General features: G+C 69.1%; 52 protein-coding genes and 1 tRNA gene (1 of these 53 running past the window's edge). 19 read left to right on the top strand and 34 right to left on the bottom strand.

Going from position 1 to position 56,049, the window contains the following annotated elements; all coding sequences use genetic code 11:
* Positions 1 to 15: 15 nt before the first annotated feature.
* From ABIC47_RS10205 to ABIC47_RS10190, 4 genes are all read left to right on the top strand, one after another.
* A complete protein-coding gene (locus tag ABIC47_RS10205; RefSeq protein ID WP_018190246.1) occupies positions 16 to 681 on the top strand; it encodes a TetR/AcrR family transcriptional regulator in 666 nt (221 codons plus the stop codon).
* Positions 682 to 701: 20 nt separating this feature from the next.
* Positions 702 to 2,180 (top strand): MFS transporter, encoded by a 1,479-nt coding sequence (locus ABIC47_RS10200; protein WP_354480013.1) that lies wholly within the window; start codon positions 702 to 704, stop codon positions 2,178 to 2,180.
* Positions 2,181 to 2,285: 105 nt separating this feature from the next.
* A complete protein-coding gene (locus ABIC47_RS10195; RefSeq protein WP_354480010.1) occupies positions 2,286 to 2,804 on the top strand; it encodes a hypothetical protein in 519 nt (172 codons plus the stop codon).
* Between the two features lies 1 nt (position 2,805).
* Positions 2,806 to 3,522, top strand: coding sequence for a hypothetical protein (locus ABIC47_RS10190; RefSeq protein WP_018190243.1), 717 nt, complete (start codon positions 2,806 to 2,808; stop codon positions 3,520 to 3,522).
* 10 nt (positions 3,523 to 3,532) lie between these two features.
* Here the strand turns inward: ABIC47_RS10190 and ABIC47_RS10185 are convergent, their stop codons facing one another.
* The 5 genes from ABIC47_RS10185 to ABIC47_RS10165 form a co-directional block, all read right to left on the bottom strand.
* Positions 3,533 to 4,573 (bottom strand): cupin domain-containing protein, encoded by a 1,041-nt coding sequence (locus ABIC47_RS10185; RefSeq protein WP_020075303.1) that lies wholly within the window; start codon positions 4,571 to 4,573, stop codon positions 3,533 to 3,535.
* Between the two features lie 82 nt (positions 4,574 to 4,655).
* Positions 4,656 to 5,252: a YdeI/OmpD-associated family protein gene (locus ABIC47_RS10180; protein WP_020075304.1), complete on the bottom strand. Its 597-nt coding sequence runs from the start codon at positions 5,250 to 5,252 to the stop codon at positions 4,656 to 4,658.
* 91 nt (positions 5,253 to 5,343) lie between these two features.
* Positions 5,344 to 7,236, bottom strand: a complete 1,893-nt coding sequence (nhaA, locus tag ABIC47_RS10175; protein ID WP_020075305.1) for a Na+/H+ antiporter NhaA — start codon at positions 7,234 to 7,236, stop codon at positions 5,344 to 5,346.
* A 31-nt stretch (positions 7,237 to 7,267) separates the two neighbouring features.
* Positions 7,268 to 8,182 (bottom strand): SRPBCC family protein, encoded by a 915-nt coding sequence (locus ABIC47_RS10170; RefSeq protein WP_354480005.1) that lies wholly within the window; start codon positions 8,180 to 8,182, stop codon positions 7,268 to 7,270.
* Positions 8,179 to 8,532 (bottom strand): ArsR/SmtB family transcription factor, encoded by a 354-nt coding sequence (locus ABIC47_RS10165; protein WP_354480002.1) that lies wholly within the window; start codon positions 8,530 to 8,532, stop codon positions 8,179 to 8,181. The genes ABIC47_RS10170 and ABIC47_RS10165 overlap by 4 nt, the downstream gene beginning before the upstream one ends.
* Before the next feature lie 102 nt (positions 8,533 to 8,634).
* Here ABIC47_RS10165 and ABIC47_RS10160 point away from each other — a divergent pair, with 102 nt between their 5' ends.
* Entirely contained in the window at positions 8,635 to 9,048 is a 414-nt protein-coding gene (locus ABIC47_RS10160; protein ID WP_354479999.1) for a Rho termination factor N-terminal domain-containing protein, read from the top strand.
* A gap of 78 nt (positions 9,049 to 9,126) precedes the next feature.
* Entirely contained in the window at positions 9,127 to 11,409 is a 2,283-nt protein-coding gene (gene treS / locus ABIC47_RS10155; protein WP_502910232.1) for a maltose alpha-D-glucosyltransferase, read from the top strand.
* A 118-nt stretch (positions 11,410 to 11,527) separates the two neighbouring features.
* Here treS and ABIC47_RS10150 read toward each other — a convergent pair whose 3' ends face one another.
* The 4 genes from ABIC47_RS10150 to ABIC47_RS10135 all read right to left on the bottom strand — a co-directional run bounded on the left by ABIC47_RS10150 (position 11,528) and on the right by ABIC47_RS10135 (position 14,621).
* The gene (locus ABIC47_RS10150; protein ID WP_354479996.1) at positions 11,528 to 12,187 is read right to left on the bottom strand and encodes a hypothetical protein; all 660 of its coding nucleotides are present in this window, start codon (positions 12,185 to 12,187) and stop codon (positions 11,528 to 11,530) included.
* A 134-nt stretch (positions 12,188 to 12,321) separates the two neighbouring features.
* Positions 12,322 to 13,368: an LLM class flavin-dependent oxidoreductase gene (locus ABIC47_RS10145; RefSeq protein WP_354479993.1), complete on the bottom strand. Its 1,047-nt coding sequence runs from the start codon at positions 13,366 to 13,368 to the stop codon at positions 12,322 to 12,324.
* A 51-nt stretch (positions 13,369 to 13,419) separates the two neighbouring features.
* Entirely contained in the window at positions 13,420 to 14,106 is a 687-nt protein-coding gene (locus ABIC47_RS10140; protein WP_354479990.1) for an NADPH-dependent F420 reductase, read from the bottom strand.
* A complete protein-coding gene (locus ABIC47_RS10135) occupies positions 14,103 to 14,621 on the bottom strand; it encodes a MarR family winged helix-turn-helix transcriptional regulator (RefSeq protein ID WP_354479987.1) in 519 nt (172 codons plus the stop codon). Before ABIC47_RS10135 ends, ABIC47_RS10140 begins: the two co-directional genes overlap by 4 nt.
* A 105-nt stretch (positions 14,622 to 14,726) precedes the next feature.
* On the opposite strand from ABIC47_RS10135, the gene ABIC47_RS10130 reads away from it, so the two are divergent.
* Positions 14,727 to 15,020, top strand: coding sequence for a hypothetical protein (locus tag ABIC47_RS10130; protein WP_354479984.1), 294 nt, complete (start codon positions 14,727 to 14,729; stop codon positions 15,018 to 15,020).
* Positions 15,021 to 15,565: 545 nt separating this feature from the next.
* On the opposite strand, the gene ABIC47_RS10125 is transcribed toward ABIC47_RS10130, so the two are convergent.
* From ABIC47_RS10125 to ABIC47_RS10090, 8 genes are all read right to left on the bottom strand, one after another.
* Entirely contained in the window at positions 15,566 to 16,834 is a 1,269-nt protein-coding gene (locus ABIC47_RS10125; RefSeq protein WP_354479981.1) for an alpha-hydroxy acid oxidase, read from the bottom strand.
* A complete protein-coding gene (locus ABIC47_RS10120; protein ID WP_354479979.1) occupies positions 16,827 to 18,281 on the bottom strand; it encodes a rhamnulokinase in 1,455 nt (484 codons plus the stop codon). Before ABIC47_RS10120 ends, ABIC47_RS10125 begins: the two co-directional genes overlap by 8 nt.
* On the bottom strand, positions 18,278 to 20,314 hold the full coding sequence (locus ABIC47_RS10115) for a bifunctional aldolase/short-chain dehydrogenase (protein ID WP_354479976.1): 2,037 nt from the start codon (positions 20,312 to 20,314) through the stop codon (positions 18,278 to 18,280). The genes ABIC47_RS10120 and ABIC47_RS10115 overlap by 4 nt, the downstream gene beginning before the upstream one ends.
* Positions 20,315 to 20,316: 2 nt before the next feature.
* Complete coding sequence (gene rhaI / locus ABIC47_RS10110) at positions 20,317 to 21,480, bottom strand: L-rhamnose isomerase (RefSeq protein ID WP_354479973.1); 1,164 nt, start codon at positions 21,478 to 21,480, stop codon at positions 20,317 to 20,319.
* 67 nt (positions 21,481 to 21,547) lie between these two features.
* Positions 21,548 to 23,818: an alpha-L-rhamnosidase gene (locus ABIC47_RS10105; RefSeq protein ID WP_354479970.1), complete on the bottom strand. Its 2,271-nt coding sequence runs from the start codon at positions 23,816 to 23,818 to the stop codon at positions 21,548 to 21,550.
* A 74-nt stretch (positions 23,819 to 23,892) separates the two neighbouring features.
* A complete protein-coding gene (locus ABIC47_RS10100; protein ID WP_018190224.1) occupies positions 23,893 to 24,726 on the bottom strand; it encodes a carbohydrate ABC transporter permease in 834 nt (277 codons plus the stop codon).
* Positions 24,723 to 25,685: a carbohydrate ABC transporter permease gene (locus ABIC47_RS10095; RefSeq protein ID WP_354479968.1), complete on the bottom strand. Its 963-nt coding sequence runs from the start codon at positions 25,683 to 25,685 to the stop codon at positions 24,723 to 24,725. The genes ABIC47_RS10100 and ABIC47_RS10095 overlap by 4 nt, the downstream gene beginning before the upstream one ends.
* 85 nt (positions 25,686 to 25,770) lie before the next feature.
* The gene (locus tag ABIC47_RS10090) at positions 25,771 to 27,084 is read right to left on the bottom strand and encodes an ABC transporter substrate-binding protein (RefSeq protein WP_354479966.1); all 1,314 of its coding nucleotides are present in this window, start codon (positions 27,082 to 27,084) and stop codon (positions 25,771 to 25,773) included.
* 201 nt (positions 27,085 to 27,285) lie between these two features.
* On the opposite strand from ABIC47_RS10090, the gene ABIC47_RS10085 reads away from it, so the two are divergent.
* The 4 genes from ABIC47_RS10085 to ABIC47_RS10070 all read left to right on the top strand — a co-directional run bounded on the left by ABIC47_RS10085 (position 27,286) and on the right by ABIC47_RS10070 (position 29,830).
* A complete protein-coding gene (locus ABIC47_RS10085; protein WP_026307099.1) occupies positions 27,286 to 28,305 on the top strand; it encodes a LacI family DNA-binding transcriptional regulator in 1,020 nt (339 codons plus the stop codon).
* Between the two features lie 82 nt (positions 28,306 to 28,387).
* On the top strand, positions 28,388 to 28,696 hold the full coding sequence (locus ABIC47_RS10080; protein ID WP_354479963.1) for a hypothetical protein: 309 nt from the start codon (positions 28,388 to 28,390) through the stop codon (positions 28,694 to 28,696).
* A 1-nt stretch (position 28,697) separates the two neighbouring features.
* The gene (locus tag ABIC47_RS10075; RefSeq protein ID WP_018190219.1) at positions 28,698 to 28,853 is read left to right on the top strand and encodes a hypothetical protein; all 156 of its coding nucleotides are present in this window, start codon (positions 28,698 to 28,700) and stop codon (positions 28,851 to 28,853) included.
* Complete coding sequence (locus ABIC47_RS10070; protein WP_354479960.1) at positions 28,850 to 29,830, top strand: hypothetical protein; 981 nt, start codon at positions 28,850 to 28,852, stop codon at positions 29,828 to 29,830. The genes ABIC47_RS10075 and ABIC47_RS10070 overlap by 4 nt, the downstream gene beginning before the upstream one ends.
* Before the next feature lie 382 nt (positions 29,831 to 30,212).
* On the opposite strand, the gene trxA is transcribed toward ABIC47_RS10070, so the two are convergent.
* From trxA to ABIC47_RS10050, 4 genes are all read right to left on the bottom strand, one after another.
* Positions 30,213 to 30,587 (bottom strand): thioredoxin, encoded by a 375-nt coding sequence (gene trxA / locus ABIC47_RS10065; RefSeq protein ID WP_018190217.1) that lies wholly within the window; start codon positions 30,585 to 30,587, stop codon positions 30,213 to 30,215.
* Between the two features lie 38 nt (positions 30,588 to 30,625).
* Positions 30,626 to 32,344 carry an ABC1 kinase family protein gene (locus ABIC47_RS10060; RefSeq protein WP_354479957.1) on the bottom strand — a complete coding sequence of 573 codons (1,719 nt, stop codon included), beginning with the start codon at positions 32,342 to 32,344 and terminating at the stop codon, positions 30,626 to 30,628.
* 5 nt (positions 32,345 to 32,349) lie between these two features.
* Positions 32,350 to 32,907, bottom strand: coding sequence for a PadR family transcriptional regulator (locus ABIC47_RS10055; RefSeq protein ID WP_354479954.1), 558 nt, complete (start codon positions 32,905 to 32,907; stop codon positions 32,350 to 32,352).
* A gap of 109 nt (positions 32,908 to 33,016) precedes the next feature.
* The gene (locus ABIC47_RS10050; protein WP_354479951.1) at positions 33,017 to 33,466 is read right to left on the bottom strand and encodes a GNAT family N-acetyltransferase; all 450 of its coding nucleotides are present in this window, start codon (positions 33,464 to 33,466) and stop codon (positions 33,017 to 33,019) included.
* Between the two features lie 101 nt (positions 33,467 to 33,567).
* Between ABIC47_RS10050 and ABIC47_RS10045 the strand changes: the two genes are divergently transcribed.
* Complete coding sequence (locus ABIC47_RS10045; RefSeq protein WP_018190213.1) at positions 33,568 to 33,786, top strand: hypothetical protein; 219 nt, start codon at positions 33,568 to 33,570, stop codon at positions 33,784 to 33,786.
* Between the two features lie 16 nt (positions 33,787 to 33,802).
* Here ABIC47_RS10045 and ABIC47_RS10040 read toward each other — a convergent pair whose 3' ends face one another.
* Positions 33,803 to 34,381, bottom strand: coding sequence for an RNA 2'-phosphotransferase (locus ABIC47_RS10040; protein WP_354479948.1), 579 nt, complete (start codon positions 34,379 to 34,381; stop codon positions 33,803 to 33,805).
* Between the two features lie 221 nt (positions 34,382 to 34,602).
* Here ABIC47_RS10040 and ABIC47_RS10035 point away from each other — a divergent pair, with 221 nt between their 5' ends.
* The 3 genes from ABIC47_RS10035 to ABIC47_RS10025 all read left to right on the top strand — a co-directional run bounded on the left by ABIC47_RS10035 (position 34,603) and on the right by ABIC47_RS10025 (position 37,822).
* Positions 34,603 to 34,884: a DUF4242 domain-containing protein gene (locus ABIC47_RS10035; RefSeq protein WP_354479945.1), complete on the top strand. Its 282-nt coding sequence runs from the start codon at positions 34,603 to 34,605 to the stop codon at positions 34,882 to 34,884.
* Positions 34,881 to 35,123: a hypothetical protein gene (locus ABIC47_RS10030; protein ID WP_354479943.1), complete on the top strand. Its 243-nt coding sequence runs from the start codon at positions 34,881 to 34,883 to the stop codon at positions 35,121 to 35,123. The genes ABIC47_RS10035 and ABIC47_RS10030 overlap by 4 nt, the downstream gene beginning before the upstream one ends.
* A 95-nt stretch (positions 35,124 to 35,218) precedes the next feature.
* Positions 35,219 to 37,822: a LuxR C-terminal-related transcriptional regulator gene (locus ABIC47_RS10025; protein WP_354479940.1), complete on the top strand. Its 2,604-nt coding sequence runs from the start codon at positions 35,219 to 35,221 to the stop codon at positions 37,820 to 37,822.
* A gap of 169 nt (positions 37,823 to 37,991) precedes the next feature.
* On the opposite strand, the gene ABIC47_RS10020 is transcribed toward ABIC47_RS10025, so the two are convergent.
* The 5 genes from ABIC47_RS10020 to ABIC47_RS10000 all read right to left on the bottom strand — a co-directional run bounded on the left by ABIC47_RS10020 (position 37,992) and on the right by ABIC47_RS10000 (position 43,745).
* Positions 37,992 to 39,038, bottom strand: coding sequence for a LacI family DNA-binding transcriptional regulator (locus tag ABIC47_RS10020; RefSeq protein WP_354479937.1), 1,047 nt, complete (start codon positions 39,036 to 39,038; stop codon positions 37,992 to 37,994).
* A gap of 37 nt (positions 39,039 to 39,075) precedes the next feature.
* Positions 39,076 to 39,981: a carbohydrate ABC transporter permease gene (locus ABIC47_RS10015; RefSeq protein ID WP_354479934.1), complete on the bottom strand. Its 906-nt coding sequence runs from the start codon at positions 39,979 to 39,981 to the stop codon at positions 39,076 to 39,078.
* Positions 39,978 to 40,859 (bottom strand): carbohydrate ABC transporter permease, encoded by an 882-nt coding sequence (locus tag ABIC47_RS10010; RefSeq protein ID WP_354479932.1) that lies wholly within the window; start codon positions 40,857 to 40,859, stop codon positions 39,978 to 39,980. Before ABIC47_RS10010 ends, ABIC47_RS10015 begins: the two co-directional genes overlap by 4 nt.
* A gap of 62 nt (positions 40,860 to 40,921) precedes the next feature.
* Positions 40,922 to 42,256, bottom strand: coding sequence for an ABC transporter substrate-binding protein (locus ABIC47_RS10005; RefSeq protein ID WP_354479929.1), 1,335 nt, complete (start codon positions 42,254 to 42,256; stop codon positions 40,922 to 40,924).
* Positions 42,257 to 42,299: 43 nt separating this feature from the next.
* On the bottom strand, positions 42,300 to 43,745 hold the full coding sequence (locus ABIC47_RS10000) for a family 43 glycosylhydrolase (RefSeq protein ID WP_354479926.1): 1,446 nt from the start codon (positions 43,743 to 43,745) through the stop codon (positions 42,300 to 42,302).
* A gap of 125 nt (positions 43,746 to 43,870) precedes the next feature.
* Between ABIC47_RS10000 and ABIC47_RS09995 the strand changes: the two genes are divergently transcribed.
* Positions 43,871 to 44,824 (top strand): glycoside hydrolase family protein, encoded by a 954-nt coding sequence (locus ABIC47_RS09995; RefSeq protein ID WP_354479923.1) that lies wholly within the window; start codon positions 43,871 to 43,873, stop codon positions 44,822 to 44,824.
* Here the strand turns inward: ABIC47_RS09995 and ABIC47_RS09990 are convergent.
* Genes ABIC47_RS09990 through ABIC47_RS09980 form a run of 3 tightly spaced genes read right to left on the bottom strand, consistent with a single transcriptional unit; the run spans position 44,821 to position 47,623 of the window.
* A complete protein-coding gene (locus tag ABIC47_RS09990; protein WP_354479919.1) occupies positions 44,821 to 46,017 on the bottom strand; it encodes a low temperature requirement protein A in 1,197 nt (398 codons plus the stop codon). The genes ABIC47_RS09995 and ABIC47_RS09990 overlap by 4 nt on opposite strands.
* A complete protein-coding gene (locus tag ABIC47_RS09985) occupies positions 46,014 to 46,847 on the bottom strand; it encodes an SDR family NAD(P)-dependent oxidoreductase (RefSeq protein ID WP_354479916.1) in 834 nt (277 codons plus the stop codon). The genes ABIC47_RS09990 and ABIC47_RS09985 overlap by 4 nt, the downstream gene beginning before the upstream one ends.
* Positions 46,844 to 47,623 (bottom strand): SDR family NAD(P)-dependent oxidoreductase, encoded by a 780-nt coding sequence (locus ABIC47_RS09980; RefSeq protein WP_354479914.1) that lies wholly within the window; start codon positions 47,621 to 47,623, stop codon positions 46,844 to 46,846. Before ABIC47_RS09980 ends, ABIC47_RS09985 begins: the two co-directional genes overlap by 4 nt.
* Positions 47,624 to 47,745: 122 nt before the next feature.
* Between ABIC47_RS09980 and ABIC47_RS09975 the strand changes: the two genes are divergently transcribed.
* Positions 47,746 to 48,642: an AraC family transcriptional regulator gene (locus tag ABIC47_RS09975; protein ID WP_354479911.1), complete on the top strand. Its 897-nt coding sequence runs from the start codon at positions 47,746 to 47,748 to the stop codon at positions 48,640 to 48,642.
* A gap of 160 nt (positions 48,643 to 48,802) precedes the next feature.
* A complete protein-coding gene (locus ABIC47_RS09970) occupies positions 48,803 to 49,069 on the top strand; it encodes a hypothetical protein (RefSeq protein WP_354479908.1) in 267 nt (88 codons plus the stop codon).
* 224 nt (positions 49,070 to 49,293) lie between these two features.
* Here ABIC47_RS09970 and ABIC47_RS09965 read toward each other — a convergent pair.
* The 4 genes from ABIC47_RS09965 to ABIC47_RS09950 all read right to left on the bottom strand — a co-directional run bounded on the left by ABIC47_RS09965 (position 49,294) and on the right by ABIC47_RS09950 (position 53,883).
* A tRNA-Pro gene (locus ABIC47_RS09965) sits at positions 49,294 to 49,367 on the bottom strand.
* Between the two features lie 106 nt (positions 49,368 to 49,473).
* A complete protein-coding gene (locus tag ABIC47_RS09960; RefSeq protein ID WP_354479905.1) occupies positions 49,474 to 49,596 on the bottom strand; it encodes a hypothetical protein in 123 nt (40 codons plus the stop codon).
* A 235-nt stretch (positions 49,597 to 49,831) separates the two neighbouring features.
* Positions 49,832 to 51,442, bottom strand: a complete 1,611-nt coding sequence (locus ABIC47_RS09955) for a chitinase (protein ID WP_354479902.1) — start codon at positions 51,440 to 51,442, stop codon at positions 49,832 to 49,834.
* Complete coding sequence (locus tag ABIC47_RS09950) at positions 51,442 to 53,883, bottom strand: glycosyltransferase family 2 protein (RefSeq protein ID WP_354479899.1); 2,442 nt, start codon at positions 53,881 to 53,883, stop codon at positions 51,442 to 51,444. The genes ABIC47_RS09955 and ABIC47_RS09950 overlap by 1 nt, the downstream gene beginning before the upstream one ends.
* 252 nt (positions 53,884 to 54,135) lie before the next feature.
* Here ABIC47_RS09950 and ABIC47_RS09945 point away from each other — a divergent pair, with 252 nt between their 5' ends.
* Positions 54,136 to 56,049 carry the 5' portion of a hypothetical protein gene (locus ABIC47_RS09945; protein WP_354479896.1) on the top strand. 12 nt of this gene lie beyond the right edge of the window, so only the first 1,914 of its 1,926 coding nucleotides appear in the window; the start codon lies at positions 54,136 to 54,138; its stop codon lies off the right edge, out of view.

The raw sequence follows: 56,049 nt of genomic DNA, 5'->3' as shown, positions 1-56,049 counted from the left end.
CGCTAAACTGGCGGCATGACCCAGCAGGAGACGCGAGAGAGCGGGCAGCGACGAGCCCGATCCCCCGAGGCGAAAGCCGCCCGCGAGCAGGCGATCCTCGACGCCGCCCGCGCCCTCGGCCGCGATCGTGGCATCCGCACGGTCACCCTGACCGACATCGCCGACGCGGTCGGGATGCACAAGTCGGCCATGCTGCGGTACTTCGAGACCCGGGAGGAGATCTTCCTCCGGCTCACCGCCGAGGCGTGGCGGGAGTGGACGCCCGTGCTGTGCGAGCGGGTCCGTCGCGCCTCCACCGCCGACGGCGTCGCCGCCGCCTTCGCCTCCACCCTCGCCGCGCGCGGAGCGTTCTGCGACCTGCTCGCGCAGGCGCCCCTGAACCTCGAGCGCAACGTCTCCGTCGAGGCCGTGCGCAGCTACAAGCTCACGAGCGGTGAGAGCCTCGCGGCGATCAGCGACGCGGTCCGGGATGCGCTCCCGGCCCTCTCGGACACCGCCGCACGCGATCTGGTCGCCGCCGCCACCTCCCTCGCCGGCACCTTCTGGCAGATCTCCACCCCGCCGCCGGAGATCGCCGAGCTCTACCGGACCGACCCGCGGCTCGGGCACGCGCTGATCGACCTGGAGCCGCGGCTCCGCCGCATCCTCCGCGCGTACCTGACCGGAGCGCTCGCCGACTGAGCGGGGCGTACGGTGTCGGCGTGACCGACGTTTCACAGGGCCCCTCCGGAGAGGACACCGCTCAGGGAACCCGTGCGGCGCGCGGTCCGGCCTTCGCGGTCTGCATCGCCGTGGGCGCACTGACCATCCTCGATCTCTCCGGCGTGAACGTCGCGCTGCCGTCCATCCAGCGCTCCCTGCACGCCGACTCGACGCAGCTGCAGCTGATCGTCGCGGGCTACGCGCTCGCCTTCGGCCTCACGCTCGTGCCCTCCGGACGCCTCGGTGACACGCGGTCCCGCCGGGCGATGTTCGTCATCGGCCTGGTCGGCTTCAGCCTCGCGAGCGCCCTCTGCGCGCTCGCCCCGAACATCCTCTGGCTGACCATCGCGCGCTTCGTGCAGGGGGCCGCGGCCGGCGTCCAGATGCCGCAGGTGCTCGGGATGATCCAGCAGCTCTACCGCGGCCCGGAGCGCGGGCGCGCGTTCGGTGTCTTCGGTGCGATGGTCGGCATCGCCACGGCGATCGGCCCGAGCCTCGCCGGCTCCCTGATCGCGCTCGGCGGCGCGGAGGAGGGCTGGCGGCTGCTCTTCTGGTTCAACGTGCCGTGCGGAGCGGTCGCGCTCTTCTTCGCTCTGCGGTTCCTGCCGCGCAGACAGGAGAGGCCCGCGGGAGGGACGCAGCTGGATCCGGTCGGGCTGATCCTGCTGGCCGGGGCCATCCTCGGCCTGATGCTGCCCTTCCTGCTCACCACGGGCTCCCCCACCGACGACCCGCTCCGCTGGCTGTGGCTGATCGCGTTCGTGGCCTTCGGGTCGGCATTCCTCCTCTGGGAGCGCCGCTATGCGAAGCGCGGGCTCTCGCCGATCGTCCACCTCGACCTGTTCCGGCTGGCGTCGTACCGCAACGGCATCCTCATCGCCGCGGTGTATTTCGCCGGTCTCCCGGCGAGCTTCCTCGTCACCACTCTGTTCCTCCAGGAGGGGCTGCACGCTCAGCCGCTTGCCGCGGGTCTCGTCAGCGTCCCCTTCGCCCTCGGCGCGGCGGTATGGGCGTTCATCGGGGGCCGTCTCGTCCAGCGCTTCGGACGCGCCCTCGTCGTCGTGGGGCTCGTCATCGTGATCGTGGGCATCGGCGCGCTGCTCGCCTCAGCGACCCTGGCACCGCCGGCCGCGGCGGAATGGCTGATGGCCGCATCCACTCTGGTCGGCGGCATCGGCGGCGGGTTCGTCATCTCCCCCAACCAGACGCTGACGCTCTCGGAGGTGCCGCCGGAGGAGGGCAGCGCGGCCGGGTCGATCGCGCAGCTGGGCCAGCGGGTCGGAACGGCCGTCGGCGTCGCACTGGTCACGGCGGTGTTCTTCGCGACCGTCCCGGGCGGCGGCAACCATCCGATCGATCAGTACCACCAGGCGGTCCGGGACGGCTACCTCGTCACCCTCGCGCTGCTCGCGGTCGCCCTCGTCGTCGGGTTGGTCGACCTCCGTGCCCGCAAGAAGGCAGGGAAGACCGGCGTCTGACCCGGCAGCCGTTCCCCGCAGAGCGCGCGTCACTCCGCCGATCGGCGCGACCGACGCCGTAGCCTATGCAAGTATTTACGCCCGTTCGGGGATGGGGTGGTTCCGATGGTCTCGCAGCTCGGGCGCGTGCGCGCGCTCACCGTGGCGGCGGCCGTGCTCGCGCTGGCGCTGGCCGGTTGCGCGCCGAAGTCCGGCGCCGACGCCGGGACCCAGACGCCGTTCCCGACGCCGACGCTCACCGCCAGCCCGACGCCGACGCCGACGGCCCCCGCGACGCAGACTCCCGCGCCGACGACCGGCCCGGATGCCACAGACGCGCCGGACGCGCCCGAACCGACCGGGGCGCCCGTCGACACCGCCGGGGCGAAGGCGCTGGCCGTGCAGGCGTGCCAGCAGGTCGCCGACGGCTTCGCCGCGACACGGGTCGCCGCCGCGACGCCCCTCGCCGCCGCTGCCGCCGAGAAGGACGGCGTCTGGAAGCCGCTGGCCGCGAATCTCGCCTTCATCAATGCCAACCCCATCAATCCGGAGACCGGCGCGGGCCCGCAGAAGACGGTGGACGACTCCTCCGCCGTCGCACGCGACTGCTTCACGCTCGCCGGCGTCACCGTGAGTCAGGACTGACATGCGCCGCCTCCGCCGAACGTCCCTCCGCGTCGCCTTCGCGCTGATCGCGGTGCTCGTGGTCGCCGGGTTCTCCGCCGCAGCGCCCGCGCCCTCCGCCCGAGCCGCACTGGCGCAGCCGGCGGAGAGCACCTGTGTCGAGACGTGCGTCGATGTGCCCGCGACGGCGCAGGCCGCCGCACAGAAGCTGCTCGAGGACTACAACCAGGGCACGCTCATCATCGAATGGGCCGAGCGCGCCATCATCCCGAACGAGTTGCAGCCGATCGCCAACGGCACCATCGGGCAGACGCCGCAGTGCAACATCGACAAGCGGACGCTGCAGACGCTGGTGATCATCATCCGCAACTACGGCTCGGTGCAGGTGAGCGACCTCAACCGGCACTGCGCCAACGACGGCGTCGCCACCTGCGCGAGCAACCCGACCTCCCGCCACTGCACGCCGCCGGGCGCCCCCAACGCGATGGACCTCACCTACATCGGCTCCGCCAGGACGCGCGGCAACGACGGGCCGACGAACATCCTGCTCCCGTTCCTCGACTCCTTCCTGCCGGCCGGATCGCGCGCCGGGCAGGCCTCGGGGGCCGACGGCTGCGGGGCGTATTGGATGCCGCCGCTGCGCAACATCTCGCGCTTCGCCGACTACTGCACGCACATCCACATCGACTTCGGATCGTCGACCGGTGAGCTCCGCGGCCTGACCCGCTCGGGCGGCTGACCGGCTGCCCCTACTTCACCGGGTCGACGGGGTTGGTGCGCCCGACGATCAGCGGATCGACCGGCGTGAACGGGAACTGCGGGAGCTGCGCCTCCGGCACCCCGAACGCCGACGACAGCACCTCCCGCGAGAACGCTGATGCGGTGGCGCGGTATCCGATGTCACCGGGCGTCGGCTGGTCGAAGAAGATCAGGAAGTGGATGCCCTCGTCGCCCAACGCCTCGATGTGGTGCGGGTAGGCGCGCGGGATGAAGTAGGCGTTCCCGGGCTCCAGCTCGTATGTGTCGAGCGAGCCGTCCGGGTCGAGCACCGTCATCCGCGCGTGCCCGCTCTGCACGTACCCGAGCTCGGCTGTGACGGGATGCCAGTGCGGCTCGCGCATCCCCGTGTTCGCGATCTCGAGCGAGTACATCGATAGGTCGTCGAGCGCCGCCCAGAACTGCTTGCGCGCGAGCCGCGCGCTGCCGTACGCGTACGAGAGCGGCGGATTCTGCCCCGCGGCATCGAACAGGTGGGCGTTCGGCAGGCCGGCGGTGTCCGGAATGCGGGCCGGGCCCTCCCGACGCACGATCTGCTGCGCGTCGTGCCGGTCGAAGGCGGCGAACGCCGACGACGGGAGATCGTAGGTGTTGCCGAGCACCGCATCCGTCATCGCATTGAAGCTGTTCTGCAGCGAGAAGTGCGCCGGACGCGAGGTGCGGAGGGAGGCGATGATCTCCGCGGTCTCCTCCCCCACGTTCTCGATGTGGTAGATCGCGCCGGACGCGACGTGGTACATCTGCCCCGCCGTCACGACGAATGACGCGAACTCGTCCGCGTTCGCCAGCATCGACACCAGCACCGTCCCGCGCACCACGTAGGCGATCTGGTTCGCGTTCACGTTCCACTGCGGCTCGCGGACCCCGCCCGGTTCGAGGACGATGCGCTTGAGCGACATGCGCTTCAGGATCGGGAAGTCGTCGGCGGTGAGCTGCGAGATGCTGCCGAAGTCGTTCTCATACGTGTCGGTGGCATCGGTGAGCGAAGCGACGTGCGGCGAAGTCGTGGGCATGCGGGTCTCCCTGTCGATGGTGTTGTGTCACCGTCACGCTAGGGGCGACCGGGCCGTCAGGACAACGCTTGTGTTGACAGGCCTACTGCGGGTAAGGCGTCTCGCCGCGCTCGAGCATCCCGATCAGCTTCGCCAGTCGGTTGCCGCGGGTGGTCGCGTTCGGTGCGGTGGTCACCCGCCAGAGCACGGCGTAGCGGTTCTGGGCGTTGAGCCGCTCGAACGTGGCCGTTGCCGCCGGTGAGGCCTCGAGCGCGGCCACCAGATCCTCGTGCATCTCGATCCGCCCGGCGCCCGCGTACGCGCGTTCCCAGCGACCGTCCGCCTTGGCCCGATCGATCTCCGCCTGCCCGGCCGGCCGCATCCGCCCCTCGGCGATCAGCGTCTCGACGATGCCGATGTTGCGCTCCGACCACAGCGAGGTCTTGCGCCGCGGGGTGTACCGCTGCACGAAGGTCGTGTCGTCGCGGGACCGGCGCTGCCCGTCGATCCAGCCGCTGCAGAGTGCCTCGATCAGGGCCTCCTGATAGCCGAGGGATGTCGGGTCGGTGACACCCTTCTTGGCGAGAACCAGCCACACACCGTCGGAGCTCTGCTCGTTCTCGTCGAGCCAGGCGCGCCACGCCGCCTGGTCGGCGACCACCAGGGGTTCGGGAGCTGTTCGCTGCGGGTCGTCGGCCATGCCCCGATCGTAGGGGCGACCGCCGACGCCGGGCGGCGGCGTGGCCGCTATGCCGGCCCGGGCAAGCGCGATCAGGGACGGGCAGGCGCGCTCAGGGCTGCGCGGTGGCCGCCGTGTCGGTGTCCTCGGTCGCCTGCAGCGCGCGGATCAGCGACTGGGCGTCGTACGGACCGACGTGACGGCGGCCGTTGATGAAGAACGTCGGGACGGCCGTGATGTCCATCGCCTCCGCATCCAGCATGTCGTCGCGGACGCGCGCGGCCACCTCGGGCGAGCTCAGGTCGGCCTCGAAGCGATCGAGGTCGAGGTCGAGCTCCTGGGCACGACGCAGGATGTCGGACGGCAGCTGGTGCTCCTGATCGGCGAAGAGGGCACGCTCGAACTCGAAGAACTTGCCCTGCCGCGACGCCGCCTCCGACGCCTCCGCCGCGGCGAGCGCGTTGGGGTGGTACCGCGTCAGCGGCGCGTGCCGCCACACGTACCGCAACCGGTCGCCGAGCTCCCGCTGCACCTCGAACACCGAACCCGTCGCTTTCAGGCAGAAGCCGCACTGGAAGTCGCCGTACTCGACGATCTCGTACGGCGCGTCCAGCGCACCGAAGATGTGGTCGCGTGCCGGGTCCACCGGGCGCACCAGGGTCAGGCCCGCCTCCTCCTTCGGCCGGCGCGCGTCGGAGATCCGGAAGACGATGGTCGCGACGACGAACGCCACGATCGTCGCCGCGAGCACGCCGACGCGGGCGGCGTTCTGCGCCGCCTCATCCGGGACGCCCAGATCGACGATGAACAGCGAGATCGTGAAGCCGATGCCGCACAGCGCCGCTCCGCCGGCCAGGCGGTCGAGGGTGAGGCCCGGCCCGAAGTCGCCGATCTTGAGCAGGCGCAGCACCGCGGCCGAGCCGAACACGCCGACGAACTTGCCGACGACGAGGCCCGCGAGCACACCCCAGGCGATCGGCGAGACGAGCGCACCGGCGAGGATGTCGCCGTCCAGCCGCACGCCGGCATTGGCGAGGGCGAACAGCGGCAGCACGACATACGCAACGTACGGACCCCACGCCGACTGCAGCCGCTCGTTGATGGAGATGGACTCGCGCAGGCTGTTCGCCGCCGCCCGCGCGTACTCCGTGTTCGGTGACTGCCTGAAGGTGCGGGCGAGATCGAGGGCGTGCTCCACATCCCGCCGGTTGGGCCGGTAGACGGGCACGAGCAGGGCGATCGCGACACCGGCCAGCGTCGGGTGCACGCCCGAGGCGAGGAACGCGAGCCAGACGATGATGGCGAGGGTCGCGTAGACCGGGCCGCGGCCGCCGCGCAGGTAGCGGGTGAAGTAGACGCCGACCAGGCCGACCGCGGCGATGATCAACGGATACGGGTTGAAGTTCTCCGTGTACACGAGCGCGATGATGCTCAAAGCGCCGATGTCATCCACCACGGCGAGCGCCAGGAGGAACACCCGGAGACGGCCCGATGCGCGCGGGCCGATGAGGGCCAGGGCACCGACCAGGAACGCGGTGTCGGTGGAGATGACGACTCCCCACGCGTGCTCCATGCCCGTCCCGAGGGTGAACAGCACGAAGATGACCGCGGGGACGGCGAGCCCGAAGACGGCGGCGACCACTGGCACGACGGCGCGCGCCCAGCTGGTCAGCTCCCCGATCGCGAACTCGCGCCTCACCTCCAGGCCGACGGTGAAGAAGAAGATCGCCATCAGGGCGTCGTTGACGAGCGCGTGGAGGGTGAAGTCGAGCTGCAGGTCGCCGACCCCGACGATCAGGTGCGTGTCCCAGAACTGCTCGTACCCCGTGAACGAGATGTTCGCCCACACGATCGCGATGAGCGTCGCCGCGACGAGCAGCAGCGCGCCGATCCGGCTCCGGCCCATCGAGCGGAAGCGCTCGGCGATGCTCGGCCGGCGGTCGCGCGACTGCCCGACCGACTCCGGGTCGGGAGAACGCTGGATGAGCGTGAGCGGGGTGGTCACGGAAAAACTCTAGCGACTCCCGCGCCCGCGGTCACTCGGCGGCGAGGACGGCCGCGAGCTCGCCGAGGGTGAAGCTCCAGCCCTGCCGGTACGACTCGGCGGGCGACGCATCCGTCCAGGGCCCGGTGTGGCGAACGACGAGCCGTGTGCCGGAGCCGTCGTCGGTCAGCCGCAACTCCACTGCTTCGTCGGCCGTGGGCCCGTCGTCGTCGCTCCACCTCCATTCGAACGCGAGGCGCTCCAACGGCTCGACCGCGAGATAGTGCCCCTCCACGACGATGCTCGCGCCTGGTGCGACGATCCGGTAGGCGCCTCCGACCCGCACGTCCGCGACGATCGACACGTCGTGCCAGTGCCGCCACCACCACGTGCGCAGTCCATCGGCCGAGGCGATGGCGCTCCAGACCCGGGACCGGTCCGCATCGATCGTGCGCGTCAGTTCGAGGGGATGCGAGGCGAGCGTCCGCCAGACATCTCGCCCGGCCGCGCGTCCGGCAGAACCGCTTGCGTCATCCTCTCGACCCGAAAGCACCCCGTCGAGTACGGAGAGCGTGTCATCCCATCCGCCGCCCGCCGTCACGATCTCGTCTCGCCCTGCGAGCCGATGGTGCAGGGTCAGTTCGGCGCGTCCGTCGGCGGTGTCCCTCCACTCGGCGGTCACGATGCTCGGCGGCTCCCCGTCGACGGTCCAGGACATCCGCAGGGCGTCCGTGCCGCACTGCAGCACCCGGCCTTGCGCTCGGGTGTCTTCATCGAGCTGCACGGTGAACTCCGACCCGACACCCGACGGTTCGCCCGCGACGACGCCGAACCAGCGGGACAGTCGTTCCGGCGACGTGCATGCGTCCCTCAGCTCCGCGGCGGTCGAGCGGTACTCGTGGCGGAGGATCAGCTCGGGATGGTCGTCGGTGCCGACGAGAGCGCGGATCGTGCGCGCATCCATCATCGTCCCCCGTCGGGCCGTGCGCTCCCGCGACCGCCGCTGCTCCCGCGGGCGAGCTCGGTCTCCAGGGCGTCGAGCCGTTGGGACCACAGCCGCCCGTACCGGTCCACCCAGGCCGCGAAGTCGTCCAGCGCGCCGGGGACGATGCGATAGATGCGCTGCGATCCCTGGCGCTCGGCCGAGACGATCTCCGCCTCCCGGAGCACGCGCAGCTGGTTCGAGACGGCCGGCTGGCCGATCCCGAACTCCGCCATGACGACGGCGCCGATCCGACCGGCGGGCGCTTCCTCTTCGGAGAGGAGTTCCACCATCCGGCGACGGACCGGGTCCGCCAGCACCGCAAATGAGTTCATGGATGCATGATATCACCCACTGCTGATACGGGAAGGGCATGCCTTGCCCCTTCGGCGGACACGTGGCAGCGTGCACGGTGAATGGGACGGAACGGAGCGCGCATGGCGAAGCAGAAGAAGCTCGAGAAGGCAGCGAAAAAGGCGTTCGAGCGGGCGGAGGCGGCCGTCGCCGACGCCAGGAGAGCGGCCGAGAAGCTCGACGAGAAGAAGGCGAAGAAGCGCGCTCGCGCCCTGGAGCAGGAGCTGGCGACGCTCGCCGGCGGCAGCAAGGCCGACCACACCGACAGCGCTGCGGACACGGCCGACCTCGACCTCACCCCGCCGCTCCCCTCCGTCCGCGACGAGACCGTGGAGGCGACGGTCGAGTTCGCCGGATCGGTCACCACATCCGTCACGCACGACCCGGAACTCGACCAGCTGACCGTGCAGGCCCTGCGCGATGCGGCACGCGCCCGCGGCCTCCTGAACGTCTCCCGGCTGACCAAAGGGCAGCTGATCGAGCGCCTCAGCGAATGACCTGGTGAATCCCACCGCGCCGTTCGGCAGACGCGGACCGGTTCGGGGGTTACGTTTGCAGTCACGGAAGGAGACCAGGTGGACGACGAGGCACTCGAGGTGACGGAGCAGGACGCGGTGACGGCACCCGACGAGGCAGCTGCGGAGGAGCAGGCGGCGCCGGAGGAGATCACGTACGACGAACAGCTCTACCCCGCCCGGCCCCGCCGACTGCGCCCGCGCGCCAACCTGCGCGGCGGCAGCATCCGCCGTACGTTCTCCGACCCCCGCGCGGCCAACGGCCAGAACCCGGCCTACGTCGAGTGGCTGGTGCGCCAATCCATGCTGAAGGATGCGGACGTGCTCAGCCGGCAGCTGTCCGGCTCGCCCAGCATGTGGCGCAACCCCTACGCCCGGCCGGACGCCCGCCGCGCCGTCTCCACCTCGGACGTCTGGTTCACCGCGTACCCGATCTCGCTGATCACGCGACCGGGCGAGTCGTTCCTCACGGCGCTCGCCGACCCGGAGCTGTGGCGGGCGTTCCAGCGGATCGGGATCAACGGCATCCACACCGGTCCGGTCAAGCGGGCCGGCGGCATTCGCGGCTGGCAGGAGACCCCGAGCGTCGACGGCCACTTCGACCGCATCGGCACCCAGATCGACCCCGCGTTCGGCGACGAGGAGACGTTCCGGCGGCTGACCGACGTCGCCGAGGAGCACGGCGGCAGCGTCATCGACGACATCGTGCCGGGCCACACCGGCAAGGGCGCCGACTTCCGCCTCGCCGAGATGGCATACAAGGACTACCCCGGGATCTACCACATGGTCGAGATCCCTCCGGACGAGTGGCACCTGCTGCCGGAGGTGCCCGAGGGCCGCGACTCCGTCAACCTCGACGAGTCCACGGAGGCGGCGCTCGCCGAGCGCGGCTACATCATCGGCGAGCTGCAACGCGTCATCTTCTACGCCCCCGGGGTGAAGGAGACGAACTGGAGCGCCACCGCGCCCGTCATCGGCGTCGACGGCATCACCCGACGCTGGGTGTACCTCCACTACTTCAAGGAGGGCCAGCCGTCGGTGAACTGGCTCGACCCGACGTTCTCGGGCATGCGCCTGGTCATCGGCGACGCCCTGCACTCGCTCGGCGACCTGGGTACGAGCGCCCTGCGACTGGATGCGAACGGCTTCCTCGGGGTCGAGAAGAGCGCGGAGGGGATGCCGGCCTGGTCGGAGGGGCACCCGCTGTCGCACGCCGCGAACCACATCATCGCCGGGATGGTGCGCAAGGTCGGCGGCTTCACCTTCCAGGAGCTCAACCTCACCGTGGAGGACATCCGCGACACCGGCGCTGTCGGCGCGGACCTCTCCTACGACTTCATCAACCGCCCGGCGTACCACCACGCCCTCGCGACCGGCGACACCGAGTTCCTGCGCCTCACGCTGCGCACCTCACTGGAGTTGGGCGTCGAGCCGGTGAGCCTGGTGCACGGGATGCAGAACCACGACGAGCTGACCTACGAGCTCGTCCATTGGGCGACGCTGCACCAGAACGACCTCTACACGTTCCGCGGCGAGGAGATCAGCGGCGGCGAGCTGGCCCAGCGCATCCGTGCCGACCTGGTCGAGGCGATCACGGAGCCGACGGCCGACTACAACCTCGTGTTCACGACCAACGGGATCGCCTGCACGTCCGCCTCCCTCATCGCCGCCACCCAGGGGCACGCGACCCTGGACTCGATCACCGAGGACGACATCCCGGCGATCCGAGACGCGCACCTGCTGCTCGCCGCGTTCAACGCGTGGCAGCCGGGCGTCTTCGCGCTGTCGGGATGGGACCTGCTGGGCGCACTGACCGTGCCCCGCGGCGAGGTGGCCGACCTGATCGCGGAGGGCGACACCCGCTGGGTCGAGCGGGGAGCGCACGACCTGCTGGGGTCCGCCCCCCACGCCGAGCGATCCGCGTACGGGATGCCGCGGGCACGCTCGCTGTACGGGCCGCTCCCCCAGCAGCTGCGCAACCGCGACTCGTTCGCGAACCGGCTTCGGGAGCTGCTGCGCATCCGCGACCGCTGGGGCATCGCGAGCGCGCGCCAGGTCGACGTTCCGGATGTCGCGCACCCGGGCATGCTCGTCATGGTGCACGAACTCGAGACGCTCGACGAGCAGGAGCTGCCCATCGTTCAGCTGACCGTGCTGAACATGACCGACTCAGCGGTCGACGGCACCGTCCGCTCGGAGTCACTGCCGCATCGGGCGACGGTGACGGATGCCGCCGACGGCAGCGAGGTCGGCACGGTGGATGACCTGGCCAGTTTCCCGGTGAGCGTCCCCGCCTACGGCGCGCGCTTCCTCATCCTGAGCCGCACCCCCCTCGACCAGTAGCGCCCATCCCCTCGCTCCATCCCCCACCGTCGAGTCCGCAAACTTTGCACGCTCTGACGGCGCGTCTCGTGCAAAGTTTGCGGACTCGACGGTGGGAGGGGGCGGGATGCGCGGGCGGCTAGAGGCGGACGGCCGCTTGGGCGGCGGCCTCGATGTCGGCGTCGCTCGCCGCACTGAGGTCGAGTTCGGTGAGCGCGGTCACGCGAGCCGCGACATCCGCGTGGGCCGCCCGCAGCCGCTCCACGAACTCGGCCGCGACATCCGCCTTGCCCGACCCGTGCCCGATCACGACGAACGAACGCTCCGGGGCGGTCGACCGGAGCGCCTCGGCGACGGCGTCGAAGAAGTGCTTGAGGTCGCGCTCGTCGTCGTGACCGGTGTGCCGCTCCACCGTGCGCAGGTGGTGGGCGCGACGGTCCTCGTCGGCGACCGTGTGCTCCGTGTCGCTGACGGTGCGCGCATCCAGGTCGAAGTCGAAGATGCGGGCGTGCTCGGCGTCGATCGCGACCGCGAGCAGGTCGCCGTGGCCCTTCGGCTCCGGGGTCGCCGCCAGCAGGTGACGTGCGCGCTCGATGTCCTCGATGGAGACGCGGCCGTCGTGCTGACGCCGGAAGACCTCGCGGTGCCCGTTGAGCTTCACGGCCAGACGATCGCCGGTCTCCTGCTCCACCTGGTCGGCGCGGTCCTGCCAGAAGCTGATGAACTCGGTCCACTCCAGGTCGCGCGGCGCCGGGGAGCCGGTGATGCGGGCGTAGGTCTTGTCGGCGTGCGTCGTCATGCGTCCTCCTGAGCTCGGTGTGTCGGTTGGGTGCAGGCTAGCAGCCGTCGAGTCCGCGAACTTTGCACGCGACGCGCCGTCGGAGTGTGCAAAATGTGCGGACTCGACGGTGGGCGGATCCGCGAGGGAGGCGGTCAGGCGAGGAGGGCGCGGACGCGCGGGACGACCTCGGTGCCGTAGAGGCGGATCGCCGCGAGGAGCGACTCGTTCGTCATCCCGGGGATGCCGTACTTGAGGTCGAAACGGTTGGCGCCGACCACGCGCATGTTGGCGGCGATCTTCGCGGCGACTGTCTCCGGCGAGCCTACGTAGAGGCTGCCGTCGGGGCCCAGCTCGCGCCGGAACGACGCCTCGGTCGGGATCGCGAAGCCACGCGTCGCGCTGACCTTCGTGATCATGTCGCGGTAGTGCGGCCAGAACTCCTCGCGCGCCTGCTCGTCGGTGGCCGCCACGTGGCCGGGCGAGTGCAGGCCGATCTGCTGCGGCTCGCGGCCGAACTGCTCCAGCGCCTTGTGGAAGAGCTCGCTGTACGGCGCGAACCGGGAGGCCGGTCCGCCGATCACGGCCAGCATGAGCGAGAAGCCGTAGTGGGCGGTGCGGATGACGGACTCCGGGCTGCCGCCGACGCCGATCCACGTCGGCAGCGGTGTCTCGAGGTGCGGCACCACATCCTGCTCGCGAAGTCCGCTGCGTGTGCTCCCCTCCCAGGTGACCGGTCCGCCCTCACGCAGGTGCGCGAACAGGTTCGTCTTCTCCTCGAACAGCTGCTCGTAGTCGGACAGATCGAAGCCGAACAGCGGGAACGAGTCGATGCTCGAACCGCGGCCGAGGATGATCTCGGCGCGGCCGTCCGACACCGCGTTGAGGGTGGAGTAGCGCTGGAACACCCGGACGGGGTCGTCCGAGCTCAGCACGGTGACGGCCGACCCGACGTGGATGCGCTCGGTGCGTGCGGCGATCGCGCTCAGCACGATGTCGGCCGCCGAGAGGGGCATGTCGTCGACGTGGTGCTCGCCGATGCCGAAGAAGTCGATCCCCGCCTGCTCGGCGGCGACGCCGTGGCCGACGAGGTCGCGGATGGTCCGGGCGTGCGAGATGGGCCGGCCGTCGGCGTCGCTCGTGACGTCACCGAAGGTGTTCAGGCCGAAGGTGAGCGGGAAGCTCTGGGGTGCGGTGTCCATTTGTGTGCTTTCGGGTGTGGATGCGAGGGAAAAGATGCGGTCGCCGCCGGGTCAGGCGGCGGCCCCGGCGGAGGCGAGCTCCGGCGCGTTCTCGCCCGCGACGGCGGCCCGGAAGCCGCCCGCGTCGAGGCGCGCGCCGAAGACCGGGCCGCCCGGCTCGAACGCGACTCCGTCGCGAAGACTCTCGACGAGCACGGTGTCGTAGCCGACGTCCTGGATGAGGGAGGCGACGAGTCCCGCGGCCTCCGGGTCGTCCGAGGCCACGCCGAGAGCGCGGCGGTCCGGGTCTCCGGCGAGGCGGCGGTCCTCCTCCATCTCGTGGTAGCCGATGTGGTTGAACGTCTTCACGACGGTGGAGTTCGGGAGCTCTCGCTGGACGATCTCGCTGCTGGTGAGGGACGCGTCCTCGAACAGCGGCTGTACGCCGTCGGTCGGTGCCCAGTAGTTCATGGAGTCGATGACCAGCTTGCCGTCGAGCATCCCGCGGTCGAGTCCGGCGAACCGGTGCAGCGGGATGGCGAGGATCACGACATCCGCCGCGGACACGGCCTCCGCGGCCCACGCCGGACGGGCGCCCGGCATGACGACCGAGGCGATGAGCTGGATGCGCTGCGGGTCGCCCGAGGCCGCCACCTCCACCTCGTAGCCGGCGTCGAGCAGTATGCGCGCGAGCGCCGAGCCGACATGTCCGACGCCGAGGATCGCGACGCGGGGTCGCACGGAAGCGGTGGTGGTCATCGGCGGTGTCCTTCTGTCGTGTCGGTGTCGGTGTTGGTGTCAGGGTCGGCCGCGGCGCGGTCGAGGTGGTTCTGGATGCTCTCGAGCGCGCCCGCGAGGGCGTCGAGCTGGTCGGGGCGGAGCGCGTCGGCGAAGAGCCGCTTCACGGCCCGCAGATGAGGCCCGGACGCGCGCCGGATGGCCTCATAGCCGTCCTCGGTGAGGACGACGAGCGCCCCGCGGTTGTCGCCGGGACACTCGGTACGGCGGATGAGGCCGCGCTTCTCCATGCGCCCCAGGTGGTGCGACACCCGGCTGCGCTCCCAGTCGATCGCGTCGGCCAGCTCGGACGACCGCAGCGTGCGGTCGGCCGCCTCCGTGAGCGCGAGCAGCACCGCGTAGTCGCCGGTCGAGAGCTCCACGCGCTGCAGCTCGGACGACAACAGCCGACGCAGCTCGCCGGTCGTGTCGAGCAGCGAGCGCCACACGGCGAGTTCACGGTCGGTGAGTCGCTCAGTGGCTGCGGTGGGGGTCATGCGGTCCTCGTTCTCGATCACGCCAGCCGGATAGCTGACGTGTCAATCAACCGCTGGCCGAGTGGATTTGTTCCCGCCATCGCGCGCGCCTTGTAGCGTTGCATCATGAGCGATCTGCCCGACGCCCTCCCCGCCGATTACGACCCCGCCCACGTCTTCCGCGTGGTCGCGATGCCGGTCTCCCAGGGCTGGGGTGTGTGGCTGCGCGCGGCGGACGACAGCATCATCCACAGCTTCGGCCTCGGCTTCCCGCCCGGCACCCCGTTCCAGCCGGACGTGCTCGATGTGCTCGGTCCGCTGCTCAACGTGAAGTATCGGCTGGCGTTCCACGGCCCCGAGTCGTGGGACGAGCTCGGCGACCACTGGTCCGCCGTCGTCTACGAGTACACCCCGCGCTGACGCTCCCCGAGATTCGTGCCGAATGTGCGGAATGCGGCGGGCAAAGCGCACATTCGGCACGAATGTGGGCGCCCTTACGGCGTTCGTCCCGACTCCGCGGCGTGAGATTTGCGCCAAATCGCGGTCCTGCGCGTCACGTCACCGTGAAGATTTGCGCCAAATCGTGGTTATGGGCGCCGCATTCCCGCGATTTGGCGCAAATCCTTGGGGCTGATCCGTCGTCTCCGAGTGCGCACCTCTCGCTGATTTCCGTGAGATTCGTGCCGAATGTGCTGAATGCGGCGCGCAAAGCGCACATTCGGCACGAATGTGCGCGCCCTTACGGCGTTCGTCCCGACTCCGCGGCGCGAGATTTGCGCCCAATCGCGATCCTGCGCGTCACGTCACCGTGAAGATTTGCGCCAAATCGCGGTTTTGGGCGCCGCATTCCCGCGATTTGGCACAAATTCTCACCCACGGGCGGGGCGGCGATGGCGCGATTTGGCGCAAATCTCGAGTGGAGGTGGCGTGCGTTGCCTCGATTTGGCGCAAGTCTCGCGAGGGGATCAGGTGTCGGCGTCCTCGCGCGCGGGGACGGGGGCGTTGCGGAGGGGCTGCAGGCGGGTGAGTTGGGTGACGTGGTGGGGGCCGAGCTCGGCGAGCGAGGTGACTTGGAGGAGTTTCATGGTGCGGATGAGTTGGTCGGTGAGGATCTGGATGGTGCGGTCGACACCCTCCCGGCCGCCGGCCATGAGCCCGTAGAGGTAGGCGCGTCCGATGAGGGTGAACTTGGCGCCGAGGGCGTAGGCGGCGATGATGTCGGCGCCGTTCATGATGCCGGTGTCGATCGCCACCTCCGTGTGCTGCCCCACCTCCCGGGCGACCGTGGGTAGCAGGTGGAAGGGGATGGGCGCGCGGTCGAGTTGGCGTCCGCCGTGATTGGAGAGCACGATCCCATCCACCCCATGGTCGACCAGGGTGCGCGCATCCTCCAGGGTCTGCACGCCTTTGATCACGAGTTTCCCGGGCCACATGTCCCGGATGATCTTCAGGTCGTCGTAGTTGATCGACGGGTCCATCGCCGCATTCAACAGATCCCCGACGGTCCCGCCGGTGGAGGACAGCGAGGCGAACTCCAGTTTCGGGGTGGTGAGGAAGTCGTACCACCACCACGGCCTAGGGATCGCGTTCAGAATCGTCCCCACCGTCAGCTGCGGCGGAATCGAGAACCCGTTGCGTTTATCCCGCAACCGCGCCCCGGCGATCGGTGTGTCGACGGTGAAGAACAGGGTGTCGAACCCGGCCGCGGCCGCCCGCTCCACCAGCCCGTAACTGATCTCGCGTTGCCGCATCACATACAACTGGAACCAATTCCGGCCGTGCGGATTCGCCGCCTTCACATTCTCAATCGACGTCGTCCCCAGCGTGGACAGGGTGAACGGGATCCCCGCCGCCCCCGCAGCACCGGCCCCGGCGGTCTCGCCCTCGGTCTGCATCAACCGGGTGAACCCGGTCGGGGCGATCCCGAACGGCAACGCCGACGGCCCACCCCAAATCTGGCACGACGGATCCACGCTCGACACATCCCGCAGGATCGACGGGTGGAACTCCACATCCTGAAACGCCTGACGAGCACGCGCCAGCGACAGTTCGCCCTCCGCCGCACCCTCCGTGTAGTCGAACGCCGCCTTCGGCGTCCGCCGACGCGCGATCCGCGCCAGATCCTCGATCGTCAACGCCGACTCCAGCCGCCGTTTCTTCAGATTCAGCTCCGGCCGCTTGAACTGCATCAACTCCAGCAACTCAGCCGGACGAGGCACCTGACGATCAACCATGGGCAAGGATCCTAACGGGGTCATAGCGTGTGATCTGAGCGGTGCGGGAGACCAGGGCGCGGAGCGACTCCAGGTCGCCGCTGACGAACCCGGCGGCACGCGCCTGCACGAGCACATTGCCGATGGCCGTCGCCTCGACAGGTCCCGCGAGCACCGGCAGCCCACTGCGGTCGGCGGTCGCCTGGCACAGCAGCGCATTGCGAGCTCCCCCGCCCACCAAATGCACCACCTCCACCGCGACGCCCGTCAGCGCGGCCGCGCGGTGCACCGCGTCGGCGAACGCCGCAGCGAGGCTCTCGACGATCACACGCACCATCCCGGCGGGCGACGCCGGTGCGGTCGACCCGTGCTCGGCGAACCACTCGGCGATGCGCGACGGAAGGTCGCCCGGCGCCATGAAGCGCGGGTCGTCGGGGTCGAAGAGGTGCGACGGCCGGGGCAGCTCGGCCGCCTCGGCGAGCAGCGACTCCAGGGTCACCCGCAGCCCGCGGCGCTGCCACTCGCGCACGGACTCGCTCAGCAGCCAGAGGCCCATGACGTTGTGGAGGTAGCGGATGCGCCCATCCACGCCGCCCTCGTTGGTGAAGTTCGCGGCCCGGCCCTCCTCCGACACGACGCGCTGAGGAAGCTCTACACCGACCAGTCCCCAGGTTCCGCAGGAGATGTACGCGGCGCGGGATGCGTCCATCGGCACGGCCACGACCGCCGACGCGGTGTCGTGCGAGCCGACCGCCGTGACGACCGGGCCCTCGCCGTCGAACGGCAGATCGCCGCGCAGGGACGGCAGGAGGCGCCCGACCGGCGTCCCCGCATCCACGAGCGGCGGGAACACGGACCGCGGAAGCCCGAGCCGCGCGATGAGGGCGTCGTTCCACGCGCCGTCGGCGGTGAGCAGCCCGGTGGTGGAGGCGTTGGTCCGCTCGGCCTGCGCGACCCCGGTCAGCCAGAAGGTGAGGAGGTCGGGGACGAGCAGGAAGCGGTCCGCGCGCTCCAGGGAGCCGCTCGCGGCATCCACCGCCAGCTGGTAGAGGGAGTTGAACGGCAGGAACTGGAGTCCGCCCTCGCGGTACAGCTCCCCCGGCTCGACGGCGGCATGCACCGTCGAGACCCCGGCCGCCGTGCGCTCGTCACGGTAGTGGTACGGCTCGCCCAGCAGCCGCCCGTCGCGCAGCAGGCCGTAGTCGACCGCCCACGCATCCACCCCGATGCTCGCGAGCGCGGGGTCGGACCGCGCGACCGAGGCGAGCCCGTCGAGCACGTTCGCGTACAGCCCGGTGAGGTCCCAGTGCAGTGCAGCGCGATCCCCCTCCCACACCCGCACGGGCGTGTTCGGGAACCGGGCGGCCTCGGTCAGCTCCAGCGTGTTCGCGCCGACGCGGGCGTGCATGACGCGTCCGCTGGTGGCGCCGAGGTCGACGGCGGCAACGGTTCCGGGCGCGGCGTTCATCGGAGGAAGGCGGCTGCGACTCCCGCATCCACCGGGATGTGCAGGCCGGTCGTGTGGTCGAGGTCGCTGGTGCAGAGCACGAACACGGCGTTGGCCACGTGCTCGGGCAGCACCTCGCGCTTGAGCAGGGTGCGCTGCGCGTAGTACTGGCCGAGCTCCTCTTCCGGCACCCCGTAGACCGCGGCGCGCTTTGCGCCCCAGCCGCCGGCGAAGATGCCGGAGCCGCGGACGACCCCGTCGGGGTTGATGCCGTTGACGCGGATGCCGTGCTCGCCGAGTTCTGCGGCGAGCAGCCGCACCTGGTGCGCCTGGTCGGCCTTCGTCGCCGAGTAGGCGATGTTGTTCGGTCCGGCGAAGATGGAGTTCTTGGAGGAGATGTAGACGATGTCCCCTCCGAGCTTCTGGTCGATCAGCACCCGGGCAGCGGCCCGCGAGACCAGGAACGACCCCTTCGCCATCACGTTGTGCTGCAGGTCCCAGTCGGCGTTCGTGGTCTCCAGAAGCGGCTTCGAGATCGACAGGCCGGCGTTGTTGACCACCAGGTCCAGCCCGCCGAACTCGAGCAGCGCCTCCCGGATGGACGCGTCGACCGCCTTCTCGTCGGTCACGTCCGCGGCCACGCCGATCGCGACATCCGCGGTCCCGATCTCGGCCGCGGCGGCCTGCGCCTTGACCAGGTCGAGGTCCGCGATGACCACGCACGCGCCCTCGGCGGCGAGCCGGGTCGCGATGGCCTTCCCGATCCCGGACGCGGCGCCGGTGACCAAGGCGATGCGCCCGGCGAGCGGCTTCGGCTTCGGCATCCGCTGCAGCTTGGCCTCCTCCAACGCCCAGTACTCGATGCGGAACTTCTCCGCCTCATCGATCGGCGCATACGACGACACGGCCTCCGCCCCGCGCATCACGTTGATCGCGTTGACGTAGAACTCGCCCGCCACCCGGGCGGTCTGCTTGTCCTTGCCGTAGGAGAACATCCCCACACCGGGGATCAGGACGATCGCCGGGTCGACCCCGCGGATCGCGGGCGAATCCGCGGTCGCGTGCCGGTCGTAGTAGGCCTGGTAGTCGGCCCGGTACTGCTCGTGCAGAACCTCCAGCCGCGCCACCGACTCCTCAATGGATGCGTCCGCCGGCAGGTCGAGCACCAGCGGCTTCACCTTCGTGCGCAAGAAATGATCCGGGCACGAGGTGCCGAGCGCGGCCAACCGCGGGTGCTCCGCCGCCGCCAGGAACTCCAGCACCACATCCGAATCGGTGAAGTGCCCCACCTGCACCCGGTCGGTGGAGGCGATCGAGCGCAGGTGCGGAGCCAAAGCCGCCGCCTTCGCCCGCCGCTCGCCCTCCGGCAACGGCTCGTAGCCCGGCAACCCCGGCCCGAACGGCTCGGAACGGCCGTGCTCGGCGATGTAGTCCGCAGCGGTCTGGATGATCCACAGCGAGTTCGCCTCCGCCTCCTCCGACGTGTCGCCCCACGCCGTGATGCCATGCCCGCCCAGAATGGTGCCGATCGCCTCCGGGTTCGCCGCCTTGATCGCCGCGATGTCGAGCCCGAGCTGGAAGCCGGGGCGCCGCCACGGCACCCACACCACCCGGCCGCCGAAGACCTTCCCGGTCAGCTCCTCCCCGTCCGCCGCCGTCGCGATCGCAATACCCGCATCCGGATGCAGGTGATCCACGTGGGCAGCATCCACCAGCCCATGCATCGCCGTGTCGATCGACGGCGCCGCACCACCCTTGCCGTGCAGCGTGTAGTCGAACGCGGCGACCATCTCGTCCTCACGCTCCACACCCGGGTAGACATTCTGCAGCGCCCGCAGACGATCCAGGCGCAGCACAGCGAGGCCGGTCTCGGTCAGCGTGCCCAGGTCACCGCCCGAGCCCTTCACCCACAACAACTCGACCGGCTCCCCCGTCACCGGGTCGATCTCGGTCCCCTTCGCGGACGTGTTCCCACCCGCGTAGTTCGTGTTCGCCGGGTCCGACCCGAGACGGTTCGAACGGGCCAGCAGGGATGCGACAGCGTCGTTCGTCATGCTCAGGCCCCCCATCCGGCCTGGGTGCCGCCGACGCGGTCAGACTCGATCTTCTCCTGATACCCGGAGGCCTTGTACGCGGCCATCGGATCGGCCGGCAGCCCGCGCGACTCCCGCCATGCAGCCAGATCGGCGCGCACGTCGGTGTTGAACGCATCCATGAACACCGTGTTCGCGGCCAGCACGTCGTTCGCCGCCTGCGCGGCGGCCAGAGCTTCGGTGTCCACCAGCAGCGCCTTCGCGGTGGCCTCCTGCACGTTCAGCACCGACCGGATCTGGCCCGGGATCTTCGCCTCCAGGTTGTGGCACTGGTCGAGCATGAACGCGACCTCCGGGTTCGCGTACCCGCCGCCCTGGATCACCTCGAAGATGATCCGGAACAGCTGGAACGGGTCCGCCGCGCCCACGATCAGGTCGTCATCGGCATAGAACCGGCTGTTGAAGTCGAACGAGCCCAGCTTCCCAAGCCGCAGCAGCTGCATCACGATGAACTCGATGTTCGTCCCGGGTGCGTGGTGCCCGGTGTCCAAACACACCACCGCGCGCTCGCCCAGCGCCTGCGTCTGAACGAAGCTGGTCCCCCAGTCGGGAACATCCGTGTGATAGAACGCCGGCTCGAAGAACTTGTACTCCAGAACCAGGCGCTGACCCTCGCCGATCCGCTCGTAGATCTTCTGCAGACTGTCCGCCAGGCGGTCCTGCCGGGCGCGCATCGAATCCTGACCCGGATAGTTCGTGCCGTCCGCCAGCCAGATCTTCAGATCCCGCGACCCCGTCTCGTTCATCACGTCGATGCACTCGAAATGGTGATCGATTGCCTTCTGCCTGATCCGGTCATCCGCGTGGGTGACCGAACCGAACTTGAAATCGTCGTCCTGGAACGTGTTCGAATTCACCGTCCCCAACTCGACCCCGTTGTCCTCCGCGTGCTTACGCAGATCGGCGTACGAATCGACCCGGTCCCACGGGATGTGCAGCGCGACCGTCGGCGCAAGCCCGGTGTGCTTGTGCACCTGCGCGGCGTCCGAGATCTTCTCGAACGGGTCGCGGGCGGTGCCCGGCGTCCCGAACACGCGGAACCGCGTGCCTGAGTTGCCGAACGCCCAACTCGGCAGCTCGATCGCCTGCAACGCCAGCTGGTCCCGGATCTCGACGGGGAGGGTCATGGGAGTTTCGCTTTCTCTCTGCCGCTGCGGGATGCGCGGCCGCGGTTGTGGTCGGAGCGGTCGCCGGTCAGCGGGCCACGTCGGCGACGGCCGGGAGGGCGGTCGTCGCGGTCGTGCGCCCGGCGCCGATGGTCTGGTCGTCGCGTCCGGGGAGCCGGAGCACACCCTCCACGCCGTCCGGGAGCTCGGCCTCGACGGTGAGGTCGTCGCCGTCGAGCGACCACCGCACGCTGACCGTGCCGCGCGGGGTGGTCAGTGAGGTCTCGGCCTCGGTCAGACCGCCGCCGGGCTGCGGTGCGACGAGTACGCGGGAGTAGCCGGGCTCCAGCGCCGACAGGCCGCCGACGACGCGGTGCATCCAGTCGGCGACAGCGCCGAGGGCGTAGTGGTTGAAGCTCGTCATCTCGCCCGGGTTGATCGTGCCGTCGGGCAGCATCGAGTCCCAGCGCTCCCAGACCGTCGTCGCACCCATCGTCACCGGGTACAGCCACGACGGGCACTCGCGCTCGAGCAGGAGTCGGTAGGCGTCATCCAGGTGCCCGGTCTGCGTGAGGGCGTCGGTGATGAACGGCGTGCCCGCGAATCCGGTCGAGATGCGGTAACCGGCCTCGGCGACCAGCTCGGAGAGCCGGGTGCCGGCGAACTCCTCGTCGGCGACGCTGAGCAGCCCGAAGACGATGGCGAGGGCGTACACGGTCGTGCAGTCGCTCTTCACGACGCCGTCGCGCACGTACTCGGCGTTGAACGCCTGACGCAGGCGCGCGGCCAGGGCCTCGAATTCCGCCTGCTCCTCGGTGCGGCCGAGGAGTTTCGCGGTCTCGGCGACGATCGTCGCCGAGCGGTAGGCGCAGGCCGTCGCGACGACGCCCGTGTCGGCCTTCGCCTTCGCCGGGTCCTCCGGCGGAGCGTCCGGGTCGAGCCAGTCGCCGAACTGGAAGCTGGTGTCCCAGACCCCTGCGGGCGAGAGCAGCGACTCCACCCGACGGACGTGGGCGGCCATCGAGCCGAACTGCCGCCGCAGGACCGCGTCGTCGCCGTACGCCTGGTACAGCGTCCACGGCACCCAGACCGCTGCGTCGCTCCAGATCGCCGTCGAGTCGACCGGTCCGAAGTCCGTCGGCTGGTCGATCATCTTCAGGATGTCGGGGATGACGAAGCCGACGATCCCGTCGTGGTGCTGCTGCTCCAGGTCGAGGTCGACCAGCCAGTCCGAGAGGAAGCCGTCGACGTCGTAGAGGAACGCCGCCGTCGGCGCGAACGCGGCGATGTCGCCCGTCCAGCCGAGACGCTCGTCGCGCTGCGGGCAGTCGGTGGGCACGTCGACGAAGTTGCCGCGCATCCCCCACACCACGTTCTCGTGGAACTGGTTGAGCAGCGGGTCGGAGGTGCGGAACTCGCCGATCCGCGTCAGCTCGGAGCCGATCGCGATCGCCGTCAGGTCCTCCGCCTTCAGCTCGCCCGGCCATCCCTCGATCTCGGCGTAGCGGAAGCCGTGGAAGGTGAACGTCGGCTCGAACTCGTCGACCCCGCCGCTCAGGATGTAGCGGTCGGTGGCTTTCGCACTGCGCAGTGGACGGGTGCCCAGCTCGCCGTGCTCCAGCACCTCGGCGTGCCGGACGACGATCTCCGTTCCGGCCTCGCCCTGCACCCGCAGCTTGATCCAGCCGACCAGGTTCTGACCGAAGTCGACCAGGGTCTTGCCCGACGGGGAGGTCGTGATCTCCTGCACGGGCAGCGCCGCCCAGCGGGTCACCCGCGGGCCGATGTACGGCGTCAGGGACGCCGTGTCGAACTCGAGCTCGCGCACGCCGGTCCATCCGTCGCCCGAGAAGCCTGGGCGTTTCCACGTGTCGTCGCGCAGGCGGGCGTCGATCGTCTCGCCGTCGTACAGGTCGTTGGCGAGCACGGCGCTCGGGCCGGAGGTCCACTCCTGGTCGGTCACGACGAGCTGCGTCGTGCCGTCGGCGAACTCGACCTCCAGCTGGGCGAACGCACCGAGGCTGTCGCCGTAGTACGAGCCGCCGCCGGCCCAGCCGAGGCGGCCGCCGAACCATCCCTTGCCGAGGGCGAGCCCGAGCACCGACGTGTCCTCGAGCAGCTCGGTCACGTCGTAGTCCGCGTACCGGAGGCGCCACTCGTAGGCGCTCCAGCCGGGGGTGAGGAGGTCTCCGGACACTGGACGGCCGTTGATCCAGGCCTCGACGATGCCGTGCGCGGTGAGGTGCAGCGTCGCACGCGTCACCGCCCCGTGTCCCGTCTCGAGCGCGAACTCGCGTCGGAGCAGCGGTGCTCCGTCGAAGGTCTCTCCAGCGGCGATCATGCGGGCGTGCCAGTTCATTGCGTTGTCTCTCCGGTTCTGTGTCGTGTCGTTCGCGGTGTCGGTGCTCATGGCGGCGTCGGCGGGCATGGCGGTCAGCCCTTGACCGCGCCGCTCGTCATGCCGGCGATGATCTGCCGGTTGAAGAAGATGTAGGCGACGAGGGGCGGGATGGTGATGAGAAGGAAGTCCATGAAGAGCAGGTTGTAGAAGCTCAGGTTCTGCCCCGCGAAGCTGTACAGCGTCGTCTGGACCGTCGCGTTGTCGGCGCCGGGGAGGAAGTACAGCGGGTTCTGGAAGTCGTTGAAGACGAACACCGACTGCACGACGATGACCGTCACGATCACCGGCCGGAGCAGCGGGAGGATGACCTGGAAGAACATCCGCACCCGTCCGGCACCGTCGAGCACTGCGGCCTCGTCGACCTCGCGGGGGACGGTCCCGAAGAACGCGCGGAACATCAGGATCGAGAACGACAGCCCGAAGGTGGTCTCGATGAGGATCATGCCCGGCATCGTCTTGAACAGCCCGAGCCCCTGCAGCACCCAGATCGTGGGCACGACCGCCGGCGGCACGATCAAGCCGGCGAGGACGAAGAAGTTGACGACCGGGCCCCACTTGCTGCGCTTGCGGGCGAGCACGTACCCGGCCATCGCCGCGATGATCACCATCAGCGTGACCGAGAAGACGGTCAGGACGGCCGAGTTGAAGAACGCGCGCCAGATCAGGCCGTCGCCGCTCTCCAGCACCGCGACGAGGTTCGGGAAGAAGCTCCACTCCTTCGGCCAGGTGAAGGCGAGGCTGGATGCGTCGTCCGGCGTCTTCGCCGCCTGCAGGAGCACGAAGGCGAGCGGGACCAGGAAGACGATGACGGAGACCGCGATCGCGATGATCCCGATCGTCCAGGAACGGATGCGCTGCCGCTTCACAGCTCCACCTGCTTTCTGTTCAGGAAGTACGACAGCGGCACCATGATGATCGTCACGACCAGGAACAGCACGACGTTGCCGGCGGTCGAGAGGCCGTAGAACCCCGCCTGGTACTGCTTGTAGATCACCGACGCGAGCACGTCGCTGGTGAAGCCCGGACCGCCGCCGGTGGTCGCCCAGATGATGTCGAACGAGCGCAGCCCGCCGATGAGCGAGAGGATGATGACCGTCGCTGTCGCACCGCGACTGAGCGGGATGGTGATATCCCGCAGGATCCGCCAGCCGCTGGCCCCGTCCATGCTCGCCGCCTCGAAGTACTCGCCGGGGATGGCGACGATGCCGGCCATGAAGATGAGCGTCGCGATGCCGACGCCCTTCCAGATGTCGACGCCGGCGATCGTGTAGAGCGCCAGGTTCGGGTCGGTGAACCAGCCGGGCTGCGGGAGCCCGAAGAACCCGAGCACCCCGTTGACCATGCCGTGGAACGGGTCGAGCAGTGCCTTCCACAGGATGCCGACGCCGATCGTCGACAGCAGCACCGGGAAGAACACGATCGCCCGGAGGTAGCCGCGGCCGACGACCGGGGAGGTCAGCAGCAGGGCGAGGAAGAAGCCGATGATGACCTTGGCTCCGGAGGTGAGGACCGCGTACACGAGCGTGTGGATGAAGCTGGTGTAGAGCTGCGGATCCTGGAAGAACTGGACGTAGTTCGCGAACCCGATGAACTGGGCGTCGAACAGCGACCACCGCGTGAGCGAGAAGTAGAACGACGACAGCGACGGGATGGCGAAGAAGACCGCGTAGAGCACCAGCGCCGGGATGAAGAACCAGGTCGGGTAGTGCGACCGCATGGCCTTGCGTGCTGTCTTCCGCCCGCCGGGCCTCCTCCCTCCTGGACTCTTCACGTCCGTCAGGATCTCGGCCGCCTGTGCCGCGGTCGAAGGGGTAGCCGTCGACATGTCCGCTCCTCGTCGAGTGTCTCGTGTGGCCGTTTGGTGGTGCCTGCGGCCGGGCCGACGTCATCCGCCGACCCGGCCGGGCGGTTCACCAGCCCTTGAGCCCCAGCTGCTGGGCCTGGGCCTTGACGTCCTGGTCGTAGAGGGCGGCGCCCTCCTTGGCCGAGGAGATCCCGGAACCGACCTGGATCAGGATCTTCTCCAGGTTCGGGCCCTTGATCGGCGAGAGGAACTCGAGCGCGAGCCCGGTCTTCTTGGCGTCCTGGTAGGCCAGCTCGTCCTTGACGAGCGCAGGGGCGTCGTCGGGGATCTTGCAGGTGCTGATCGCGAACGGCCCGGCGGGAGTGCCCGCGCTGTTCTGGATGTCGCATCCCTCGGACGTGTTGATGAAGGCCACCAGCTTCTTCGCGGCCGTCAGCTTGTCGCCCGACGTCGACTTCGGGATGTACGCCGCGGTGGGCTCCCAGACGGTCGCGTGCGGCTCGCCCGCGTCGGTGGGCATCGCGAAGTAACCGATGTCGTTGATCTGGTCCGGGTTGCTCTGCAGCACGTTGCTGATGACCGTGGTGATCATCGGATACTGCGCGCCCTCACCGGTCGCCAGCATCTTCAGGGCGTTCACGTTGGTGAGCGACGCGTAGTCCTTGTTCAGCAGGTCCTTGTCGAAGACCTCCTGGGTGTGCTCGAAGCCGGCGAACGCCGGTTCCTTCGAGTACTTGGCGTCGGCCTTGTTTGCCGTGTAGTCCTTGGCCCAGTTCGGGTCCTGCGCGCTCACGTTGGCGAAGTCGCCGAGCACGAAGAGCTGGCTGGTCCAGGTGTCGCCGTACGACTGGATGATCGGCGCGATTCCTGCGGCCTTGATCTTCTCGCTGTTCGAGATGAACTCGCTCCAGGTCTTCGGAACGGTCAGCCCGAGCTTCTCGTAGACCTTCTTGTTGTACATGATGCCGCCGTTGAAGGTGGTGCCGGTCGGCGCTCCGTACAGGCCCTTGTCGGTGCTGACGGAGTTCTTGAAGTCGTCCGTCACATCCTTCGCCCACGACTCGTCGGTGAGGGGCTGGAGCTGGCTGTCCGGGCGGAGGGCCTGGAACAGCGAACCGGAGTTGTACAGGAAGACGTCGTTCATGTCTCCCGTCGACAGGCGCGTCTTCACCAGGTTGTCGCCGTCGGTTCCGCCGGGGCGGGTCTCGACCTTGACGGTGATGGACGGGTTGGCCTTGTGGAACGCCTTGGACAGGTCTTTCGCGAAGCTGGTGCTGGCCGGGTCGTTGCCCGCGGCGAGCAGGGAGATGGTGGTGCTGCCGGACCCGCCGGATGAGCTGCAGCCGGCCAGAGCAGCGCCGATGAGCGCGACGCCGCCGAGCGTGGCGGCGACCCGTGTCGCCGTCCTCCGAGAGAACATCAAATACCTCCTTGTATTTTGTGAGCGTCGACGCCCCGGGGGGAATTTTCGGGTCCGCTTGAAACGCTTCACTGACCATAAATGCATTCGTCGGCTCCCGTCAAGCGGGGAATATAACGATTCAAGACACGCGTTCCGATCCTGCAGGATTGATCGATTCAATGCATCCATCCGCTACGATCGCAGCCAGGGAGGAATCGCATGGCTTCCGCAAGCGTGAAAGACGTCGCCGCACTGGCGCAGGTCTCGGTGGGCACCGTCTCGAACGTGCTCAACCGTCCGGAGATCGTCGCGCCCGAGACCGTCGAGCGCGTGATGTCGGCCATGCAGAAGCTCTCCTACGTGCGAAACGAGGCCGCGCGGCAGCTGCGGCTGGGGCACAGCCAGGCGCTCGGGCTCGTCACGCTGAGCGGCGGCAACCCCTTCTTCACCGACCTCGCCACGGCGGCGGAGGATGCGGCCGCCGACGCCGGCTACAGCGTCATCGTCGGCAACAGCAACGAGAGCACCACCCGCGAGTCGGGATACCTCAACCTGTTCGAAGAGCTGCGTGTGCGCGGCGTGCTGCTCTCCCCCGTCGGCGACCCCGCACGCCGGCTGCGGCAGCTGCGGGACCGCGGAATCGCCGCCGTCCTGGTCGACCGCGTGAGCAGCGACGACTCGTTCAGTTCCGTCTCGGTCGACGACGTGGCCGGGGGCGCTCTCGCGGCGGCCCACCTCATCCGATCGGGACGGACGCGGCTCGCGTTCGTCGGCGGTCCACTGCAGATCCGCCAGGTGAGCGACCGCCTCGCGGGAGCTCGGCAGGAGGTCGAGAAGCACCCGGGCGTCTCCCTCGAAGTCGTCCCGGTCGACGCCCTCACCGTGCTGGAAGGACGACGGGCCGGAGAGGAGCTGGTCCAGCGGAGCGCGAACCGCCGCCCCGACGCCGTCTTCGCCGCCAACGACCTCATCGCCGTCGGACTGCTGCAGGGGCTCTTCATCAACGGCCGCATCCGCATCCCGGAGGACATCTCACTCGTCGGCTACGACGACATCATGTTCGCGAGCGCGTCCGTCGTGCCGCTCACGTCCATCCGGCAGCCCAGCGCTCTGATCGGTCGCACCGGCGTCGAGATCCTCATCGAGGAGGCGCAGGACCCGGAGCTCGAGCCCCGCCATGTGCTGTACCAGCCGGAGCTCGTCGTGCGCGGGAGCAGCTCGGCGGACGCAGCCGAGTAACGCGATCATCCCCGCGGTTCCGCCGCGATATGCGCGTGGCCCGCTAGTCTCGACGTGGACACCGCGACGAAGGGGGACGCTCGTGACCGAATCCAGGCTGCGACCGAAAGTGGTGCTGTGGTGGGGCATCGGCCTCGCTGCGGCGGGACTGCTCCTGAACATGCTGCTGCCGCAGGTCGGCTATGCGCTCACCGTGCAGGTGAATGCATCCACCCGTGTGGACCAGGGGATGCTCACGGCGTTGACTGTGGTGCTCGACCTCATCCGGCAGACGTTGCTGCCGCTCGGGATCGCCCTGATCGCCGCCTCGGTGGTGATGGCGTACATCGCCCGCCTGCTCGGGGTGCGCGCGGATGCGGAAGCCGACGAAACCGGCGTCCCGGAGAGCTGACGTGGATCCGTTCAGCGCTTTCGCTCTGACCGTTACCCTCTCCGGCGCTGCTCTGTATGCGCTCTACTGGGTGGTCCGCCGCGGGGTGGCGGACGGCATCCGGGATGCGCGGGGCGCGTCCGGCGATTCGCCCGCGAGCGACAGGGTGGTCGAGTGAGGGACGACACCTCCCCGCAGATCGGCTCGTACGATGTCGACGCGGCGGCCCTCGCCGGCGATGGCGAACCGCTCGTCGACGTGCTGGCGCGGCTCGGGGTCTCCGAGTCCGAGGGCGGGAACGTCGTGCCGAACGGCTGGCGCGTTCTCGGCCCGCCGCCTGCCGCGCGGGTTCCCCTGCTGATCGGCGCACCCGTCTCCAGCGACCATCGGTCGTGGTCGGTTGGGCAGGTGTATGGCGCACGGGATGGGGCTCCCGCGCGAGTCTCGTTCTACCCGCATGCGCTGCCGGTCCGCCCCAGCGTCGCCGAACGCCGCGGCGGCCTGGTGCTCCGCTGGCCGGCAGTGACGCGCGAGCTGGCCGACGTCGATCGCCTGTCGATCGACATCGTCAACGAGGGGTCGACCCGCTGGCTGCCCACCGGCGACACGTTCAACACGTTCGCGTCGATCGTGCCCGCCGTCGGCGGTGTCAGCGACCTCTACTTCGGTTGGACCGGTGATGGCGGCACGGTACCGCTCGATCCCGGCGACTACGCACGGGTGACCGCGCGCATCGAGAGCGGCCGGTGGCGCGACCTGAAGCCGGGTCCGCACGACATCGTGGCGTACACCCCCGATCTTCGGCTGACGTCCGAGCCGCTGCGGGCCGACCTCACAGCCGAGGTGATCGAGGCGCATCGTCCACAGACGAACGCGCATGGCGCCCCGCCCATCCCGCGCACGTCGACCGCCGAGCGCGTGCGGATGCTGCGCGCGATGCGCAGGGCACGCGAGGCGATCACGGAGGTGGCCGCCGCTGTCGCGGACGCCCCCGATGACGCGACCGCACTCTCCCGCATCTCCGCCCTGTTGGAGTGCGACACGGACGCCGCCCAGGCGGTCTACGCGATGCAGCTCCGCCGCCTGCGCGTCGGCAAGCCGGACGTCCTCTCCGGCGAGATCGAGGCCCTCGAGCGCGCTCTTTCGGAGGAATGACCGGCGCGCACCCGCCCCGACCGCCGCGAACGGAGGACACCCCGCCGCTCCGCCCCGGTGACGTCCTCCGTTTCCGGCCTCCGTTTTCGGGTCGCACCCGGCGCGTCGCCCGCGGTGACCTCCGTTTCCCGCGCGCCGCAAACGGAGGACTTCCGGGTCGCTCGGTCCGCCGGCCCCTCCGTTTCCCGCGCGCCCCCGGCGTGTCGGCCGCCGCGTCCTCCCTTTCCCACCGCGACGGAAGGGGAGGACTTGCGATCCGACACACCGCCGCCGAGCGCGAAACGGAGGCGTTCCCATCCCGTGCGGCGCGGATCGCCTCCGGAAACGACGAAGGCGCGGCGCCCGTCGGATGACGGGGCCGCGCCCGAGGCTGTCGCCGCGCTCAGCTCTGCTGCTGCGCCGCCTTCAGCTCGTCGTACTGCTTCCGGACCTCGGTCATGTCGAGGGCGCGGATCTGCTCGATGAGGTTCTCGACGGCCTCGCCCGGGAGGGCGCCTGCCTGCGAGAACAGCGGGATGCCGTCGCGGTACGCGACGAGGGTCGGGATCGACTGGATGCCGTACGAAGCGGCGAGGGCCTGCTGGGCCTCGGTGTCGATCTTGCCGAACGTGATGTCGGAGTGCTGCTCGGACGCCTTCTCGAAGATCGGGGCGAACATGTGACACGGGCCGCACCAGTCGGCCCAGAAGTCGAGAAGCACGATGCCGTCGGCGACGGCCTGGTCGTGGTTGGTCGACGTGATCTCTGTGGTTGCCATGCTGGATGAAACGCAAGCTCACCAGGCAGTATTCCGGCTCAGCTCCCCCGCCGGCCTGTGAAGACGGTGAATGCGAGAGGCACGATCGACGCGATCATCAGCACCGAGCCGAGCACCGCGTCCGACGCGTGCACGATCGCTCCGGCGATGATCACCCCTCCGAAGACGACCGCCGCGACGAGACGTCGTGCCGCGCGTTCGAGCCGGCCGACCCGCTGCTCGAGCCGTGGCGAGGTGACCGCCACCGTGCCGTCCTCGACCCGGGTGACCAGCGCATCCAATCGTTTGGGCAACCGCCAGGCGATCCCGGCGATCTCGAGCGCCTGCTGCCCGAGGTCCTGCACCAGGTTGCCGCGCTCGTCGCGGAGGAGCTGGGCCGCGTACGGCTCGACCGAGTCCCACAGGTTGAACGCCGGGTCGAGCGCGCTGCACACGCCCGACGTCAGCGACATCGCCCGGATGATGAGGAGGAAGTTCTCGGGCAGCTGGAACGGCAACGAGCGGACGACGTCACCGAACTCGACCGCGAACTCCCGGAACTCGCGTGGGTCGACCTCGCGCAGCTCGGCGAATCCCATGCCGCCGAACCGGGCGAACAGGTGGGTCATCGCGCGCTCGAGCTCGGCCGTGTCGGCGGTCGGGAGGAGCACGCCCACGTCGCGGATCGCATCGACGAGGCCCTTCCCGTCGCGCGATGCGGCGGCGATGAGAAGTTTCCGGAGCCCGCTGCGGGTGCCCGCCGGAACCTCGCCCATCATCCCGAAGTCCACGAACGTGAGCAGCCAGGGTCGCTCCCCCGCCACCGCGGGCCGCGGCGTCACGAAGATGTTGCCCGGGTGCGGGTCGGCGTGGAAGAACCCGTTGGTGAAGAGCTGGTCGAACATCACCTCGGCGAACACCGGCGCGACCTCGGCGGGGTCGATGCCCGCGGCGCGCAACGCGTCAGCGTCGGTGATCTTGATCGCCGTCACGTCCTGGAGGGTGAGGACCCGGCGGGTGGTCCGCTCCCAGACCACGGCAGGGACGGCGACGCGGTCGTCACCGGCGAACTCCTCGGCGAACCGCTCGGAGTTCGCAGCCTCGTGCAGGTAGTCGATCTCCTGCAGGCTGGTGCGCGCGAACTCCTCCACCAGTCCCGGTGCGTCGACGCGGTCGGAGACCAGCCGGACATGGCTGAGCCAGCGCCCGACCCTGCGCAGGGCGGCGAGGTCCACATCCACGATGGTGTCGATGCCGGGACGCTGCACCTTGAGCACCACGACGTCCTGCCCGGTTTCCGCCGCCACCTCGGCGGTGAGGCGCCCGCGGTGGGCCTGCCCGAGGGATGCGGCGGCCACCGGCGTCTCGTCGATGAACGCGAACGCGCTCTCCAGCGGCACGCCGAGCTCGGCCTCCGCCAGCGCCCGGATCGCCGGGAACGGGACGGCCGGCACCTCGTCCTGCAGCCCCTCCAGCTCGCTGGTGATCTCGGGCGGCAGCACATCCAGCCGGGAGGACATGAACTGTCCGACTTTGATCATCAGGCCGCCCAGCTCGACGGCGAGCCCGTGGAACCGCTGCGCGAACCGCCGCATCCGCCGCGACCGGCTGCGCGCGGCGACGCCGGCGAGCCCGATGCGTGGCAGGAACAGCTCGTACCACCAGGTCACGGCGAGATTCCAGCCGGCGAACCGGAGGATGCGGCGGTAGCGCGCGCGGGTGGCCGGCGTCCCCGCCGGCGCTTTCGACGGCGCGGCGGGCGCCTGGTCCGACGTCACCCCGGTCAGCCCTGGGCGAGGATCGCGTACAGCTTTCGGCGTGCCTCGTCGAGCACGTCGGCGGCTTCCTTGACCTGCTCGGGCGTCCCGCTGCGGTGCACCTGCGCGGCCGCCTGGGCGAGTTCGACGCCGGCCTTCGGGAGGTTGGCTCCGCGACGTTCTCCGGTCGTCTTTCCGGAGTCGCTCGTGCCGGTCTGCCAGGGTGTGGATGCCTCAGCCGCGGCGACCTCGCGCCCCGCCTCGGTCAGCGCGTAGGTCTTGCGCCCGTTGGATTCCTCGGCCGAGATGAGTCCTTCGTCGGCGAGCAGCTGCAGGGTCGGGTAGACGGAGCCTGCGCTGGGCTTCCAGCTGCCTCCACTGCGTTCCTCGATCTCGCGGATGATCTGGTAGCCGTGCATCGGCTTCTCGCTGAGCAGCGAGAGGACGGCCGCGCGGACATCGCCGCGGCCCATGCGGGTGCCGACCTTCTTCTCGAACGTCGACCGCAGTTGCTCGAACGCCTGCCACATGGCGTCCGGGTCCATGCGGGCGCCGAACCCGCCGGTGGGGAATGAGTTGGACATGGTGCCTCCTCGATCAGATAGCGATAGTCAACGATATATCGTTGACGCTTCGACGGGAAGCGATTCACGCGGTTCCGAGCGAACATCCAGCGCGCGACTCATCGCGACCTCAGGTCAGGTCGAGCACACCCACGACCTCGCCGAACAGTTCCTCCCCGGTCGGGACGAACCCGCAGGCGAGGTAGAAGGCTTCAGGGCCCCCGTCGCCGCGCTCCCAGAGCACGGTGATGCGCGAGATGCCGCGCCGTCGCGCCTCCGCGGCGACCTCATTGACGGCGAACCGACCGACTCCGCGACCTTGCGCCTTCTCGTCGACGTTGAGCCGCCAGATACCCGCGCGGAACGCCTCCAGCTCGCTGTCCGGATCCCAGTTCGCCATCACGAAACCGACCACCTCGCCGTCGCCGACGACGGCCCGCGGCCACGCCGTCGGCGTCACGTACGCCTCGGCGATCGACTCGAGGACCGGCGCGACGAACCGCTCCTGGCCGGGCGCGAGCCGCAGGTCGCGCAGCCCGCGCAGGTTCGACGTCGACAGCTCTTCGATGCGCAGGTCCATTGGTGGACGGTAGCGCGATCCACCGACATAGGGCTGACCCCGTCATCGTCTCTTCTTCAACGCGCAACGCTGCCGAAATACCCCCTCCGTACCGTGGTCTCATGACCTCGTTCACGTTCAGGGAATGCGCACACTGCGGCGAGCAGCAGCCGGTGCTCGCGGACGGCCGGACGGCGATCCACTTCACCGGGAACGGCGAGCGCTGCGCCGGCTCCGAACGCCGCAGCCAGAACGAGGGCGTGACCGCGCAGCAGGCGCGCGTCATCGAGGCCGAGCTGCGCCGTGCGCTGCGTCAGGTGATGCGGGAGCAGGCGTCGTAGGGAAAGGTGGACGGAGTCATCCGCCTGGCTTCCCTTCACGGAGTCCGCTCGTTGTCCGGCTGACAAATGCCGGCGGTATGGCGTCGGCAATCCAGATGAGTTCTCCACGCCGCTGGAATCGAACACCGGCCTCGAACGCTTCGCGGCTTCGAACGGTGAGCAGGACCGTGTCCGTCCCGTGCCGACGAGCAACCTCGTACGCCGTTGCCGAATCCGGCGAGAGGTGAACATGCTGGCGTTTCATCGGCAGGATTCCCGCCTCCAGGATGCTGCTGACCGCTTCGGCGACCGTGCCGTGGAAGAGCTCCACCGGTGGTTCCTGGTTGACGAGATCATCCGCAATGCGGATCGAATGACCATACGTCGCGCGAATCCGGTCGCCCACGACTTCGTGCCGGACCTTCGACGAGTTCGCGATCATCCGCAGGACCGCGTCCTCCGTCAGACCATCGAAGCCGGCCGCGCTCAGCGCGTTCACCAACGACCGCATCTCCACCCAGCCATCGTTGTCCACGGCAAGCCCGTACTCGCCCGGCGCATGACGCAACGCATGGGTCACCGCGCGACTCAGGTTCGTTTCGCTGAACACCGGCATGCCCCCTCTTCGCCTTCGCCTTCGTCGAGGCGGCTCCTCACCGTACCGCCAAGTCTCGGACTGCATCCACGGTCCCCCTCGCCAAAGCGGGTGATCTGCGTCCGGAAGATGGGGATGCGGCCCTCGGAACATAGGGAATGCTCTCCGATGTGACAGCATGGCGGCGCCGATGAGCATGGATCCACTCCGGTGAACACCGGTCCAAGAGAAACGGATCCCTCATGAAAACCTTCCTCATCGAACGCGAAGTGCCCGGCGCCTCTACCCTCAGCCACGACGAACTCGTCGAGATCGCGTGCATCTCGAACGCCGCCGTCGAGTCCCTCGGTGTCCCGTACCAGTGGATCACGACGTACGTCGCGGGCGACAAGCTCTACTGCCTGCACGCAACCGACAGCGCCGAACTCGTCCGCGAGCACGCACGGCGTGGAGGCTTCCCGGCGAACCTGGTCGCCGAGGTCGTCACCGAGTTCGGCCCGCAGACGGCGGAGGACGCCGCATGAACGCCGTGCCCGCCTTCGCCTCGTCCGGCGCGCGCACCGAGCACCGGCCGGCCGGGCCTAGTCGGATGCGCATCTCGCTCGGCCGAGTGCTGCGCGCTCGCCTCGCGACGCTCCGCTCATCGCGACCGTCGATGACGCACGAGACGGCCCGAATCCAGCGCGAAGAGGCCCGCGCCCGCGACGCTCAGCGAGTGAGCACCGAGCGGGCGCGCGTCCTCATCGCGCGGCAGGTGCTCTGAGCCGGACGGTGGACGCCGCCACCCGCAACTCGAGGAGCGATGCGCTCGCGAAAACGACCGGCCCGCAACAGCCCCGTGGCGTCTACCATGCTGCCATGGGGCTGTTCGAGCGTGGCCTCGAGGCCGAAGCGCTGCGCAGAGAGCTCGCCGGGCTGTACGAGGCCGGCCGCGTCGTCACGCTGACCGGCGACGCCGGTTCGGGCAAGACCGCCCTGCTCGCCGCCGTACTCGGCGGCGACGACGGACCGTCCGGTGCCGGTGCCCTCCTGGGCGGGGACGGACCGAGGGTGCTTCGCGGATTGTGTGACCCGCTCGGCACGCCACGGCCGCTCGGACCGATCCGTGACATCCTCGCGGAGCTCGACGGCCGCTCCAGGCCGAACCTCGACGACCCGTCGTCGGTCGAGCGTCGATTCCTCGACCGTGTCGGCGAGGAGCCGACAGTCGTCGTGATCGAGGACGCCCAGTGGATCGACGCCGGATCGGTGGAGGTGCTGCGGTTCGTCACGCGGAGGATCGACCGGCTCCCGCTTGTTCTGATCTTGAGCTACCGGGACGGCGAGGCGGATGTCGGCTTCGGGCATCCGCTGCTGCCGCTCCTCGGCGAGATCGCGCGCAGCGACCATTCCGCACACGTCGCCCTGCGCCCGCTCTCGGTCGACGGGGTCCGCGCCGTCCTGAGAGACGACGGACTGGATGCCGTGCGCGTCCACGAGGTCACGGGCGGCAATCCCTTCTTCGTCACCGAGATCGCACGGCACCCGGACGAGCGGATGCCACGCAATGTCCGGGACGCCGTGCTCGCCAGCACGTCCGGCCTGGCCCCGGAGGACGTCGAGGTCCTCCAGCTCATCGCCGCCGCTCCCGACGCCCTCGACGACCGCCTCCTGCCGAGCCTGGGCATCGATGTCCCGACTCTTCGCCGCCTGGAGTCGAGCGGGCTGCTGGTGCGCACGCGTCGCGGCATCGCCTTCCGGCATGAGCTCGCTCGTCTCGCGATCGTCGACGGCACTGCGGAGGCGGTCCGCCGGCTCTTGCACCAGCGTCTGCTCGGGGCCTTCGAATCCGTCCGATCGACCGATCACGCGGTGCTGACGCATCACGCCGTCAGCGCAGCGGACCCGGAGCGCACCCTCCGATACGCGCGCCTCGCTGCCGCGGAGGCGACCCGTGCCGGGGCCCATTCCGAAGCGGTCGCCTTCCTCTCGCTCGCGCTCGAGCAGTTGACCGCCGACTCCGTCGATCGCGCGGAGCTACTGGTCGCACTGAGCGACGAGCAGTACATGGTCGGCCGCCTCGCCGACGCACGCGAGTCCGCGCGCGCCGCCCTGGACCTCCTCCAACGACTCGCCGATCCTGACGGCGTCGCCGCCGCGCACGAGCGACGCGCGATCATCGAGTACTACTCAGCGAGACGCCGAGAGGCAGAGGAACAGGCGGACCTCGCCGCGCACGCGGGCGGTGGAGCCGCCGCGGCTGCGTCCGCGCAGGCCACACGCGCCTATCTCGCCTACCGCCGGCAGGACGTCGACACGGCGCGCACGATCGCATCGGCCGCACGTCGGCTCGTCCACAGCGCGGATGACGCCGCGGATGCCGCCCGCCGCCGCATCGAGATCACCGAGGCGGCGTCGGACCTGCTCGAAGGCTCGGTGGCGAGCCGAACGCGCCTTCTCATGCAGGCGGCCGCCGCGTTCCAGGTCTCCCTCGACGAGATCGGGACGACCGCGCACTCCAACCTGTCGGCGATAGATATCGAGCATCGTCGGCTGGCGGAGGCGGAGGCGGTTCTGGCGGAGTCGATCCAGATCACGATCACGCGCGATATTCCGATCTGCAATCAGTGGCAGACCGGGATGCGCGCCCGCCTGCATTTCATCCGGGGACGCTGGACCGCCTCGGCGGAGGACGCGGACACAGTTCTCGAGGGACACGGCGCGCCCCTCGCACTCGTCTGGCCTCATATCCTCTCTGCGCTCCTCGCAGCCCGACAGGGCGGCGACCGGGCGATGATCGAGCGCCATCTGGAATTCGCCTGGGCGTACGCGACCGAGCTGGGCGAGGCACCCCTTCTGCTCGCGGTGCTCTCGGCCCGCGCCGAACTCGCGTGGCTCACGGGCGACCACGACCCACTGCTCGACGAGGCGCCCGCGTACGTCGCTGCAGCCGACGCGCGGCCCGGCAACGCCTGGGCCATCGGTGACCTTCTGGTGTGGCTCGACCGACTCGACGTGCACGTGTCCGCGAAGCAGATCGCCGAGCCGTACCGGATGGAGCTCGAGGGCCACCACCGCGACGCGGCGCAGGCCTGGCTCCAGATCGGCGCACCCTTCGATGCCGCACTGGCCGGCGTGCACGACGAGTCTCCTGAGGTGGCGGTCTCCGCGCTCCTCCGTCTGCAGCAGCTCCAGGTGGATGCCACTGCCGCCCGGGCGCGCGCACTTTTGCTCCACCGGGGTATCCGCACCATTCCCGCACCTCCGCGGCGCACGACACGCTCCAACCCGGCCGGCCTCACGAACCGCCAGCTCGACGTCGCACGCCTCATCGCCAAGGGCTTCACGAACGGAGAGCTCGCCGAGCGCCTCTACATCTCCCCCAAGACGGCTGACCACCACGTGTCAGCGGTGCTCGGCAAGCTCGGCGTCTCCAATCGCAGGGAGGTCGTGAGGGCGGCGGCCGAACTGGGACTGATCTGACAGTCACAACCTCATGAACCAGCTCTCCAGCCATCGATCGAACCGGTCTTGCAGATACCGACGCGATGGGGAGTGAGCGCGAGGCGTCCACCTCGCCGGCCAGTGCACCAATGGCCAGCTCGTGGGGTAACGCTTCAGGATGCCGCCTGTGCGCGTGATCAGTGTCGCGCTACGCCGTCGGCACGCGGCGGGCTTCGCCGATCGACTCGCGAAGAACAGGCGGGCACGCGACGGTCACCAGTTCGTCACGTCGGTGCTCGTCCACTCCCAGGAGCATCCGGACACCCTTTGCGCCCAGTTCGTAATGCGGGAGCGCGACCGTCGTCAGTGGTGGGCGCAGGTGAGCGGCGATGACTTCCTGGTTGTCGAAGCCGACAACGGCCATGTCCTCCGGGATCGAGAGTCCCCGGCGGCGCAGACCGTCGTAGAGCCCCATTGCAACCCGGTCATTGTGGCAGAAGACCGCGGTCGCACCGCTCGCGAGGAGGGCGTCGACCGAGTCGTATCCGCCTTCCTGCTCCGGGAGCGCGTCGAAGACCAGGGACGGATCGAACGCGATGCCTGCATCCTCCAGTGCCTCGCGATACCCGAGAAGACGACCTTCATGCGCCGGCGACGGTGTCGTCGTGTTGATGATGGCGATCCGCGTGTGACCGCTGTCGATCAACAGCTGCGTCGCTGCCCGACCCCCTTGGACCTCATCCGGGACGACGGCGGGGGCGTCGCCGTCGGGCGAGAAGCAGTCGACGAGGACGAAGTCCGTCTCACGGAGCGACTCAGGGACGGCCGCCGCCCGGTGGTACCAGGTGGAGTAGAGGATCCCGCGGACCTTGTGCTCGAGCATCATTCCGATCGCCTCGCGCTCGGCGTCCGCGTTGCCGTCGGTGTTGGCGACCAGGAGGACGTACCCGTGCTTCCACGCCTCGTCCTGGGCACCGTGGATGATCTGGCCGGCGAACGGGGTCGTGGCGATCGCGTCGGCGACCAGGCCGATGAACTTCGAATGCCCGCTGACGAGGTTCTTCGCGAGAGCGTTCGGCCGGTAGCCGAGGGTGCGGATCGCCTCACGGACGCGCCCGCGTGCGTCGTCGCCGATGCGGGCGTTCTTCTTGTCGTTGATCACGAGCGACACCGTCGCGATGGAGACGCCGGCTGCTTCGGCCACGTCGCGCATCGTCACCGGATGCCCGGAATGCTGGGTTGTCTCGGACGTCATTGCCCCCTCCTGCTTCAGCTTAGCGACGCGCACGCCGTCACCCCTTGGTCGCGCCGCTCTCCAAGCCGTACCGCATCGCCTTGTTGAGCACCAGGAACACCAGGAGCAGCGGGGTGATGGTGACGCAGACCGCGGCGAACGTCGCCGTCCAATCGACCTTCCCCATCGCGCCGATGTAGTTCTGCAGCCCCAGCGGGATCGTCTTCAACCCGTCGGAGAGGACGAACGTGTTCGCGAAGATGAAGTCGTTCCAGATGAAGATGCTGTTGACCAGCACCACCGTCACGATCGTGTTCACCGACAGCGGGAAGGTGATCTGGCCGAAGATCCGGTACGGGCCGGCTCCGTCGAGGGACGCCGCTTCGTAGGTCTCGCGCGGGATGTACTCGAAGAACGAGGAGAACAGGTACACCGACATCGGCAGGGCGAAGCCGGCGAGCGGGATGATCATCGACTGGTACGTGTCCAGCAGGTTCACCGACGAATAGTCGATGAACAGCGGCACGAGGGCGATCTGCACGGGCACGATGATGCCGATGAGGAAGAGCCCCCGCACCGCCCGGCTGAACCGGAATCCCAGAACCTGGATGGCGTAGGCGGCCATCATCCCCAAGATGACGATGAGGATATTGGCGCCCATCGTCACGATGAAGCTGTTGAGGATGTTCAGGCCCAGATTGCCGGTGCCGAACGCGCGCGCGTAATTGTCGAGGGTGAACGAGGTCGGCAGGGCGAACGGGTTGCCGGTGGTGAAGTCGTGCTCGGTCCGGACGCTGGTGAGGAACAGCCAGGCCAGCGGATAGACCTGGACGACCACGATGACGGCGATGATCACGCCGTTGAGGCTGCGGTAGATGTTCGGCCGGCGCCGCCGGCGGACCGGTCGGCGCGGCGCCGCCGTCGCGGTCGGTGACGGAGCGGGGCGGGTCAGCTGGGCGGTCATGCGTCGGCCTTTCGACGAAGCAGTACGAAGATCAGACCGACGGCCACCAGGCACTCGACGACGATGAAGACGGAGATGCTGCTGGCGTATCCGTAATTGGTGCTGGTGAAGGCGGTCTTGTACATGTAGGTGGTCAGGAGCTCGGAGGATTGGCCCGGACCACCGTTGGTGAGCAGGTACGGGATGTCGAAGCCGCGCAACGCGTAGGTGGTCGCCATGATGACCGTGGTGATCCACACCGGCCGGATGTACGGGAACCGGATCTTGGTGAAGATCCGCCATGCGTTGGCGCCGTCGAGCCGGGCGGCCTCTTCCAGCTCGGCGGGTACAGCGATCAGAGCCGCATAGATGATCAGCACATACAGCCCGGTGAACCGCCAGCCTTCCGGGATGGACACCGCGGCCAGCACCGTGCTCACATCGGACAGCCACGGCCGAGCCAGGTCCCCCAGTCCCACCCACTGCAGCACCTGGTTCAGCAGCCCGACAGGGTCGGACGAGTAGATGCGGGCGAACAGGAACGCGATCGCAACCGTGCTGATCACCGCGGGCAGCAGGTAGAGCGTCTTCACGAACTCCCGTCCCCGACGGAGGGAGGTGAGCAGGCTGGCGACGACGAGGCCACCGCCGAGCTGGAGCACGAGGCAGATGAACAGGTAGCCGAGCGCGTTGAAGAACGCCCGCCAGAACACCGTGTCGCCCGTGAACATGTGGACGTAGTTCTCGACTCCCACGAACTGGAGGTCGCTGATCCCATCCCATTCGAAGAAGGAGAGGAAGAGCGACTGCAGGATCGGGAACAGCACGGCGATGCAGTACAGCGCCAGTGGTGGGATCAGGAAGACCAGCACCGAGAGCCGGGAGCGGCTGGGAAGCATGGGATGCCTTTCAGGGCTGGTGAGGGCGGCGCCGGGAATGCGCCGCCCTCACCGAGCTCGGGTTACTTGAACGCTTTCGGACCGTTCTGCTGAATCGTCTGATCCATCGTGCTGATGAACTCCTCCGGCTTGATGTTCCCCTGCACGAGGAGGGTCAGCTCCTGCTGCAGCCGGGTGTTGGAGGTGGGGTCGAGCTGTGTGTCCCAGGGCATGGCGATCTTGTCGCCGAGATCGTTCGCCTGGTCGACCGCCTTCTTGTACAACGGGGTCGCATTGTCCGGGATGGTCGTCTCCACATTCGACGTCGGAGACAGCGCACCGGTCGCGGCGTACCGCTTCGGGTACTCCGTCAGCGCATACTTCAGGAAGTCGCGCACGAGCGGGTCGAACGTCTTCGCGTTCACGGCCATGCCGATGCCGGAGGGAGAGACGTACTCGTTCGCCGCGGTCACCGAGTCCTTCGTGGTCGGGAGCGTGAAGTAGTCGACGTCAGAGCGGACCGACGGGTCGAGTTTGTCGGTCGCAAGGCTGCCCAGCTCCCACGTGCCGATGTTGTACATGGCCGCCTTGCCGGAGGTGAACAAACCCTGCGCATCCGAATAGCCGGTGGAGGAGAACCCGTCCTCGAAGCACTTCGCCTGGCCGAGCTGGTCCAGCCAGTCGACGGCGGCGGTGCCGGTGGAGTCGCTGAGCTTGGCGTCACCCTTCTTCAGCTTGGTGATGTAGTCGGGGCCGGCGGTACGGAACGGGTGATAGGCCATGTACCGCTCCAGCGGCCACTGGTCCTGACCGTCGAGCGCGATCGGGGTGATCCCCGCCTTCCGCAGGGCCGTGCACAGGGCCGGGATGTCATCCAGCGACGTCGGCACGGCCACGCCCGCCTTCTCCAGCAGCGCCTTGTTGTACCAGAAGAACTCCAGCTGGAACTCGAACGGAACCATGTACAGAGACCCGTCGTCGAAACGCTGATAGTTCAGCGCAGCCGGCCGGTAGTCGTCGTACAGGCCGAGGCTCTTCAGCAGCTTCTCCGCGTCGATCATCCTGCCCTGCTTCGCCAGCTTCGCCGCGAACGGGGTGGCGTCGGTGTCGAACAGTTCGGGAAGCTTGTTGGCTGCGGCGAGGGTCTCGTACTTCTGGATGTAGGAGGGGCGATCCGGCGTCGTGATCAGGTTCAGCGAGAAGCCGGGGTGCTTCTTCGCGTAGTCGGCTGCGATCTGCTTCATGGTGGTGATCACGCCGCCGTCGGCGGGGCGGGACAGCAGCCAGGAGATCTGCCGCGGCTTGATCTCCCCGCTGGGGTTCACGTTGCCGGCGTTGGCTCCTCCTCCGCCGCTGCAACCGGCGAGCGCGAGGGCGACCGCCGCGGTCGCGGCGATGGTCCCGAGCAGTTTCTTCATGGTGTCTCCATCTTCTTTGATTGGAATCGCTAGGCGGTTCGGGTTACTGGTGCAGGGTGTCGGCGCGCTGGTACACGTGAAGCGCCTGGAGGGTCGCGCCGCCCTCTCCGGCGAAGAATCCGAGCCGCCCGTCCGGGTGGCCGTAGATGCGGGTGCTCAGCGACACCGCCCGGTCGATGACGGCGACCAGGATGTCGTCGTCGGCGATGATCTCGACGGTGTGGCGACCGGGTTCCAGCGTGCAGGGCCGTTCCAGCTCGATCTCGAACGGGACGTCGCCGGAGATGTGCCACTGAGCATCGCCGGTCTGCTCCCGGGGCCACCGGTCGAACACGACGCGGTTCCGGCGGGGCTCCAACCGGAGGACGTAGGAGCGGTCGCCGTCATCGGTCGCCCTCAGCAGGAAGCCCGTCTCCGTCGTGTCCGGCTCGATGTCGATCTCCGCACGAGCGTAGAAGGTGTCCGGCAGCTCATCGATGGACACCGTGTCGGCGTACCCGTCCGGTGTGGAGAAGTGGACCGGCAGCGGCTCCGGGAAACGCAGCGGAACCTCCTCATCGAAGCTGTCGACGAGCTCCCGCGGGAATCCGAAGCCCAGCGTCCCGTCACCACGTTGCGTCGCCTCGAGGATCGACATGGTTCCGGCCCACTGCCAGGGCCCGTCGTCGACGTCGCCCTCCTTGGTGGCGATCCACCCGAAGAGGAACCTGCGGCCGTCCCGTTCCGCCGTCTTCGCCGCGTAGTACGCGCGGCCGTCGATGCTGTCGTGATCGGGAACGACCCACGGGCCGTCAGGGGTCCGGGCCATCCGGTACCGGGTGGTGAACGACTCCGAGAACTCCGAGTAGACGAGGTACCACCAGTCACCCCACTGGAACACGTCAGGGCATTCGTGGGTGATGTACCGGCGCGGATCCCAGAACGGCGCTGTCGGCGTCCAGGTGTACAGGTCCGCCGATCGCAGCTCCGCGATGACGCCGCGGCGACGCTCCGCGCCGTCCGCGTGACGGGCGGCGACCAGCATCCGCCACAGCCCCTTTCCGTCATCCCAGAACACGAACGGGTCACGCCAGTCAGCGGGCTCGTAGCCCGATGGAGCACCGAACGTCAGCGGGGGATGCTTCTCCCACGTCGCCATCCCATCCGAACTCGTCGCGTGGGCGACCAGCTGAAGCGGAAGCCCGTCCGCGCCCAGCCGGTGCGGGTTCTGTGCGGTGTAGAACAGGTGGACGAGCCCGTCCGGCTCCTCCACGACACTTCCCGTGTACGCGTTGAAATCGGCATCCTCGGCGCTGCCGGCCGGAAGAGCGACACCGCGGTCGTGGAAAGTCACGAGGTCGTCGGTCACGACGAGGTTCCACGGCGTCCCCGGCTTCGGCGTCTCCCGGAGCTCATGGAGGTAGTAGAGGAAGAACCTGCCGTCCTTCTCGAACGGGATGATGTCTCCTACCCAGCCGTTGGCCGGGCGGAAGAAGACGGGGCGTGGCATCGGCGTCGATGACCTTTCTGAACCCACCAGCGAGTCCTGCTAAAGCGTTTGACCAGCTCACGATAACTCAGGCTACAATTCTGGTCAAGCGTTTAAGCAAACGACGATGTCACGAAAGGTTCACGATGTTCTCTTTGCCGGACTCCTGGGTGTGGGACTTCTGGTTGGCCGACGACGGCGAGCGGCACCACCTCTTCTTCCTCTACGCATCGCGCGCGTTGAAAGATCCCGAAGCCCGCCACTATCGGGCGTCCATCGGGCATGCGGTGTCCACTGACCTGACCGACTGGACCCGTGTGGAGGACGCCCTGGTGCGATCGGACGCACCCGCGTTCGACGACCTCGCCACCTGGACGGGCTCCATCGTCCGCGGCGACGACGGCCTCTGGCGCATGTTCTACACCGGGTCGACGCTCGCACCGGATGGGGTGAAGAACATCCAGTCGATCGGCGTCGCCACCTCCGAAGACCTGTACAGCTGGACGAAATCGGCCGCGAACCCGATTCTGACCGCCGACCCGCGATGGTACGAGACCCTCTCCCCCGACTGGCACGACGAAGCGTTCCGCGACCCCTGGGTGTTCCGGGATCCCACCGGCGAAGGGTGGCACATGCTGATCACCGCGCGCGCGAAGACCGGCGACCCGTTCAGCCGAGGGGTCGTGGGACACGCGACCTCCACGGACCTGGACCACTGGGTTCTGCAGCCTCCGCTGACCTCCCCCGTCGACGACGGTTTCGGTCAGCTCGAGGTCACTCAGACCGAGTCGGCGGACGGTCAGCCGGTGCTGATCTTCTCGTGTCTGGCGGAACACGCGAGCGCCGCGCGTCGGGAGCACACCGGCGGCGTGTGGGCTGCGCCGGCCGGCGGACTCGTCGGCTCGTTCGACATCGATGCCGCCTACCCGATCACGGACGCGAGCCTGTACAGCGGCCGTCTCGTCCGCCTCCGAGACGGCTCGTGGGCGATGCTCGCTTTCCGCCTCACAGGAGAGCACACACCCTTCGTGGGCGAGATCACCGATCCCCTGCCGGTGGCGTGGGACGGCGGCCGGCTGGTGGTGGCGACGGGACTCTAGCGCTCGCCACTCGGCGCGAGAGTCGGCAGGTTGCGCTCTGCGACGAACAAAACGATGAGTACGCCCACCACGCTCGCAAGCGCGACCAGTGGAGAGAGCATGCCGAGCACGGGCGCGAGAGCGACGAAGGCCGCGGCGATCGCGAGACGGACGACATTCCAGCGGCCGAGGAGGCGTCGAGCGAACGCTGCGGTCCCCGCGAGATAACAGGCGACTCCCCCGCTGAGCGCGGCGGCGCCGAACAGTCCGAAGCCCTCGTTCGACTCGGCGTGTGCCATCGCGACCTCGAGGCCGAGCGCCGCGAGCACGATGCCACCGACCAGGGCCAGGTGGAGGTAGGTGTACGCGTCGGTGGCAGCCCGGCCGCGGTCGACGGCGGGGACAGCCATGAGAGACCGCTCGGCGTCGCCGGCGAGCCGGGTGAAGTAGGCCCACCACAGAGCGATGCAGATCAGCATCGACAACACCACGCCGAGAAGGATGGCGAGGCTGATCGGCTCGGTAGAGGCCCCTGTGCCGATACCGAGAATGGACTCGCCGAGGGCGAGGATCACGATCAGTCCGTGTCGCTCCGTGAAGTGAGCGGTGGAGCGCACCGGCCAGGCGACGCCGACGCTGGTGCGGTAGGAGACGATCGGCTCGATCACGACCGCGGCGATGGTGCACCAGATCTGCCACGGGGCACCGAGCAGGGCCCCGGCGACCAGCAGTCCTCCGGACGGAACGACGGAGAGAGTGACGGTGATCAGCGTGCGTCGGCGGAGCTCGGGGGCGGCGAGCCAGACGAAAACGATCGCGTGGGTGATCCGAGCGATGAGGTAGGCGCCGACGAACACGAGGGGGCCGAACAGGCCGTCGGGCAGGTCGTCGTAGGCCTCCAGGACGACGATACCCGCGACGACCATCGCCGTCATGCCGATGATCATGGCCACGCGGACCACGCCTTGGTCGGCGTGGGCGATGTTCGAGAGCCACCCGTAGGCGGTCCAGGCCCACCACAGAAGGGCGAGGATGACCAGCGCCTGAAGGATGCCGAGGGCGTCGTGCTGCTGCGCCATCAGGCGGCTGAGCTGAGTGAAAGCGAACACGAACGCGAGGTCGAAGAAGAGCTCGAGCGTGGTGACGCGGTCGCCCTCGCGACTCGTGACGGCTCTGATCAGCGGATCACCTGAACCCTGTTGGCGCCCTCTCATGGCGTGGCCCGGACATCGCGGCGAACGACGAAAGGCGACAGCCGCTCCCGGAACACTGCGGCGAGCCGGGCGCGGTTGCCCGGATCGAGGCTGTCGGCGCTGGAACGGACGACGTGGCCGTTCTCGAGGTAGCTGCCCGACGAAACCGCTGCGCGGCTCGCAGCGAGCACCAGCTCCGCGCCGCGCGACGCAGGGCCGCCGATGCGACCCATCATCGCGGCGCTGAGCGGGGTGTCGTTGAGCCCCGGGCACAGGGCGACGACATCGTGGGACGAGGCGGCCTCCTCCTCGGCGAGGAGCGACGACCACGTCACCGTCGCCAGTTTCGCCCGCGCGTAGGCGGCGATCGGGCTGTAGTCGTGTTCCAGGTCGACGTCGTCGAAGTCGAAGTGCTCGACGCGGTGCGCCGAGGAGCCGACGTTGACGATCCGAGCGCCCTCGGCGAGTCGAGGGATGAGGAGGCGGGTGAACAGCGCCGGTGCGAGTGCGTTGACCTGCAACGTGCGCTCGAATCCGTCGGGGGTGACGATCCGCTCCGCAGCTCCAGGAACACCCGCGTCGTTGATGAGCAGATCGATCGATCGCGCCACCGTGCCGACCCGCTCCGCTGCCGAGACGACGTCGGCCAGGCGGGTGAAGTCCGCCGAGATGTAGTGGACCTCGGCGCTCCCCGCCCGGCGGATCCGTTCGAGGGCTGGAGCCGCATCCCGCTCCGATTCGATGCCGAGCGCGATCAGGGTGGTCGCCATGCCGGCGAGTCGGAGGGCGGTCGCCTCGCCGATGCCGCTGGTCGCCCCGGTGAGGACGACCGTCCCGAACCCGGCGCTCACAGTGCGTACCCGCCGGTCGCCAGGATGTCTTCGCCAGTGATCCACGCCGAGTCGTCCGAGACGAGGAACGCAATGACCTTCCCGACATCGGCCGGCTCACCGATGCGGCCGAAGGCCGTCTTCGCTGCGAGCCCGTCGATCACCTCGGGGAAGCGCTCGAAGGCGTTGTCTCCGAGGCGGGTGCGGGTCGGGCCGGGGCTGATGGAGTTCACGCGGATCGACCGGCCGGCGAGTTCCTTGGCCAGGTACCGTGTGGCCGTGGTGAGACCGCCCTTCATCGCCGCGTACCCGGAGTAGCCGGGCTCGGTGTCGCCGGGGCGCACGGAGCTGCTGGAGGTGTTCACGATCGCGCCGCCGTCCTCGATCAGAGGCAGGAGGGCCTGGGTGAGGAAGTACGGACCGCGCAGGAGCACCCGGTAGTAGGCGTCGAACGCGTCCTCCGTCATCTCCTCGAAGCCCATCCCGCCGCCGAAACCGGCGTTGTTCACCAGGGCATGAATGCCATCCGCTCCCCACTCCGTTCTCACCACGCGGGTGAGCGCGTTCGCGAAGTCGGCGAAGGTGTCCGTGCGGCTGATGTCGAGCGGAAGCGCGACCGCCGTGCCTCCGTTCTCCCGGATCTCCTCGACGGTCCTCTCGGCGCCCTCTGGGCGCGCGTTGTAGGTGATGACGACGCCCATTCCGCGGGCGGCGATCTCAATGGCGGCGCCGCGCCCGATGCCGGAGCTCGCTCCGGTGATGACGACGATCTTCTGGTCGGATGTCTGTTCGCTCATGCTTCAACACAACCGTCAGCCCCCTGCGGCGAGTTAGGGGAATCCCATCGACTCCTTGCACAAAACTGTCATCTTCGACAGGAATGGATGCCTTCCTCGAGGGATGATGTTTCACTCTTCCCATGTCCTTCGATGAGTTCCGCGCCCTCGTGGCGCAACATGCCCCGGGTGGCGTCAGCCCGACGGCGATCCCCGGCGTGGTCGTGTCGCGGATGGACCACGGCGGTTCGCAGGACGAATCCACGACGGGAACGATCCTCGCCATCGTCGCGCAAGGCACCAAACGACTCTCGGTGGGAGGAACAGTCCACGACTACGGGGCCGGCCAGTACCTGGTCGCCTCCGTGGACCTCCCGGTCTCCGGGCACTTCACCGACGCCACCCCCGAACATCCTGCGCTCGGATTCGGTCTGGAGCTGCGCTCGGAGGTGATCGCCGAACTGATGCTGACTGCTTCGGCAGCAGAGTTCCCGCGGCCGTCGCGCGGGGAGTCCTCCCCTCCGGCGATCGCCGTCGGAGAGACCTCGCCGCGGCTCCTGGACGCGACCATCCGCATGCTGCGATTGCTCGACCACCCCCGGGACATCCCGGTGCTCGCCCCCATGATCGAACGGGAGATCCTGTGGCTGATCATGTCGGGCGACCAGGGCGCGACCGTGCGACAGCTGGGACTCGCCGACAGCAGCCTCAGCCGCGTCCGCCACGTCGTTCGCTGGATACGGGAGCACTTCGCCGAGCCGCTCCGCGTCGACGAGCTCGCCGAACGCGCCAGGATGAGCCCCTCAGCGTTTCACCGAGCGTTCCACGCGGTCACCTCGATGAGCCCGATCCAGTACCAGAAGAGCATCCGTTTGCAGGAGGCGCGTCTGCGCCTGATCGCGAACCCGGGCGACATCGGAGCGACGGCCTACGCAGTCGGATACGAGAGCCCGTCCCAGTTCAGCCGCGAGTACCGGCGCGAGTTCGGGGCGTCACCCAGCGAAGACGCGGTCGCGCTGCGTGGGTCGGCGCGGGCGTAATCCTCTTCGGGATGATGTGGCGGGTCGCCGGGTGAACTCGGGAATCCTTTCGTCGCGTCACGATCGGGTGACGTCTACGTCTCATTAGCTGGAGGGCACCCGCTTGATCCGGCCAACCTGACCGCATGCCGTGGGTGAGAATCGAAAGGCGGGAAGCCACATGAGCGCACGCGAACATTGGTTTCGGGTGGCGTTCGGCCAGCCTCGGATCGTGCACGCGGTTCTCTGGGGAATCCTGGGCGTGGGAGGCATCGCGCTCTGCGTCGATTACGCGCTACGGGGCGTTCCTCACTGGTGGGTGATGATCCTGGCTGCCACCTGGGCGTTGGCGGTCGCTGGGCTCTACCTCGTCGTCGCGCTGCGGGATCGGCGACGCCGGACGGGCGCCTATGGGCCGCCACGTATTCACCGAATCGGCGACGATTAGATTGACCTCTTAGAGGGGTGCGGATCGCTCCGCGTCCCGGGCACCGCGCGTTCCGCTCGGGCTGCGCCCCACCCGCTCCCCCAAACGCCGGCCCTCGCTGCGCTCGGGACGGCGCCCGGGGCCCCTCGCGCGCGGGGACCCCAATAGACAGCAGCGAGCAACGAAAGAGCCGGTGGGCACGTGGTCGCTTTGCGACCTTCGTGCCCACCGGCTCTTTCGTTGCGTCGGGCTGACAGGATTTGAACCTGCGACCCCTTGACCCCCAGTCAAGTGCGCTACCAAGCTGCGCCACAGCCCGTTGTCGCCGCCCGAGCCGAGGCTCCGCGCGGGGCAACTCGACCATCCTACCGTGTCGGAGAGGTGCCCCGCGCACGCCGGATCAGATGTCCCCGTCGCCCAGTCGATCAGCTCCGGCGAGCCCAGGGTGCCGCCGAGGTGACAGATGACGTCCACGCGGTCTGCGCGTCGAGCGGGTCGTCGGGCGACGCGGTGGCCGGAGCCGGCGTCGCGGTGACGGTCGACGTCACGGTCACCGTCGGTGTCGGCCCCCGCCGCGAGCGTCATCGTCTGTCTTTCGTGCCGGCAGGGATGCGGTGCGCCACCCGAAGGCACACGGATCCCCGCCGGCACTGCGCCGTCGCACCGGCCGAATGACCTGTGCGGACGGGCGCCCGGACCGCCCCGCCCCGCAGCGGGTGTCCAGGTATGAGTCGGCGACGGGGCGCGAGTGGGGGGAGTCAGCGTCCCGCCGCCGAGCTGGGTTCAGCGGCTGGAGCCGCCGATGATCTGGTCGACCTCGTCCTGGCTGAGCGGGGTCCAGGGCGACGAGTCGGGGTTTGCGCTGGCGGCCTCGGGGCTGTCGCCCTGCGTCCACCACTTAGCTTCGTAGGGTACCCCGTCGAAGAGGACGCGCTGCCCCTTGTCGTAGGCGCTGGTCCCGGCCCAGGTCGGGTACGTCCCGGCGGGCAGGGTCGGCTGCGGGATCGGCGTCTCGCCCGGGAGCACCGGGCCGACGAGCTCCCACGGCGTCTCCCACGCGTTCAGTACGGGGTTGTCGGGCACGTCGCCCTTCGTCCACCACTTCGCCTGGTACACGTTGTGGTGCCAGACGACCTTCGTCCCCTTGAGGTACGAGTTCTTCGACGCCCACACCGGGTACGGCGAGTGGGCAGGGTCGTCCGCGGTCGCCGTGGAGGTCGGCTCGGCCGTCGTGACGGCGCCCTCCCCCAGCGCGATGTGTCCGTCGAAGCCCTTCGCCAGGACGGTCGCGAACGACTTCTTGCCCTGGTCGACGCCGCTGCAGGCGTCGGAGACGACGGTCACATCCACATAGTTCGACCCGCAGGTCTTGTCGCGGTTCGCCGACCACATCGACATGCGCCCCAGGCCGTTCGACACCGCCCAGCTGTTGAAGGAGGCGGCGTCCGCGAGAGTGAACACCTCGCCCTCGATGTCGTTCTGGCCGATCATCGGGGTGGCGCCGAGCTTCGCCCACAGGCTGGGGTCGCTCTGGTGCAGCTTCGCGCGGTCGTAGAGGATGCCGAGCTGGCGCTGGGCGGCGGACACGGCGGACTCCGCGGTCTTGGCCATCGAGGTCTTCGAGTCCTTGGCGTCGCCGAAGTCCATGGTCATCACGTTGACGCCGGCGATGTCGACCTTCGCCTTCAGCATGGCGGCGATCGCATCCGTGCCGTCCGAGGTCATCCCGGTGGGCGCCACGGGCAGGGTCAGCCACACGGCGAGGCTCTTGCCTGCGGCACGGCGCTCCTGCTGCAGCGCGGCGATCGCCTCGGCGCGGCGAGCGGCGGCATCCTTGTCGGCGAGTCCGCCGCCCTCGAGGTCGAGGTCGATCGTTCCGATCTTGTAGCGGTCGACGACGGACGCGTACGCGTTCTTCAGCGCGGACGGGTCGACGCAGTGCACAGCCAGCTCGTCGTTCCGCTGGCCGCCGAACGACACCGCGACGGTGCCGCCCTGCTGCTGGAGGCGCGCGATGCGGCGGTCAAGATCCAGAGATCCACGAGCCTGGTCGAGCGAGTAGGCACCGCCCCAGCTGGGCGCGCACGGGTCCGACGGCGACGACACGACGAACGAGAGGACGGCATCCTTCGTCGTCGTGCCGCCCAGGTTCTCGAATGCGAACCGGGGCGTCGCCGTCACATCCACGTAGGAGGCGTACCACGGCTTCGCGTCGACCGCCGCGCGGGCGCTCCACCACTGCAGGCCGACCGCGCCGGCGGACACGACGACGATGGCGACGAGGGCGGCGCCGATCACGCGCCACGGCGACAGGCGGCGGCCGCTCGCGGACTCGGGAGCCTGTGCGCGCTCGACGGCGTCCGCCGAGACCTTCTTCTGGGATGCGCGAGCCATCAGGCGGCCTGCCTCTCGCCGGAGACGGACTCGGCCGGAGCGGATCCGTTCGCGGCAGCCGCTGCCTCGGAACCGTCGGCGCCGGAGCCGTCCGCCGAGTGCGCGGCAGCGCCATTCACGGCGACCTCCGAGCCCTGCAGCGGCACCTCGGCGTCCTCGGTCCGCGCGTCGACGACCGCGCCCACCCGGGCGAGGTGCGGCACCTCGCCGCCCGCGTGGCCGTGGTAGAGCACGGAACGCCAGTCGATGGATGCGGTCTGCGGTGCGGCCTCCTCGGTCGAACGGCGGCGCGACTTGTCCACGTACAGCGGCTTCGTCATCCCGATCCAGATGTCGACGATGGTGTTCCAGATGCCGATGTAGGCGACGATCGCCCAGATCGCCAGGGTGGCGTTGAACGCGGCGAACGCGGCGTTGCCCCAGTTCTGCGCGTTGACGTCACGCCACAGCGTGAACAGCGAGAAGGCGACGATCGCGAGCGGCGCGATCACGTACAGCAGCGGCGAGGCCGTGCGGTTCTTGACTTTCGGCGTGCGGGCGAACGGGATCTTCTTGCCGGTCAGCGACTGCTGGATCGACTTCAGCACACCGGCCAGGTTCACCGGAAGCAGGATGAGGTTGAAGCCGTAGATCCGGAAGATGTCGGTGGCCTTGTACCCGCTGTAGCGCAGGTCGGCCGCCTGGCTGATGAAGTACGGCAGCGCGGCGAGGAGCACCATCGGGCTGAGCAGCCGGCCGTCGTACGGGTAGGCCAGCAGGAAGATCAGGCCGAAGCTGGCCCAGCTGATCGACGCCATGTAGTTGACGCGCAGCAGCAGCTCGATGCGCGAGACGGTCTCGCCGCGGCGCTTACGCTCCTTCACCTGACGCCACAGCTTCGGGAGGATCAGCAGACCGCCGTTCGCCCAGCGGCGACGCTGCACGATCAGCGAACCGAAGTCCGGCGGGGTCGCGGAGTAGCTGAGGCGCTCCGGGTAGTTGGACAGCGTCCAGCCGTGGGTGCCCAGGTCGATGCTCGACTCGGTGTCCTCGATGACGGTGCGGTCCTGGATGTAGCGGCGCACCTCGAAGCCGCCGACGAACTCGGTCTCGACGATGTCGTCCAGCGCGCTCTTGCGGATCACCGCGTTCGCGCCCACCCAGAACGTCGCGCCGTAGTACGACTTGCCCTGGTGCAGGATGTGCTGGATGTCGGTGGTCGCACCGGCCAGACGCTCGATGCGGGTGCCGGCGCCGCGGAACGACGAGTACGGCGTCTGCGTCACAGCGACGCGGGCGTTGTCGGGCTGCTGCAGGAAGTAGGTGAGCCGGAGGCAGTACTCGCGCAGCAGGATGGAGTCGGCATCCAGGGTCAGCAGGAAGTCGCTGTCCGGGATCTCGATGTCACCGGGGCGGCGCTGGCCGGCGGCGACCGGGCTGAGGATCTGTCCCTCCGGCGTCTCCTCGACGCGGTAGGTGCCGCCCATCAGGCCGATGTAGGCGTTGAGGTTCATCGCCTTGTTCGCCTCGTGCGAGAGGGACGCCCACTTCTTGCGCTCGAAGACGGCGAGGTCGGCGTCGAACGTCCACGACAGGCGACGGTACAGCTGCGCGACGCGCTTGCTGGTGAGCGAGGCGCCCTCGGCGATCGCGGCCGAGACGGCCTCGCCGGTCAGCGCAAGGTCGTCGCCGAGAGCGCGGAGCACCTGGTCGGCGAAGAAGACGTCGACGTGGTCCTCGACGGTGTGGGCGTCAGCCTGGGCGTACAGCCACTGGGCGGCCCAGCGGTAGTGGTCGGCCAGCTCTCGCGCGGCCTCGTCGGTCGCATACACGCCGGTGTCGCCGAGCTCGTACCGCATCAGCGCGTCGGAGAACCGGAAACGCGGCTCGGCCAGCGTCGCGCTGATGTCGTGCGCGAGGTCGCGGGTCGCCTCGAGGCGCTCGCGAACATCCGGGTCGCTCGGGTCGGGGTTGTCGTCGAGGAGCAGCACGACCCGCTTGGACGGGAACTCCTGCAGGGCGGCGGAGAGCAGCGTCATCCGCACCACCTCGGGCTCCTCGGCGTACGACGGGACGAGCACGGTGATCGACGGCTGGTTGTCGGCGAAGTGGCGGTCGAGCTCGGCACGCGGCACGCGGACGTGCTTCTGGAAGCGCTGGAGCGCTCCCTGCCGTGCCACCAGATACATGAGGGCGGAGAAGGTGAGGAAGGTGACGACGACGGTGTAGCCGATGGCCTCCATCGTGAAACGGAAGTTCTGGCTGCCGCTGTCGATGAACTGGCGGATGATCGTGGTGACCACGTAGATCGCCCAGAAGAGGACGGTCAGCACGATGGCGACGCGGCTCCAGGTGATCTTCCGGTCGGAGGGTTTCGGGTGGACCGTCGGAAGCGGTTCTGTGCGCTTCTCGGAGCCGAGCTGGCGCTTTCGGGCAGGGGTGTATGCGGTTGTAGAACTCATGATCGGGTATGCGTCCTTCAGAAGACGGGAGCCCGGCCCTCGGGTGGGCACGGTCGGGTGGCTCCCGGTTGTCCACACTAGTGAGGACAATCCGGGGTACAAATACCCCTTTTAGGGTCGCCCCCTCTTTGGGGTGGCTTCCCTGTCTCCTTTCTCAGATTCGGCCGGTGTGTCGCGCTTGCGCTGATCGATCTCCATGCATATGCATCAAAGGTCGGGAGCGTGTGGGAGGGTGCGGTCTAGGCTGGCCGCATGCCGTCGCAGCCGTCACCGCAGCTGTGGCGGGGGCGCAGCCCCGGCGGAACTCTGCTCCTGATCGTGGGCCTGGTGGTCGGAATCCCCGTGGCCCTGCTGTTCGGGATGCTGCTGCTGGCTCTCGGTGTGCTCGGCGGTATCCTCGCGGCGGTCGGCTGGCTGCTCTCCGTCGCGGCGGCGTGGGTTTGGTACGCGGTGCAGCGCACCCGGCGCATCCCGTATCCCTTCGGCGCACCGCCGCCCACGACCCGACGTAACAGACGCGTCGCGCTCAGTGGCCTGTACCTGTCGCTCGTGCCGCGGACCGTCGGAGGCGTCGCACGCGTCACCGGGTGGCTGCTCTCGCCGCTCGCCCTGCTGGTGTCGCTGGTCGGGCTGTTCCTCCCCCGCTGGCGGGCGAAACCCTACCTCGCGGTGTTCACGCTGCCCTCGCTGCTGCGCAAGGTGGTCAACCTCGGTCGGAGGCGCGGACTGCTGCGCGACGGCCACGACGCGGTGCTGACCGGCTATGACGACTTCCTCGGGCGCGCGTTCCCGCTCATCCGTGACGTGCTCGACTGGTGGAACGATCCGCTCGCCGGCGACGACTACACACCGACGCCGGGACTGCCCGACGTGCCCGCGGGACTGCTGGGGCTGCCGCTGGGCCCTTCCCCCGATCCCTTGGGGCAGCCGGGCATCGCTGCCGGAGCCATGCGGCGACGGTCGATCCGCTCATTGCGGGATGTGCTGCTCAGCCAGCGCGAGATCGACGACCTCTGCGACCCGGACCTCGACGACCGCGCCGACGTCGCGACCGTACGGATCGTGGAGGTGCCGCCGTCCGGGCATTCCGGCCGGCGCTGGATCGTGCAGTTCGCGAGCACGAAGTCCTGGCATCCGCGGGCCGGCGCGGCGCCCAACGACCTCACGGCGGACCTGCTGATCGGGGCAGGCGACGAGCCGACCGTGGCTCGCGCGAGCTTGGCGGCGATGCGGGAGGCGGGCATCCGGCCGGGCGAACCCGTGCTGCTGGCCGGGTTCAGCCTGGGCGGGATGGTCGCCGCGCAGATCGCCGCCTCGGCGGTCGCCGACGGGCTCGACGTCACGCATCTGGTGGTGGCGGGCTCACCGCTCGGGCGGATCGTCGTGCCGCCGACGGTGAGCGTGCTGGCGCTGGAGCATGTGCTCGATCCGGTTCCGCGGATCGAAGGGCGGGAGAATCCGCTTCGCGGCGAGTCCGGCTCCCCCTTCCTGACGGTGAAGGCGCGGCCGCCGCTGTCGCTCGGATTCCGGATCGGAGCGCTGCACCAGTCGACCGCCTACGCGGACACGGCGGCGATGGTGGAGGCCGACCCGCCGGATCCGTCGGTCGCCCTGCTGCTCGCCGGGCTGGCGCCGTTCTTCGGGCCGGGCCAGCGCATCCACGACCGGGCCGCCGTGCGTGCGGGCGGGCTGCCGCCGCGGCCATCGGTGCCGTTGTACCTGCACAGCACGGTCGAGGAGGGCATCACGCGCGGGACGCTTCGGCAGACCGTTCGGCGACTGCCGGGTGTGATCGCGGTCGACGTCTACCAGTCGCGCAGCGGGTTCGCGACGACGATCCTGTGGAACGCCGACATGCTGGTCCGCGAGCTCGATCCGTGGCTGATCGCCGCCGGACGCACCGCGGTGTATCGCGGGCTGCTGTCGTTGCTCGCGCGGCGGCGTGCTGTCGGCATCCACCTGCGGTTGCAGGCGCGGTCGACGCCCGGGATCACCTGGGAGGCGACAGTGCAGCGGCTCTCGGACGGGCGCTGGCGCGAGTCCATCGACATCACGGTCGACGACCGCGCCGATCCGGATGCGGTGCGCCGCCTCTTCCCGGGAGGAACCGCCCCGGTCGTAGTCGTCCACGCCCCCGACGCGTTCGACCCCATCCTCGACGTGGCC

This window comes from Leifsonia sp. 563 (genome assembly GCF_040545055.1).
Lineage (GTDB): Bacteria > Actinomycetota > Actinomycetes > Actinomycetales > Microbacteriaceae > Leifsonia.
Note: the sequence above shows the minus strand (reverse complement) of the source record. Positions and strands in the feature narration are given on the sequence as shown.

Excerpts from the sequence above, each read along its gene's own strand:
- ABIC47_RS10125 (WP_354479981.1), bottom strand. The coding sequence starts at position 16,834 with ATGGTTGATCGTCAGGTGCCTCGTCCGGCTGAGTTGCTGGAGTTGATG.
- ABIC47_RS10150 (WP_354479996.1), bottom strand. The coding sequence starts at position 12,187 with ATGACGACGCACGCCGACAAGACCTACGCCCGCATCACCGGCTCCCCG.
- ABIC47_RS10050 (WP_354479951.1), bottom strand. The coding sequence starts at position 33,466 with ATGGACCTGCGCATCGAAGAGCTGTCGACGTCGAACCTGCGCGGGCTG.
- ABIC47_RS10105 (WP_354479970.1), bottom strand. The coding sequence starts at position 23,818 with ATGAACTGGCACGCCCGCATGATCGCCGCTGGAGAGACCTTCGACGGA.
- ABIC47_RS10140 (WP_354479990.1), bottom strand. The coding sequence starts at position 14,106 with ATGACCACCACCGCTTCCGTGCGACCCCGCGTCGCGATCCTCGGCGTC.
- ABIC47_RS10190 (WP_018190243.1), top strand. The coding sequence starts at position 2,806 with ATGCGCCGCCTCCGCCGAACGTCCCTCCGCGTCGCCTTCGCGCTGATC.
- ABIC47_RS09955 (WP_354479902.1), bottom strand. The coding sequence starts at position 51,442 with ATGGCTCGCGCATCCCAGAAGAAGGTCTCGGCGGACGCCGTCGAGCGC.
- ABIC47_RS09975 (WP_354479911.1), top strand. The coding sequence starts at position 47,746 with ATGTCCTTCGATGAGTTCCGCGCCCTCGTGGCGCAACATGCCCCGGGT.
- trxA (WP_018190217.1), bottom strand. The coding sequence starts at position 30,587 with ATGGCAACCACAGAGATCACGTCGACCAACCACGACCAGGCCGTCGCC.
- ABIC47_RS10205 (WP_018190246.1), top strand. The coding sequence starts at position 16 with ATGACCCAGCAGGAGACGCGAGAGAGCGGGCAGCGACGAGCCCGATCC.
- ABIC47_RS10180 (WP_020075304.1), bottom strand. The coding sequence starts at position 5,252 with ATGGCCGACGACCCGCAGCGAACAGCTCCCGAACCCCTGGTGGTCGCC.
- ABIC47_RS09980 (WP_354479914.1), bottom strand. The coding sequence starts at position 47,623 with ATGAGCGAACAGACATCCGACCAGAAGATCGTCGTCATCACCGGAGCG.
- ABIC47_RS10020 (WP_354479937.1), bottom strand. The coding sequence starts at position 39,038 with ATGACGTCCGAGACAACCCAGCATTCCGGGCATCCGGTGACGATGCGC.
- ABIC47_RS10195 (WP_354480010.1), top strand. The coding sequence starts at position 2,286 with ATGGTCTCGCAGCTCGGGCGCGTGCGCGCGCTCACCGTGGCGGCGGCC.
- ABIC47_RS09995 (WP_354479923.1), top strand. The coding sequence starts at position 43,871 with ATGTTCTCTTTGCCGGACTCCTGGGTGTGGGACTTCTGGTTGGCCGAC.
- ABIC47_RS10025 (WP_354479940.1), top strand. The coding sequence starts at position 35,219 with ATGGGGCTGTTCGAGCGTGGCCTCGAGGCCGAAGCGCTGCGCAGAGAG.
- ABIC47_RS10145 (WP_354479993.1), bottom strand. The coding sequence starts at position 13,368 with ATGGACACCGCACCCCAGAGCTTCCCGCTCACCTTCGGCCTGAACACC.
- ABIC47_RS10160 (WP_354479999.1), top strand. The coding sequence starts at position 8,635 with ATGGCGAAGCAGAAGAAGCTCGAGAAGGCAGCGAAAAAGGCGTTCGAG.
- ABIC47_RS10000 (WP_354479926.1), bottom strand. The coding sequence starts at position 43,745 with ATGCCACGCCCCGTCTTCTTCCGCCCGGCCAACGGCTGGGTAGGAGAC.
- ABIC47_RS09970 (WP_354479908.1), top strand. The coding sequence starts at position 48,803 with ATGAGCGCACGCGAACATTGGTTTCGGGTGGCGTTCGGCCAGCCTCGG.
- ABIC47_RS10135 (WP_354479987.1), bottom strand. The coding sequence starts at position 14,621 with ATGACCCCCACCGCAGCCACTGAGCGACTCACCGACCGTGAACTCGCC.
- ABIC47_RS10040 (WP_354479948.1), bottom strand. The coding sequence starts at position 34,381 with ATGCCGGTGTTCAGCGAAACGAACCTGAGTCGCGCGGTGACCCATGCG.
- ABIC47_RS10185 (WP_020075303.1), bottom strand. The coding sequence starts at position 4,573 with ATGCCCACGACTTCGCCGCACGTCGCTTCGCTCACCGATGCCACCGAC.
- ABIC47_RS10170 (WP_354480005.1), bottom strand. The coding sequence starts at position 8,182 with ATGATGGATGCGCGCACGATCCGCGCTCTCGTCGGCACCGACGACCAT.
- ABIC47_RS10165 (WP_354480002.1), bottom strand. The coding sequence starts at position 8,532 with ATGAACTCATTTGCGGTGCTGGCGGACCCGGTCCGTCGCCGGATGGTG.
- ABIC47_RS10005 (WP_354479929.1), bottom strand. The coding sequence starts at position 42,256 with ATGAAGAAACTGCTCGGGACCATCGCCGCGACCGCGGCGGTCGCCCTC.
- ABIC47_RS10090 (WP_354479966.1), bottom strand. The coding sequence starts at position 27,084 with ATGTTCTCTCGGAGGACGGCGACACGGGTCGCCGCCACGCTCGGCGGC.
- ABIC47_RS10130 (WP_354479984.1), top strand. The coding sequence starts at position 14,727 with ATGAGCGATCTGCCCGACGCCCTCCCCGCCGATTACGACCCCGCCCAC.
- ABIC47_RS10010 (WP_354479932.1), bottom strand. The coding sequence starts at position 40,859 with ATGCTTCCCAGCCGCTCCCGGCTCTCGGTGCTGGTCTTCCTGATCCCA.
- ABIC47_RS10085 (WP_026307099.1), top strand. The coding sequence starts at position 27,286 with ATGGCTTCCGCAAGCGTGAAAGACGTCGCCGCACTGGCGCAGGTCTCG.
- ABIC47_RS09950 (WP_354479899.1), bottom strand. The coding sequence starts at position 53,883 with ATGAGTTCTACAACCGCATACACCCCTGCCCGAAAGCGCCAGCTCGGC.
- ABIC47_RS09990 (WP_354479919.1), bottom strand. The coding sequence starts at position 46,017 with ATGAGAGGGCGCCAACAGGGTTCAGGTGATCCGCTGATCAGAGCCGTC.
- ABIC47_RS10035 (WP_354479945.1), top strand. The coding sequence starts at position 34,603 with ATGAAAACCTTCCTCATCGAACGCGAAGTGCCCGGCGCCTCTACCCTC.
- ABIC47_RS10120 (WP_354479979.1), bottom strand. The coding sequence starts at position 18,281 with ATGAACGCCGCGCCCGGAACCGTTGCCGCCGTCGACCTCGGCGCCACC.
- ABIC47_RS10115 (WP_354479976.1), bottom strand. The coding sequence starts at position 20,314 with ATGACGAACGACGCTGTCGCATCCCTGCTGGCCCGTTCGAACCGTCTC.
- rhaI (WP_354479973.1), bottom strand. The coding sequence starts at position 21,480 with ATGACCCTCCCCGTCGAGATCCGGGACCAGCTGGCGTTGCAGGCGATC.
- ABIC47_RS10045 (WP_018190213.1), top strand. The coding sequence starts at position 33,568 with ATGACCTCGTTCACGTTCAGGGAATGCGCACACTGCGGCGAGCAGCAG.
- ABIC47_RS10030 (WP_354479943.1), top strand. The coding sequence starts at position 34,881 with ATGAACGCCGTGCCCGCCTTCGCCTCGTCCGGCGCGCGCACCGAGCAC.
- ABIC47_RS10015 (WP_354479934.1), bottom strand. The coding sequence starts at position 39,981 with ATGACCGCCCAGCTGACCCGCCCCGCTCCGTCACCGACCGCGACGGCG.
- ABIC47_RS10055 (WP_354479954.1), bottom strand. The coding sequence starts at position 32,907 with ATGTCCAACTCATTCCCCACCGGCGGGTTCGGCGCCCGCATGGACCCG.
- ABIC47_RS10095 (WP_354479968.1), bottom strand. The coding sequence starts at position 25,685 with ATGTCGACGGCTACCCCTTCGACCGCGGCACAGGCGGCCGAGATCCTG.